The organism is Prolixibacter bellariivorans ATCC BAA-1284 (genome assembly GCF_000621705.1).
Taxonomy (GTDB): domain Bacteria; phylum Bacteroidota; class Bacteroidia; order Bacteroidales; family Prolixibacteraceae; genus Prolixibacter; species Prolixibacter bellariivorans.
This window is the reverse complement of record NZ_JHXO01000008.1, coordinates 288358-346028: the sequence shown is the minus strand read 5'-3', so window position 1 is coordinate 346028 and position 57671 is coordinate 288358. Positions and strand designations below refer to the sequence as shown.

General features: G+C 44.2%; 56 protein-coding genes (1 of these 56 running past the window's edge). 18 read left to right on the top strand and 38 right to left on the bottom strand.

Annotation, left to right across the window (positions count from 1 at the left end):
- From T426_RS0111490 to T426_RS23500, 8 genes are all read right to left on the bottom strand, one after another.
- Positions 1-378 carry the 5' portion of a tellurite resistance TerB family protein gene (locus tag T426_RS0111490; protein ID WP_025865328.1) on the bottom strand. The gene continues 369 nt to the left of window position 1, outside the view, so 378 of the gene's 747 nt are visible here — the first part of the coding sequence; it begins with the start codon at positions 376-378; its stop codon lies off the left edge, out of view.
- Positions 362-961, bottom strand: coding sequence for a dephospho-CoA kinase (gene coaE, locus T426_RS0111485; RefSeq protein ID WP_025865329.1), 600 nt, complete (start codon positions 959-961; stop codon positions 362-364). The genes T426_RS0111490 and coaE overlap by 17 nt, the downstream gene beginning before the upstream one ends.
- On the bottom strand, positions 958-1983 hold the full coding sequence (locus T426_RS0111480; protein WP_153637601.1) for a CdaR family protein: 1026 nt from the start codon (positions 1981-1983) through the stop codon (positions 958-960). Before T426_RS0111480 ends, coaE begins: the two co-directional genes overlap by 4 nt.
- A gap of 43 nt (positions 1984-2026) precedes the next feature.
- A complete protein-coding gene (gene yajC, locus T426_RS0111475; RefSeq protein ID WP_081782497.1) occupies positions 2027-2338 on the bottom strand; it encodes a preprotein translocase subunit YajC in 312 nt (103 codons plus the stop codon).
- Positions 2338-2796 (bottom strand): DUF1573 domain-containing protein, encoded by a 459-nt coding sequence (locus tag T426_RS25135; protein ID WP_051539106.1) that lies wholly within the window; start codon positions 2794-2796, stop codon positions 2338-2340. The genes yajC and T426_RS25135 overlap by 1 nt, the downstream gene beginning before the upstream one ends.
- A gap of 5 nt (positions 2797-2801) precedes the next feature.
- On the bottom strand, positions 2802-3752 hold the full coding sequence (nusB, locus tag T426_RS0111465) for a transcription antitermination factor NusB (protein ID WP_027585723.1): 951 nt from the start codon (positions 3750-3752) through the stop codon (positions 2802-2804).
- Positions 3753-3904: 152 nt separating this feature from the next.
- Positions 3905-4666 (bottom strand): rhomboid family intramembrane serine protease, encoded by a 762-nt coding sequence (locus T426_RS23505; protein WP_051568980.1) that lies wholly within the window; start codon positions 4664-4666, stop codon positions 3905-3907.
- Positions 4663-5697, bottom strand: a complete 1035-nt coding sequence (locus tag T426_RS23500) for a threonine aldolase family protein (protein WP_025865333.1) — start codon at positions 5695-5697, stop codon at positions 4663-4665. The genes T426_RS23505 and T426_RS23500 overlap by 4 nt, the downstream gene beginning before the upstream one ends.
- A gap of 228 nt (positions 5698-5925) precedes the next feature.
- On the opposite strand from T426_RS23500, the gene T426_RS0111450 reads away from it, so the two are divergent.
- Positions 5926-7248 (top strand): cryptochrome/photolyase family protein, encoded by a 1323-nt coding sequence (locus T426_RS0111450; protein ID WP_036985423.1) that lies wholly within the window; start codon positions 5926-5928, stop codon positions 7246-7248.
- Here the strand turns inward: T426_RS0111450 and T426_RS0111445 are convergent.
- A complete protein-coding gene (locus T426_RS0111445) occupies positions 7245-7790 on the bottom strand; it encodes a glutathione peroxidase (RefSeq protein WP_025865334.1) in 546 nt (181 codons plus the stop codon). The genes T426_RS0111450 and T426_RS0111445 overlap by 4 nt on opposite strands.
- A 189-nt stretch (positions 7791-7979) precedes the next feature.
- Here T426_RS0111445 and T426_RS25560 point away from each other — a divergent pair, with 189 nt between their 5' ends.
- From T426_RS25560 to T426_RS0111415, 7 genes are all read left to right on the top strand, one after another.
- Positions 7980-9104, top strand: a complete 1125-nt coding sequence (locus T426_RS25560; RefSeq protein ID WP_081782498.1) for a DNA polymerase III subunit gamma/tau — start codon at positions 7980-7982, stop codon at positions 9102-9104.
- Between the two features lie 170 nt (positions 9105-9274).
- Positions 9275-9766: a hypothetical protein gene (locus T426_RS25555; protein ID WP_036984782.1), complete on the top strand. Its 492-nt coding sequence runs from the start codon at positions 9275-9277 to the stop codon at positions 9764-9766.
- Between the two features lie 113 nt (positions 9767-9879).
- A complete protein-coding gene (locus tag T426_RS0111435) occupies positions 9880-11106 on the top strand; it encodes an NADP-dependent isocitrate dehydrogenase (RefSeq protein WP_025865335.1) in 1227 nt (408 codons plus the stop codon).
- An 82-nt stretch (positions 11107-11188) separates the two neighbouring features.
- Positions 11189-11701, top strand: a complete 513-nt coding sequence (locus tag T426_RS0111430) for a ferritin (RefSeq protein WP_025865336.1) — start codon at positions 11189-11191, stop codon at positions 11699-11701.
- A gap of 265 nt (positions 11702-11966) precedes the next feature.
- Entirely contained in the window at positions 11967-15296 is a 3330-nt protein-coding gene (gene secA, locus T426_RS0111425; RefSeq protein ID WP_027585721.1) for a preprotein translocase subunit SecA, read from the top strand.
- 71 nt (positions 15297-15367) lie between these two features.
- Positions 15368-16180, top strand: a complete 813-nt coding sequence (gene lgt / locus T426_RS0111420; RefSeq protein WP_025865337.1) for a prolipoprotein diacylglyceryl transferase — start codon at positions 15368-15370, stop codon at positions 16178-16180.
- 245 nt (positions 16181-16425) lie between these two features.
- Positions 16426-17955 (top strand): SulP family inorganic anion transporter, encoded by a 1530-nt coding sequence (locus tag T426_RS0111415; RefSeq protein ID WP_025865338.1) that lies wholly within the window; start codon positions 16426-16428, stop codon positions 17953-17955.
- A 292-nt stretch (positions 17956-18247) separates the two neighbouring features.
- Here T426_RS0111415 and T426_RS0111405 read toward each other — a convergent pair whose 3' ends face one another.
- The 6 genes from T426_RS0111405 to T426_RS0111380 form a co-directional block, all read right to left on the bottom strand.
- Entirely contained in the window at positions 18248-19465 is a 1218-nt protein-coding gene (locus T426_RS0111405) for an MFS transporter (protein WP_169737684.1), read from the bottom strand.
- A 511-nt stretch (positions 19466-19976) separates the two neighbouring features.
- Entirely contained in the window at positions 19977-20459 is a 483-nt protein-coding gene (locus tag T426_RS0111400) for a hypothetical protein (protein ID WP_025865340.1), read from the bottom strand.
- 130 nt (positions 20460-20589) lie between these two features.
- Positions 20590-21861: an erythromycin esterase family protein gene (locus tag T426_RS0111395; RefSeq protein WP_025865341.1), complete on the bottom strand. Its 1272-nt coding sequence runs from the start codon at positions 21859-21861 to the stop codon at positions 20590-20592.
- A gap of 11 nt (positions 21862-21872) precedes the next feature.
- Complete coding sequence (locus T426_RS0111390; protein ID WP_025865342.1) at positions 21873-22073, bottom strand: hypothetical protein; 201 nt, start codon at positions 22071-22073, stop codon at positions 21873-21875.
- Between the two features lie 106 nt (positions 22074-22179).
- Positions 22180-22902, bottom strand: a complete 723-nt coding sequence (locus T426_RS0111385; protein WP_027585719.1) for a hypothetical protein — start codon at positions 22900-22902, stop codon at positions 22180-22182.
- Positions 22903-23063: 161 nt separating this feature from the next.
- The gene (locus tag T426_RS0111380) at positions 23064-23483 is read right to left on the bottom strand and encodes a hypothetical protein (protein ID WP_025865344.1); all 420 of its coding nucleotides are present in this window, start codon (positions 23481-23483) and stop codon (positions 23064-23066) included.
- Between the two features lie 884 nt (positions 23484-24367).
- Between T426_RS0111380 and T426_RS0111370 the strand changes: the two genes are divergently transcribed.
- On the top strand, positions 24368-25114 hold the full coding sequence (locus tag T426_RS0111370) for a DUF6261 family protein (RefSeq protein WP_025865345.1): 747 nt from the start codon (positions 24368-24370) through the stop codon (positions 25112-25114).
- Positions 25115-25433: 319 nt separating this feature from the next.
- On the opposite strand, the gene T426_RS26195 is transcribed toward T426_RS0111370, so the two are convergent.
- From T426_RS26195 to T426_RS0111355, 4 genes are all read right to left on the bottom strand, one after another.
- Positions 25434-25559, bottom strand: a complete 126-nt coding sequence (locus T426_RS26195; RefSeq protein ID WP_262502893.1) for a hypothetical protein — start codon at positions 25557-25559, stop codon at positions 25434-25436.
- Between the two features lies 1 nt (position 25560).
- Entirely contained in the window at positions 25561-26154 is a 594-nt protein-coding gene (locus T426_RS0111365; protein WP_027585718.1) for a hypothetical protein, read from the bottom strand.
- A 192-nt stretch (positions 26155-26346) separates the two neighbouring features.
- Positions 26347-27069: a CPBP family intramembrane glutamic endopeptidase gene (locus tag T426_RS0111360; RefSeq protein ID WP_025864627.1), complete on the bottom strand. Its 723-nt coding sequence runs from the start codon at positions 27067-27069 to the stop codon at positions 26347-26349.
- A 56-nt stretch (positions 27070-27125) separates the two neighbouring features.
- A complete protein-coding gene (locus T426_RS0111355) occupies positions 27126-27599 on the bottom strand; it encodes a nuclear transport factor 2 family protein (protein ID WP_025864628.1) in 474 nt (157 codons plus the stop codon).
- A 212-nt stretch (positions 27600-27811) separates the two neighbouring features.
- Between T426_RS0111355 and T426_RS0111350 the strand changes: the two genes are divergently transcribed.
- Positions 27812-28357 carry a hypothetical protein gene (locus T426_RS0111350; protein WP_025864629.1) on the top strand — a complete coding sequence of 182 codons (546 nt, stop codon included), beginning with the start codon at positions 27812-27814 and terminating at the stop codon, positions 28355-28357.
- A 157-nt stretch (positions 28358-28514) separates the two neighbouring features.
- Here T426_RS0111350 and T426_RS0111345 read toward each other — a convergent pair whose 3' ends face one another.
- The 7 genes from T426_RS0111345 to T426_RS0111315 all read right to left on the bottom strand — a co-directional run bounded on the left by T426_RS0111345 (position 28515) and on the right by T426_RS0111315 (position 33644).
- Positions 28515-29816, bottom strand: coding sequence for a pyridoxal phosphate-dependent aminotransferase (locus T426_RS0111345; RefSeq protein ID WP_027585716.1), 1302 nt, complete (start codon positions 29814-29816; stop codon positions 28515-28517).
- 125 nt (positions 29817-29941) lie between these two features.
- Positions 29942-30895 (bottom strand): alpha/beta hydrolase, encoded by a 954-nt coding sequence (locus T426_RS0111340; RefSeq protein WP_027585715.1) that lies wholly within the window; start codon positions 30893-30895, stop codon positions 29942-29944.
- Between the two features lie 9 nt (positions 30896-30904).
- Positions 30905-31123, bottom strand: a complete 219-nt coding sequence (locus T426_RS0111335) for a hypothetical protein (protein ID WP_036984535.1) — start codon at positions 31121-31123, stop codon at positions 30905-30907.
- A 40-nt stretch (positions 31124-31163) separates the two neighbouring features.
- The gene (locus T426_RS0111330) at positions 31164-31766 is read right to left on the bottom strand and encodes a YIP1 family protein (protein WP_025864631.1); all 603 of its coding nucleotides are present in this window, start codon (positions 31764-31766) and stop codon (positions 31164-31166) included.
- Positions 31763-32044, bottom strand: a complete 282-nt coding sequence (locus T426_RS0111325; RefSeq protein WP_025864632.1) for a DUF2089 family protein — start codon at positions 32042-32044, stop codon at positions 31763-31765. Before T426_RS0111325 ends, T426_RS0111330 begins: the two co-directional genes overlap by 4 nt.
- A gap of 328 nt (positions 32045-32372) precedes the next feature.
- Positions 32373-33068 carry a type 1 glutamine amidotransferase gene (locus T426_RS0111320; protein ID WP_036984536.1) on the bottom strand — a complete coding sequence of 232 codons (696 nt, stop codon included), beginning with the start codon at positions 33066-33068 and terminating at the stop codon, positions 32373-32375.
- A 156-nt stretch (positions 33069-33224) separates the two neighbouring features.
- A complete protein-coding gene (locus T426_RS0111315) occupies positions 33225-33644 on the bottom strand; it encodes a DsrE family protein (protein ID WP_159103327.1) in 420 nt (139 codons plus the stop codon).
- 37 nt (positions 33645-33681) lie between these two features.
- On the opposite strand from T426_RS0111315, the gene T426_RS0111310 reads away from it, so the two are divergent.
- The 3 genes from T426_RS0111310 to T426_RS0111300 all read left to right on the top strand — a co-directional run bounded on the left by T426_RS0111310 (position 33682) and on the right by T426_RS0111300 (position 34718).
- Complete coding sequence (locus tag T426_RS0111310) at positions 33682-33924, top strand: hypothetical protein (protein WP_025864635.1); 243 nt, start codon at positions 33682-33684, stop codon at positions 33922-33924.
- Between the two features lie 264 nt (positions 33925-34188).
- Positions 34189-34374, top strand: coding sequence for a hypothetical protein (locus T426_RS0111305; protein WP_025864636.1), 186 nt, complete (start codon positions 34189-34191; stop codon positions 34372-34374).
- A 152-nt stretch (positions 34375-34526) separates the two neighbouring features.
- Entirely contained in the window at positions 34527-34718 is a 192-nt protein-coding gene (locus tag T426_RS0111300) for a cold-shock protein (RefSeq protein WP_025864637.1), read from the top strand.
- Between the two features lie 82 nt (positions 34719-34800).
- Here T426_RS0111300 and T426_RS0111295 read toward each other — a convergent pair whose 3' ends face one another.
- From T426_RS0111295 to T426_RS0111275, 4 genes are all read right to left on the bottom strand, one after another.
- Positions 34801-37065 carry a GH92 family glycosyl hydrolase gene (locus tag T426_RS0111295; protein ID WP_025864638.1) on the bottom strand — a complete coding sequence of 755 codons (2265 nt, stop codon included), beginning with the start codon at positions 37063-37065 and terminating at the stop codon, positions 34801-34803.
- 148 nt (positions 37066-37213) lie between these two features.
- Entirely contained in the window at positions 37214-37567 is a 354-nt protein-coding gene (locus T426_RS23485; RefSeq protein WP_025864639.1) for a DUF6713 family protein, read from the bottom strand.
- Positions 37568-37780: 213 nt separating this feature from the next.
- Positions 37781-40150: a TonB-dependent receptor gene (locus T426_RS0111285; protein WP_159103328.1), complete on the bottom strand. Its 2370-nt coding sequence runs from the start codon at positions 40148-40150 to the stop codon at positions 37781-37783.
- A gap of 181 nt (positions 40151-40331) precedes the next feature.
- Positions 40332-41207 carry a LytR/AlgR family response regulator transcription factor gene (locus T426_RS0111275; protein WP_025864641.1) on the bottom strand — a complete coding sequence of 292 codons (876 nt, stop codon included), beginning with the start codon at positions 41205-41207 and terminating at the stop codon, positions 40332-40334.
- Between the two features lie 264 nt (positions 41208-41471).
- On the opposite strand from T426_RS0111275, the gene T426_RS0111270 reads away from it, so the two are divergent.
- Entirely contained in the window at positions 41472-44243 is a 2772-nt protein-coding gene (locus T426_RS0111270; RefSeq protein WP_025864642.1) for a phosphoenolpyruvate carboxylase, read from the top strand.
- 88 nt (positions 44244-44331) lie between these two features.
- On the opposite strand, the gene T426_RS23480 is transcribed toward T426_RS0111270, so the two are convergent.
- The 4 genes from T426_RS23480 to T426_RS0111250 all read right to left on the bottom strand — a co-directional run bounded on the left by T426_RS23480 (position 44332) and on the right by T426_RS0111250 (position 47827).
- Entirely contained in the window at positions 44332-45174 is an 843-nt protein-coding gene (locus T426_RS23480) for a class I SAM-dependent methyltransferase (RefSeq protein ID WP_051538877.1), read from the bottom strand.
- A 282-nt stretch (positions 45175-45456) separates the two neighbouring features.
- Positions 45457-46302 carry an alpha/beta hydrolase gene (locus T426_RS0111260; RefSeq protein ID WP_025864644.1) on the bottom strand — a complete coding sequence of 282 codons (846 nt, stop codon included), beginning with the start codon at positions 46300-46302 and terminating at the stop codon, positions 45457-45459.
- A gap of 252 nt (positions 46303-46554) precedes the next feature.
- Entirely contained in the window at positions 46555-46989 is a 435-nt protein-coding gene (locus T426_RS0111255) for a hypothetical protein (protein WP_025864645.1), read from the bottom strand.
- A gap of 205 nt (positions 46990-47194) precedes the next feature.
- Positions 47195-47827, bottom strand: a complete 633-nt coding sequence (locus T426_RS0111250) for an NAD(P)H-dependent oxidoreductase (RefSeq protein WP_025864646.1) — start codon at positions 47825-47827, stop codon at positions 47195-47197.
- 123 nt (positions 47828-47950) lie between these two features.
- Here T426_RS0111250 and T426_RS0111245 point away from each other — a divergent pair, with 123 nt between their 5' ends.
- The gene (locus T426_RS0111245) at positions 47951-48331 is read left to right on the top strand and encodes a winged helix-turn-helix transcriptional regulator (RefSeq protein ID WP_199898591.1); all 381 of its coding nucleotides are present in this window, start codon (positions 47951-47953) and stop codon (positions 48329-48331) included.
- 33 nt (positions 48332-48364) lie between these two features.
- Here the strand turns inward: T426_RS0111245 and T426_RS0111240 are convergent, their stop codons facing one another.
- A complete protein-coding gene (locus T426_RS0111240; RefSeq protein ID WP_025864648.1) occupies positions 48365-50311 on the bottom strand; it encodes a 4Fe-4S binding protein in 1947 nt (648 codons plus the stop codon).
- Positions 50312-50491: 180 nt separating this feature from the next.
- On the opposite strand from T426_RS0111240, the gene T426_RS23475 reads away from it, so the two are divergent.
- The gene (locus T426_RS23475) at positions 50492-51889 is read left to right on the top strand and encodes an FG-GAP repeat domain-containing protein (protein WP_025864649.1); all 1398 of its coding nucleotides are present in this window, start codon (positions 50492-50494) and stop codon (positions 51887-51889) included.
- A gap of 2 nt (positions 51890-51891) precedes the next feature.
- On the opposite strand, the gene T426_RS0111230 is transcribed toward T426_RS23475, so the two are convergent.
- Both T426_RS0111230 and T426_RS23470 read right to left on the bottom strand, forming a co-directional pair.
- Positions 51892-53694 carry a tetratricopeptide repeat protein gene (locus T426_RS0111230; protein ID WP_169737683.1) on the bottom strand — a complete coding sequence of 601 codons (1803 nt, stop codon included), beginning with the start codon at positions 53692-53694 and terminating at the stop codon, positions 51892-51894.
- Positions 53695-53826: 132 nt separating this feature from the next.
- Entirely contained in the window at positions 53827-54333 is a 507-nt protein-coding gene (locus T426_RS23470) for a GNAT family N-acetyltransferase (RefSeq protein WP_025864652.1), read from the bottom strand.
- A gap of 223 nt (positions 54334-54556) precedes the next feature.
- Between T426_RS23470 and T426_RS0111220 the strand changes: the two genes are divergently transcribed.
- A complete protein-coding gene (locus T426_RS0111220; RefSeq protein ID WP_025864653.1) occupies positions 54557-55474 on the top strand; it encodes a C1 family peptidase in 918 nt (305 codons plus the stop codon).
- 43 nt (positions 55475-55517) lie between these two features.
- Here the strand turns inward: T426_RS0111220 and T426_RS0111215 are convergent, their stop codons facing one another.
- The gene (locus T426_RS0111215; RefSeq protein ID WP_027585710.1) at positions 55518-57023 is read right to left on the bottom strand and encodes a nitrilase-related carbon-nitrogen hydrolase; all 1506 of its coding nucleotides are present in this window, start codon (positions 57021-57023) and stop codon (positions 55518-55520) included.
- 284 nt (positions 57024-57307) lie between these two features.
- Here T426_RS0111215 and T426_RS0111210 point away from each other — a divergent pair, with 284 nt between their 5' ends.
- Positions 57308-57640 carry a hypothetical protein gene (locus tag T426_RS0111210; RefSeq protein WP_025864655.1) on the top strand — a complete coding sequence of 111 codons (333 nt, stop codon included), beginning with the start codon at positions 57308-57310 and terminating at the stop codon, positions 57638-57640.
- Positions 57641-57671 lie beyond the last annotated feature (31 nt).

Sequence of the window (57671 nt, the reverse complement as noted above, 5' to 3'; positions counted from 1 at the left end):
GTAGCGTTTGATTTGGTGACAAACTTCGGCTACAGGTATATCTTGTTCAAGTAAGCCTTTCAGCGATTTTACTGCTTCGGCGGCTGTGTCAACGCCAAAGTTTTGCTTAAAAAAGCTTTTCACGTAATCCAGTTCTGAGCGAAGCACTTTCCCGTCGGCTTTCAAAACAGCGGCCACCAAAACGAGCAGGCTAACCATGTAATCGCCCTGAGTCGTTGGTCTTTGTCTTTGTGTCCGGTCGTACGGATGCTGGTATTGATTAACATTCACCTCGGCACTGTCGATTACCGAACCAATAATAAAACCGATTAATCCACCGATAGGGCCGAGAACACTCCATCCCAGGCCACCGCCAATCCATTTAGCGAACTTTCCCATTGTTTCTAAAATTTTTATCTAATTCAACAACCTGAGGTATTATCAGGTTGGAGTTATCATTTTCAATAATATGATTGGCCAGCTTTCTCTTTTCACTTTCCGGCCACTGATTGCGCACTCTGCTTTTTACTTCCCCGGGCGTTAGTTTATCGCGGTTAACTACCCGCGCAACGCGCGTTTCCTCGGGAGCAGTTACCAGGATAACCTCATCCATGTCTTTATAAAAGCCACTTTCAAACAAAATTGCAGCTTCGTAAATAATGTACGGAGCGTGACTGTTGAAGGTGAGCCAATGCTCGTAATGAGCATGAACCACGGGATGAACCAATTGGTTCACTTTATTAAGCAGTGTTTTTTCAGAAAAGATAAGGCCGGCTAGCTTTTTGCGGTCAAGCTTTCCGTTTTCGAAATAGATAGACGGACCGAACAGATCGATTAGTCCTCTTTTGATTTCCTGGTTTTCGTCTTGTAGTCTTTTGGCTTCTGCATCAGCTTCATAAACAGGCACGCCTAACAAACGGAAGGTTTTGCAAATAGTGGTTTTTCCGCTGCCAATACCGCCGGTTATTCCGATTTGCTTCATTGATTACTGTTTTTCTTTTCCAGAATAAATTCAACTTCCTTTGGATAGTAATCGTACGAGATAACGTTTTGCGGATATTTTTCCATCGTCACCGGAAGTTTTTGGCGCGAAGTACTGATGCTGTCATAATCGATGGAAGGATGAAAACTTGCTGCGTTGACTTGATCGTATTGACTTAGGCCAACTTTATACGACACTTTGATTGACGACGGGAAAGCCTTTAATTCAATGCTGTCGGGAACATCCTTAATAACAAGCGGAATTTCACGAGTCCCTTCCGTTATTTGCTCAACCGGTATATTTAAAACTACGCGCCGGGGAGTGAATTGCAGCTCATCATCTCCGGTTAGCGAAACATTGCGTTGTACGCTATGCGACAGGTCTTTATATTCCTGTTCTCTTGTGGAGATGAACTTCAGCGTATCCAAAACATCCTCCGGACCTTTTACCATGACTGAATCCGGTGTGGTATAGGGAGATTGTTTCAGCATGTATTGATTGAGCAGGGTGACATTCACTTTCGGCTTGACCGGAAATTTCCGTTGAACAATTGGGTCGAAATTAAAGTAAAGACTGTCCGGATAAATGTTCAACACCTGTATTTCGTTGCTGATCTGATTCACTATCATGTTACGGTTTGCCTCGGTTGAGGCTGAAAAACCGTAGTGGTTGTTTTTCGAAACTTTATGCCTGGTTTTCAGTTCGCTCACATTAATTAAAATGGGAGAGAATGATAATTTGAGTTTGTGACGCAAGAGTGTGAAACCATAGGCACTTACCATGCATTCGAGTTTCGGAGGCAGTGGTTGCGATAATTTCTGATCGGTAGGAAGATCGATATACTTAACCGGAAAGGAAATTCGGGCTGTATAATTTTTACTAAGGTTGTTTAATGTCCAGAAGAATGAAGAAATTATAAAACAGATGAGAAATACAAACAATTTACCGTCGCGGCGAAGCGGGTGTTCGTCGCGGAAGAATCTTCTGATTTTATATATTCTTGTTCGTATTTCCCTAATCACGGCCAACTAAAATTTAAAAAAGGCTGGAAGAACCAGCCTTTCATCACTTTTGCTGCGGTGCGTCGCTGATGTCTTTCAGTACAACACTTTTGTCTACTTTTACCTTCACGTTGGGGGCAATTTCGAGAAAAATGATGCTGTCTTTTATTTCAACAATCCGACCATATAATCCGCCGGTAGTTACTACTTTATCGCCTTTTTGCAACGCTGAGCGAAATTTCTGCAGTTCTTTCTGACGTTTCATCTGAGGTCTGATCATGAAAAAATAGAATACGACCATAATCAGTACCAGGGGAAGAAAGGTCATTAATGGGTTGGTTTGCGTTTGTGCAATAACAAAGAGTAAGTTGTTCATCATTTCTTATTTATCAGTTTTTCAAATTGTGCATTCTGTATGTGTGCCGTAACGGCAATATTCTTTTTTAAACCCTTGCGGGTATTAATTTCAATGGTTTTGAATTCGTTTCCCCATTCTCCATCGGTGTTAAAGATAACTTCAATTGTGGATTTTTCTCCCGGTTGAACCGGTTTTTTCGGATATAAAATTTCCAAACATCCACACTCGTTTTCTATATGCGAGATGGTAAGCGGCTCACCACCTGTATTTTCAAAACGAAAGGAGTAGGAGACGACTTCTCCTGCCTTCAGGGTACCAAAATTATGGATTTCGTCGTGAAACTCAAATTTGGCAGGTCCCTTTTGTTTTATCGCTGCTGTGTGAACTGGATGTTTCTTCTTCTGGCTGGTTTGATTGTGACATCCCGCCAAAAGTAATACGATAGCTAAAATTGCGAAGGCAGTAAACCGACTCATCTTACTTATTTTCCATCCAGCAGTCCACGGCCGGCTTTTACAATGCGGCCATCTTCCTGAAAATCCTTGCTTATCCGATCGAGTACTCCATTAATAAAGGTGGAGCTGCGCTTCGTACTGTAATATTTCGAAAGCTCGATGTATTCGTTCAGTGTCACTTTAATCGGGATCGACGGGAAATCGGTTAATTCGGTAATGGCCAGCTCCAATATCAGTACGTCCATCAGCGCAACACGTTCCACATCCCAGTTTTTGGTGTACGATTCGATGATTTTGTGATTTTCCTCGTGTTTCAGAATCGTTTTCCTGAACAATTTAATGGTGTAGTCGCGATCTTCATCATCCTTGTAAAGTGATAGCAAGTGAAGGTTTGGAGACGGATCTTGTTTTACTTTTTTGATGGTTTTTATGACCATGCTGACAACAAAATCCAAGTCGTCGTTCCAGTAAATGCTTTGTTCTTCCAGTTCGCTTTCGAAAAGATCGTTGTTCAGTACCATTTCAACGAAGAAACGTTCGCAAAGCTTCTGATCGGATTGAATGCTATTTGTTTCAGCCAAAAGGTATTGCTGGTAAGATTTCGATTCAACCAATTCGCGGTAAAGCTTCCGGATGAGTTCCGGATTTTCCTTCCAGCTGATCTTATTTTGCTCAATGTAGCTGTTCAGGGCTTCATTTTCTTTCAGCCGCTTAATAATGTGGTTATCGACAAAACGTGTGTTAGGATTAAGATCATCCCACGATGGAATATTTTTATGTTTTCCGGCTGTCTGTCGTTCTTCGGCGAAATCTCGAACTTCGATAAGCAAAGCGAACAATAAGTGATAGAGGTCGTATGTCTTACGGATACTGAAGTTTAGTTCTGATTCTGACTGGTTGATGGTTTTCCCTGTTGTGGTAAAGTGGGCATACAGAATCTGCAATACTTTGGTGCGGATGATCCTACGGCTAATCATAATCGGGTAAGAACTTTCTTTTTATTAATTTATTCCTGTTACAATACGTTATGACGGCAAAAATACAACATTTATTGGATGTACAGACCAATTCGGTGTACGTTCCTGTCTTTATTTACTATTTATTGATATTGGGCTGTAAATCTGATGGTTCATGATGGCTTTTCATCATCGGGAAAGCTTTGCGATGAATCGGATAGTTTTGTTTTCCCGGAGTCGGATACCGGGAAGGTTTCAATGGCTTTTTCTTCGGTAGAAGACACTTCATCCTCCTCATCTTCCTCATCCCAGGGATGTTGTTCCGCGGGAGGTCCTTTTTTCCTGTAAACAACAGCCAGCACGATACCTGAAACACCTCCCCAAAGATGCCCTTCCCATGAAATTTCGGGTTTCATGGGAAAGATTCCCCAAAACAGACCTCCATATAGGAAAACGACAATGATTGATATGGTGAGCAAACGAACATTGTTGCGAACGATACCACTCATAAAAAGGAAGGCGGCCAAACCGTAAATTACCCCGCTGGCCCCAATATGCCAGGCTTCCCTTGCTCCCAGCCAAACGAATATTCCCGATATGATCCAGATGAGGAAAAAGATGCGGTAGGCCAAATCCCGGTAGAAGAATAGCAGGGCCAGGGTTAATAAGAAAAGTGGAACGGTATTGGCCATCAGATGGCTGAAGCTACCGTGAACCAACGGCGCGGTAAGTATTCCAAGCAATCCTTTCACATGTAAGGGGTAGATCCCTCCTTGTACCAGGTTGAGATGAAACTCTGTTTCAAACAACCTGATTAGCCAAAGCAGGACGATCAGAAAAGTTGGAAAGAACAGGCTATGCCTGAAAATCCGTTTATCCAGTTGCTTTTGCTCCTCGGTGTAGTGATTGCCCGGAATATACCGGAATACGCTCATTTTTTCATTTTTTGCCGAAGCAGGTTTCCGAACGTGTGAATGTCGTTTTCCGTCGTATCGAACGAGGTCATCCAGCGCACTTCATTGCGTTGCTCATCCCAGGTATAGAAGAAAAATTCTTTCTGTAATTCAGGGATTAATTCCCCTGGAATGATGGCAAAAACGCCGTTGGCATCTACCGGTTGAGTAATTTCAACTCCTTCGATGGATTTAATTTCTTCTTCCAGTAACCTGGCCATACGATTGGCATGTGTTGCATTTTTTTTCCACAATCCGTTGCCCAGATAAGGGATAAATTGTGCACTGATGAAGCGCATTTTTGAGCTTAATTGTGCGGCCTGTTTGCGGAAATATTTCGTGAAAGTAGCCAGTTCCGGTTTGAAGAAAACAACGGCTTCTCCCATCATCATACCATTTTTGGTACCTCCAAAGGAAAGAATATCGACTCCTGCATCGCGGGTGAATTCGCGAAAGTTCATATCGAGCGCTACAGCTGCATTGGCCAAACGGGCACCATCCATATGGAGGTACATACCATGCTCATGCGCTAAATCAGCCAAAGCCTGAATTTCTTCTTTCCGGTAAACGGTTCCCAATTCAGTGGCCTGCGTAATACTGATGACTCCGGGTTGGGCATGGTGCTCGAAGCCGAAACCATGCAGATGTGGTTTGATATCTTCGGGGCGAAGCTTTCCATCAGAAGTACTGACCGGGAGAAGTTTGCTACCAGTAAATTTTTCCGGGGCACCGCATTCGTCCACCTGGATGTGTGCCGTTTCGGCGCAAATGATGGAATTGAATGAACGGGAGGCTGATTTTAAACTGAGAATATTGGCTCCGGTGCCGTTGAATACGAAAAATACTTCGGTATCGTCACCAAACTCCTTTTTAAAAAGTTGTATGGCTTGTTCGGTCCATTTATCTCCGCCGTAACCAACGGCATGGCCCTGATTGGCTTCAACCATTGCGTTCAGAATATCGGGGTGAATACCCGAATTATTGTCGCTGGCAAAGCCTCTTTCATGTGTCATGTATAAATCTGCTTTGTGATTAAACTTTCAGCTGTTTTTACTATGATCGGCGGTATTTTGTGCCGATTTGAAGTTACGATATTAACTATTCTGCACAAAAATAAGTTTCTTTTTCGATTAAATTATTGTATTTTCAATTGCACGGAAGCATTGATTTTAATGGTTATCCAAACCGGATGACCATTTTTTCACTGATAGTGGTGATGATAAATTGGTAATGGTCTTGAGATGAGAAAAAAAGAGAAATCTGTGGTTAGTATTTTCTGGTTTCGTCGCGATCTGCGACTGGAAGACAACATTGGTCTCATGCATGCCCTGAGAACCAGAGAAAATGTGTTGCCTCTGTTTATATTTGACCCGGAAGTCTTTCAACGGGACGAGAATAATGGTAATGTTCAGGTGGGCTTTGTGTATGATACCATACTGGGAATAAAAGAAAAACTTGAAACTATTGGTTCCGGGTTGCATGTGGCCGTCGGTAAACCGCTCGATGTCTTTAAGTCGCTGATGGACAGTTATCATATTTTCAGTGTGTATGCCAACCGGGAGTATGAACCTTATACGCTTCAGCGAGATGACGAAGTTGATGCTTTTCTTGCCAATCAAGGGGTAGAGTTTCATACCTATAAGGATCAAGTTTTGTTTGAACAAAACGAAATTGTAAAAGACAACGGTGAACCGTATACGGTTTTTACGGCCTACAAACAACGGTTTTTGCGAAAGCTGAACCAGTCGATGGTTGTGCCGGCACCGATTTCTAAGTACGCACACAACTTTTTCAGAACGACACCGCTTCCTGTGCCTTCGCTGGAAATTATGGGATATTCCAGGGTAGAAGTGCCTGTTCCTCCCCGGAAGTTACCTGCCGAGTTACTGAAGAGTTATGAAGCGGACCGGGATTTTCCTGCCAGGAATGGAACGTCACATCTTGGTGTGCACCTGCGATTTGGTACCGTAAGTATCCGGAAAGTAACAGCCCTGGCGATGCAGCATTCTGAAACGTTTTTGAATGAATTGATTTGGCGGAACTTTTATAGTGTTATCCTGTGGTTTTTCCCTCAGGTTGTGCATACATCCTTTAAGCCGGCTTTCGATGAAATTGTCTGGGAGAATAGTAAAGAGGATTTCAAAGCCTGGTGCGAAGGACGAACCGGTTACCCGTTGGTTGATGCCGGGATGCGCGAACTGAATGCCACCGGTTATATGCACAATCGTGTGCGGATGGTAACCGCCAGTTTTCTGTGCAAACATTTGCTAATTGACTGGCGCTGGGGAGAAGCATATTTTGCCCGAAAACTGTTGGATTACGATTTGGCATCGAATAATGGTGGCTGGCAATGGGCTGCTGGTTCAGGAAATGATGCCGCGCCGTATTTTCGGGTATTTAACCCAGAGTTGCAGGCAAAGAAGTTCGACCCGAACGGGGAATATATTGCAAAATGGGTTCCGGAATATGGAACGATCTCCTATCCGAAACCCATTATTGTCCATGCGGAAGCCCGCAAAAGGGCTTTGGCACGTTATGCTGAAGCGGTGAAAGCTAAAGCTTAGTTTTTGCTTTCAATCCAGCTAATAATCTTTTTTGAATCAGGCTTGTCCTGCGGCCAGGCAACACCAACCAGGTGACCTGTTTTATCAATCATGAATTTCTGGAAGTTCCATTTGATTGGGGCGTCCATTACACCATTCTGCGATTTCTCTGTTAGCCACTGGTAGAGAGGGGCAATGTCATCACCTTTCACCGAAATTTTTGACATCATCGGAAAGGTAACATCGTAATTTTCGGTACAGAAAGTTTTAATCTGGCTGTTTGTACCTGGTTCCTGATGCATGAAGTTATTCGCCGGAAAGCCGACAATAACAAATTTATCGGGCCCGTACTTTTTGTAAATCGCCTCGAGTTGCTTGTATTGCGGTGTGAATCCACATTTGGATGCAGTATTCACAATCAGCACCTTTTTCCCTTTCAGCGATGCCATATCAAATGGTTTGCCATCAATATCAGTTACCTTGAAATCATAGATGGTTTTTTCCTGCGCAAATGTGGTGAGCGTCATCGCCAGTATGGAAACCAGCAAAAAGAATTTTTTCATAATCTGTCAGTTTTTATTTCTGATATAACAAACAACAAAGTCAAGCAAAAAGTTGCTCCGCATAAATTTCATCTGGCAGTAAACCAGAAGCTTGTTTTAGGCGTTGATAACTTATGCGAAAACGGGACACAAATGGTTTCCCATTTTATACTATATTTGGATTTCAAATCTGGCACCCGAGGAATTTTTATGGAGAATTATATTGTTTCAGCAAGAAAATACAGACCTTTTACGTTTAGCTCAGTCGTTGGTCAACCATCGATTACTGCCACACTTAAGAATGCCATCCGTAATAATCATCTCGCGCATGCGTACTTGTTTTGCGGGCCACGTGGCGTAGGGAAAACTACATCGGCCCGTATTTTTGCCAAAACCATCAATTGCCAGAATATTACTACTGAAACAGAGCCTTGTAATACCTGTGAATCGTGTAAGGCTTTCAACGAAAACAGGTCCTACAATATTCACGAACTGGATGCCGCTTCCAATAACTCGGTGGACGATATTCGCAGCCTGGTCGACCAGGTTCGGATTCCTCCGCAGATTGGAAAATACAGCGTGTACATCATCGATGAGGTTCACATGCTGTCGCAGTCTGCATTCAATGCTTTCCTGAAAACACTGGAAGAACCGCCGGCACACGCCATTTTTGTGTTGGCTACTACCGAAAAACATAAAATTCTGCCAACCATTCTTTCACGTTGTCAAATCTTCGACTTCAACCGGATTGGCATTACCGATATTGAAAAACATTTGGCTTCGGTAGCCGAAAAGGAGCAAATCACCTTTGAGCCGGAAGCGCTGAATATTATTGCTCAGAAGGCTGATGGTGCTATGCGTGATGCACTTTCCATTTTCGATCAGGTGGTGAGCTTTTCAGGTAGTAACATTACTTACCAGGATACCATCTCGAACCTGAATGTGTTGGATTACGACTACTATTTTCGATTGGTCGACGGGTTTCAAAAAGGTGATGTGTCAGGTGTGCTGATGATTTTCAACGAGATTCTGGACAAGGGATTTAACGGACATCACTTTGTATCCGGTTTGTGCCAGCACTTCCGTGATTTGCTGGTATGTAAAGATCAGGTGACGGTGGAGTTGTTGGAAGTAGGTGGAGACATCAAGGAAAAATACAGTCAACAGGCGAAAGCATGTGATTTGCCGTTTCTGGTGGAAGGATTGAACTTGGCCAGCGAGTGTGATATGCAATACAAAGCTTCTTCCAATAAACGATTCCTGGTAGAGCTGGCACTCATTCGTATTGCACAGTTGGAAGAGATATTAAAAAAAAAAGCGCTGACGAACGCGTAGCTTCAGCCATACTTTTACCCATTTTTTCGGCACCGGCAGCCCCAAAAGTTGCCAGGCCGCAACAAGGTGCCGCAACACAGAGCGGTGCTGATGGGAATAAGCCAGCTGAAGCAAACAGGCAGACGAATACGCCTGTTGTTACATCGCCCGGAAAGGTAAAGAGCCGTAGGGTGACCCGAAGGGACAGTATTAGTACGCCCTCGATTGCCAATGCACTGAGGGGAAACAAACCTGCTTCAGAATATAAGAAGGAAACGACGCAGCAGGCAAAGCAGGTGGCTGAACCGGAAGTGCATCCGTTTACCGGAGAAAAACTGGCCGAGGCATGGACGGAGTTTGTTGTGCGGGTAGAGGCACCGCAGTTGAAAGCCGCCTTATCGACACGCGAACCGTCGTTGGTAGACGAATGGAACGTGAACTACTTGCTCGACAACGAGACACAGCGCGAACGGTTGGTGCTGGAAGTAAAGCTGAAGTTGCTGGGCTTTTTGAGAAGAACACTGCGGAACGAACGGATTGAAGTGGAGTTTCAGATTGCGGAGGGGGATGATGCGTTACCGCGTAGACCTTATTCCGACTCGGAAAAATGGCAGGCCATGGTGGAGGTAAATCCATCGTTGGCTCAGTTTAAGAAGATGTTCGGACTCGATTTTGATAGTTAAGAGAATCTTGAAACGATATGTACCGTAACCTGACATCAAGGTGAATTCAAACTAAACCAGTCCAATCTTGTTTAGTAAACATCATTTATTCTATTAAAAAAATTTATTCAGGCATGGACAAAATTAATGTTTCCAATCCCGTTGTAGAGCTTGACGGCGATGAAATGACCAGGATTATCTGGCAGATGATTAAAGATCAACTCATCCTGCCGTACCTGAACCTCGACATTAAGTATTTTGACTTGGGCATTGAGCATCGCGACGCGACTGACGATCAGGTGACGGTTGACGCTGCCAACGCCATCAAGAAGTACAAAGTAGGGATTAAATGTGCAACCATTACCCCGGACGAGAAGCGGGTGGAAGAGTTTGGCCTCAAACGGATGTACAAATCACCGAACGGTACCATTCGTAACATCATTGGTGGAACCATTTTCCGCGAGCCTATTTTCGTGAAAAATGTACCGCGTTTGGTTCCGCAATGGACCGGCCCTATCGTTATCGGACGTCATGCATTTGGTGACCAGTACCGTGCCACCGATATGGTCGTCGACCGTCCCGGTAAACTGACGATGACTTTCACTCCGGAAGATGGTTCAGAACCTATTACTCATGAGGTTTATGACTTCGAAGGAGCGGGTGTGGCCATGTCGATGTACAACACCGAAGAGTCTATCCGTGGTTTTGCACACAGCTGTTTTAAAATGGCGCTGCAGAAAAAATGGCCGCTTTACCTGTCGACAAAAAATACCATTCTCAAGAAATACGATGGTTTCTTTAAAGATATCTTCCAGGAAATCTTTGAAGCAGATTATCAGAAACAGTTCGACGAAGCCGGTATTACATATGAGCACCGTCTGATTGATGACATGGTGGCATCGGCATTGAAGTGGAACGGTAACTTCATCTGGGCTTGTAAAAACTACGACGGCGACGTACAGTCTGATACCGTAGCTCAGGGATTCGGTTCGCTGGGATTAATGACTTCGGTCCTGATGACACCGGATGGCGATATCCTGGAAGCAGAAGCTGCCCATGGTACAGTGACACGTCACTACCGTGAACACCAGAAAGGTAATGCAACTTCAACCAACCCGATTGCTTCTATTTATGCCTGGACGCGTGGTCTGGCATTCCGCGGACGTCTGGATAACAACGAAGAGTTGATCAAATTCAGCCATACGCTGGAAGAAGTCTGTGTTGATACGGTTGAATCAGGTAAGATGACAAAAGACCTGGCTCTGGCTATCCACGGAAAAGATTTGAAGCCGGAACATTACCTCACAACCGAGCAGTTCCTGAATGCGCTGGCTGACGGTCTGAAGGCACGGTTGAGTTAATAAATGTGTTCCGAACGTGGCTGGGCGCCCGTCTGATTATTTGTATATTTGGGTTCGGATATAAACCTTAAATCAATTAATCATGTTGAAAGAAGCAGTTAATAAAGCAATAAATGAGCAAATTAACGCTGAATTTCATTCGGCTTACCTCTATTTGTCCATGTCGGCTTATTTCGAAGCTGCCGGTTTGTCAGGTTTTGCCAATTGGATGAAGGTTCAATACAAGGAGGAGTTGGCACATGCACAGAAATTTTTCGATTATGTAAACGACCGCGGAGCCAGGGTTATTTTGTCGCCCATTGCTGAGGTTCCGGCTGAGTTCAAAAATGTAGTCGATGTTTTTGAAAAAACACTGGCACACGAACAGGATATTACGGAACGCATTAATAATCTGATGGATATTTCTATTGCAGAATCAGATCATGCTACCAAGAGCTTCCTTCAGTGGTTCCTCGATGAACAGGTTGAAGAGGAGAATACCGTCGATCAGATTTTGAATAATTTGAAACTGATCAATGGCGATGGACAAGGATTACTGATGATGGATCGGGAAATGATGAACCGGACATTTTCAGATCCGACTGCCGGGGCATAGTTCTTGATAAACATTTCCCGCCGTGACAAATCGACCGTCCATTGGGAAATTAATCTGATCGCGATTTTAAATCCGAAAATATTGATTTCATATAAGAGGAGAGTGCCCATGGCGGTATTCTCCTTTTTTGTTTTGTTACGGCAAAAGTTGGGCGATTCAACCCACTGAAAAAAGCAGTGATTGTTTTCAATACTTGCAACTTTTAGTTTAATTTGTGAGAGATTCGCGATTTAAGTAAACATAAAAAACAACAGAACAATATATAATGGCATTTGTAACAAAATTTCTAACACAAGTCTTTGGTAATAAGTCCGAAAGGGACATCAAAGGGGTGATGCCGATAGTGGAGCGTGTGAAGAGTGAATTCGATCGTATTACCGGCTTTACTAACGACGAACTTAGAGCTGAAACTGAAAAGCTTAAGGCCCGGATAAAAGAGTATATCCGGCCCGAAGAAGACGAAATAGCTTCATTGAAGGAACAAGCTGAAAGCGGTGCGGTGCCTTTGGAAGAGAGCGAAAAACTCTACGATCGTGTTGATAAACTGGAAGAGGTTATTGATACCAAGATTGAAGAGGTATTGAATGAAGTACTGCCTACTGCTTTTGCCATCGTTAAAGATACGGCCCGGCGTTTTAGTCAGAATGAATTTCTGGAGGTTGAGGCCAACGATTTTGACCGCGACCTGGCTGCCGGCAAAGATTATGTCGAAATAAAGGGCGATAAAGCGGTATATGCTAATCACTGGGAAGCCGGTGGTTCGGATCAGGTCTGGAACATGGTTCACTACGATGTTCAGTTGATTGGTGGTATTGTTCTTCACGAAGGAAAAATTGCTGAAATGGCAACCGGTGAAGGTAAAACGCTGGTGGCAACTTTGCCGGTATTCCTGAATGCCTTGGCCGAAAGAGGAGTTCACCTGGTAACAGTGAACGACTATCTGGCCCGTCGTGACTCGGAGTGGATGGGACCGATTTTCGAATTCCACGGCTTGTCCGTCGATTGTATCGATAAGCACCAGCCAAACTCAGCCGAACGTCGTAAAGCCTATAACGCACATATCACCTATGGAACCAACAACGAGTTCGGTTTCGATTACCTGCGCGACAATATGGCGATCAACCCTTCGGATTTGGTGCAGCGGAAACACCACTACGCCATCGTCGATGAGGTTGACTCGGTATTGATTGATGATGCCCGTACGCCGTTGATTATTTCAGGGCCGATTCCGAAAGGCGACGATCAGCTGTTCGAAGAGTTGATGGCGCCGATAGAACGCCTGGTGAAAATGCAGCGTGACCTCGTGGCACAAATTCTGGCGGAAGCCAAGAAAAAGATAAAGTCGGAAGATTCCAAGGAGCGTGATGAAGGATCATTATTGTTGCTTCGTGCATTTAAAGGTCTTCCCAAGAATAAAGCGATTATCCGTTATCTGAGCGAAGAGGGCATCAAAGCCAAGATGCAGAAAACGGAGAACTACTACATGCAGGACAATAGCAAAAACATGCATATTGTTACTGACCCGCTTTACTTCATCATCGACGAAAAGTTAAACTCCATTGAGTTAACCGATGAGGGTATCGATGTTCTGTCGAAGGACAACGATGACGCCAGTCTCTTTATTCTTCCTGATATTGGTTCGGAGATTGCGGAGATTGAAAACGATGAATCGATTGATGCGCAGGAAAAACTGGCGCGGAAAGATGAGTTGATTCAAAGTTATGCGGTGAAGTCGGAACGTGCACACACCGTTAACCAGCTGTTGCGTGCTTACACCATGTTCGAGAAAGACGTCGAATATGTGGTGATGGACAACAAGGTGAAGATTGTGGATGAGCAAACCGGTCGTATCATGGAGGGCCGGCGCTATTCCGATGGATTGCACCAGGCTATTGAGGCGAAGGAGCGTGTGAAAGTGGAGGCTGCCACACAGACGTTTGCAACCATTACACTTCAGAACTACTTCCGGATGTACCATAAATTGGCCGGTATGACAGGTACGGCTGAAACGGAAGCAGGAGAATTGTGGGACATATACAAACTGGAGGTGGTTGTTATCCCGACCAATAAACCCATTGTAAGGAAGGACCAGGAAGATTTGGTTTACAAAACCAAAAAGGAGAAATATAACGCCATTATCGAGGAGATTATCAAGCTGCATAAACAGGGACGGCCAATCCTGGTAGGTACCACTTCTGTGGAAATATCGGAATTGTTGAGCCGTATGCTGAAAATGCGGGGGATTGATCACCAGGTATTGAACGCCAAGTTGCACCAGCGCGAGGCTGACATTGTGGCGGAAGCCGGTAAGCCCGGAACTGTGACTATTGCGACGAACATGGCCGGTCGTGGTACCGACATCAAGTTGACGAAGGAAACCAAAGATGCGGGCGGTTTGGCCATCATTGGTACCGAGCGTCACGAATCACGTCGTGTCGACCGCCAGTTGCGCGGACGTTCCGGTCGTCAGGGTGACCCTGGTTCATCACAGTTCTTTGTGTCGTTGGAAGACGACCTGATGCGTCTCTTCTCTTCCGACCGGATTGCCGGTATCATGGACCGTCTGGGACTGGAAGAGGGCGAAGTGATTCAGCACTCCATGATTTCCAAGTCCATCGAACGGGCACAGAAAAAAGTGGAAGAGAACAACTTCGGTATTCGTAAGCGATTGCTGGAATACGATGATGTGATGAACTCGCAGCGTGAGGTGATTTATAAGAAACGGAAACACGCACTCTTCGGCGAACGCCTGGAAGTAGACGTACTGAATATGATGTACGATTCGGTGGAAGCGTTGGTGAACGAATTCCATCCGATGGGGCAGGACGCATACGAGGAATTCCGCCTGGAAGCGCTGCGTTTGCTTTCGATCGATACTTCTGTAACGCAGGAAGAATTCATTAGTCAGAATCCGGAGGAAATTACCGATCGGATTTATAAGACAATGATTGAAAATTATACCCGTAAGGTACAAATCATTTCAAAACAGGCCTGGCCGGTAATTAAAGATGTGTACGAACATAAATCACACATCTACAATAATATTGTTGTCCCCATCAGCGACGGACAGAAGGTTTACCAGATTGTTACCAACCTCGAAAAATCCTACAACACCGAGGCGCAGGATTTGGTGAAATCGTACATGAAACAGGTGAACCTGGCTTCGATTGACGATTCGTGGAAAGAGCACCTACGCGAACTGGATGACTTGCGTACATCAGTGCAGAATGCCAGTTACGAGCAGAAAGATCCGTTGTTGATTTACAAGCTCGAATCGTTTAACCTGTTTAAGTCGATGATGGATAAGCTGAACCTGGAGGTGGTTTCCACCCTGATGAAGGGGCATATTCCCATCAGCGATCCAAACCAGGTACAGGAAGCGCGGGCTGTTCAACACACCGATCGCTCACAGTACCAGGAGCAGAAAAGTGAAGCCGGTAGCTTGAGTTCCGGTGGAGGCGAACAAGGTGGAGAGCAACAACCACAGAAGAAAATGGAACCGATTCGCCACGGACCGAAAGTTGGACGAAATGATCCATGTCCGTGCGGAAGTGGAAAGAAATATAAACAATGTCACGGTCGTGGTGTTGTGTAAACGAAATTAATTTAATTCTTCATATGGCAGCAGGGGCAACCTGCTGCTTTTACTTTTAATGTACACATGCTATGAATGAGTTCCTGTTCATCCATTGGAATGTAAACCCGGAGATTTTTCATCTCGGCCCGTTGTCAGTTCGTTGGTACGGACTTTTGTTTGCTACCGGGTTTCTGTTGGGTTATTACATCATGGAGAAGATGTTCAAGTTTGAAAATGCTAACGAAAAGTGGCTCGACAGCCTCTTTATGTACGTGATTATTGCTACGGTGGTTGGCGCACGTTTGGGACACGTTTTCTTTTATGGATGGGATTATTATTCGCAGCACCCCAGCGAGATTCTGAAGGTGTGGCACGGCGGACTGGCCAGTCATGGTGGCGCTATCGGTATCCTGATTGCGATCTGGATGTACTCCCGGTTTGTTACCAAACGCTCAATGCTTTGGACGTTGGATCGTCTGGTGGTTCCGGTGGCTTTGGTGGCCGTACTTATTCGTACCGGTAACCTGATGAATTCAGAAATCTACGGTGTCCAAACATCGCTTCCCTGGGGATTTATTTTTGAGCGAAACGGCGAAACAGTTGCCAAGCATCCCACACAGATTTACGAGGCGCTTTGTTACCTGGCCACCTTTGTTCTGCTTTGGCGGATGTACTTTCACACGGTCGACAAGAAGGACCGTCCGGGTTTCCTGTTGGGGGTATTTTTTATCTGCATTTTTACCGCCCGTTTCTTTATCGAATTCATCAAAGAAAACCAGGAGCCGTTCGAAGCACACATGCTGTTGAATATGGGGCAGTTGCTCAGTATTCCGTTTGTGTTAGCCGGAATTATACTGGTGGTTCGCGCATTGAAGCGACCACCGAAGATATACAAGAATTAAAATATAGAGCCGGTAACTCGTTGAGTGCCGGCTTTTTTGTTTTCGGTAACAAAGAACAACACAAACCTTTACCGTTACATAATATCCCGCTTGTTGCGAATAAGCGGGATATTCTTATTTTTGCGCGTTCTAAATAAGAATGAACCGACCTAATCGCCAGCTAACAAATTAAATTCACGCACTTACGTAGAAATCAGTCCCGGGCTGAATGGTTCCGGTGAGGAATGTATGATTAAAAATTAAGTATGGAGAAGTATCTTAATCTGTTTGGATTAACGAAAAAAGTAAATTATAAGAACGAAATCTTATCCGGATTGACCGTTGCATTGGCCCTGGTGCCCGAAGCTTTGGCGTTTGCCATTATTGCAGGTTTGTCGCCGCTTACCGGACTCTATTCGGCATTTATTATGGGCATCGTTACGTCGGTATTGGGCGGACGTCCCGGCATGATTTCCGGTGCGACCGGAGCCGTGGCCGTAGTGATTGTGGCTTTGGCAAAAACATATGGTCCCGAATATGTACTGGCAACGGTAATTTTGGCCGGAATTATTCAGATACTGGCTGGTGTTCTCAAGCTGGGAAAATTAATGCGCCTGGTTCCGCATCCCGTAATTTTCGGTTTTGTAAACGGATTGGCGATCATCATCTTCATGTCGCAATTGCACCAGTTTAAAGACAGTGCCGGACATTGGCTGACCGGAACACCGCTTTATACCTTGCTCGGATTGGTTTTGGTTACTATGCTCATCATTTGGGGCTTGCCCAAACTAACGAAAGCCATTCCTGCTCCGCTGACGGCAATCCTGGTGGTCTTCGGAATTGTAGCGGCATTTGGCATCGATACCCGGACGGTTGGCGATATTGCTTCCATAAAGGGTGGTTTTCCGCCGTTTCACCTGCCCAAGGTACCATTCACCCTCGAAACGTTATCCATTATTTTTCCTTACGCGGCGATTGTGGCCGGTGTGGGACTGATTGAGAGTTTGCTGACGCTGAATATTATCGATGAGATTACTGAAACCCGTGGACGGGGAAATAAAGAGGCAATTGCGCAGGGAACAGCTAATTTTCTGACCGGCCTTTTTTCCGGAATGGGCGGATGTGCTATGATTGGCCAGAGTTTGATTAATATTTCGTCCGGTGCAAGAGCCCGCTTGTCAGGAATCGTAGCGGCGGTGATGCTCCTTGTGTTTATCATGTTTGGTGCCGGTTTGATTGAAAAATTGCCCATGGCGGCGCTCACCGGATTGATGATCATGGTAGCTATCGGTACGTTTGAGTGGGCCAGTTTGAAGACCTTCAACAAAATGCCGAAGTCGGATATTCTTGTCATGGTAATGGTAACCCTGGTGACGGTTATTTTCCATAACCTGGCGGTAGCGGTTCTGATTGGTGTCATCATCGCGGCACTGGTGTTTGCCTGGGACAATGCCAAGCGCATCCGGGCACGAAAATATGTCGATGACAACGGAGTAAAGCATTACGAGATTTATGGCCCGCTGTTCTTTGGTTCTGTTACGGCCTTCAACGAAAAGTTTGATGTACTGAATGACCCCGACGAAGTGATTATTGACTTCGCCGAAAGCCGTGTGGTCGACATGTCAGCTATTGAAGCGCTAAATAAAATGACGGAACGGTACCTGAAAGTCGGGAAGAAGATCCACCTGAAACACCTGAGCCCCGATTGCAAAATCCTGCTGAAAAACGCCGAGCAAATCATCGACGTCAACGTGCTGGAAGATCCGCATTACAAAGTGGCGGTGAATAAACTATAGTAATTATTAATGGCCGGACTCCGGAGGAGTCACATATTGTTAGAACGAGACGCCGGGGAATCCATTCGACCCCGGCCGGGGGCGTACGTTCGATTCAGAATTCCTTTTCTAACAACATATCATCCTTCCCGGATATTCGTCGTTCATTCGTAGCGTCTTTAGCCCTTCTCTATGTTAGAGAAGGGTTGGGATGAGTAGATAAGCCGGCCAGCATTCTTTTTACCTGCCAGCGAATTTTCGGAATCCATATTCCTTCCGGCAACGCCCAAGCGGGTTGAATAGCTCGTCTTCATCAATCTTTTCTGACGGTTTCCGGCTTCATTCGGCTAAAAAACAACACGGATATAAACAGGATGGCTCCCAGAACGGGCATCACGGTTTCCGCTGTCAAAATACCGGTAGAGCTCCATTTGTTATGTGCCCATTCATCCACAAATATCATGGAGTAGATGGGGATATTCGAAAGGGCGGCAAAGAAGTTGTACTTGGTGGCTGCCCCCACTTTACCGATAGCTTCCAGTACAAAGGCACTGAATCCGGCAAAGGCCAAACCTACCGTGATGGCGTAAATGGTGGTCCATATCATAAACATCAGTTGTGTGCGGGGACTTAGCGCCATCAGGAGTGCAGCGCCTCCTTCCAGCAAGCCAAATAAAATATAGGCTTTCTTTCGATCCATTTTATCGGCGATCCAACCGCCTAATAAACTACCGATGGCGGAAGCAACACCGCCTACAATTCCTACGGCAAGAGCTACCGCATCCGGCGAGGCATGCCAGTCGCCGGAAATGGACGACCATAAATTGGACGCAGCACCGGAACCAACGGGAAGGAAACAAAGAGTCAGCGCTAAGAATCCGCCCCTCGACTTCACCAACACCCAAATCTCTTTGCCAAGCGTCCCAATTGTTTTCAGGTACGTTTCTTCCCGTTTAAACGGCGCCGGGTCTTTCAGAAACAGTAAACCCAGCCCGCATAGCAGGCTGACGAGCGCAATAACGGCTCCCGAAATCCAGTGAGCCGGCATTCTTTCCGTTAGCCAGATTCCGGCACCGCCTCCGATACCGAAGCCACCGAGGTTTCCGGCTTGCAACCAACCTCCGGCACGTCCTTTATGCTCGTCGGGTACCTCCTGCGCAATTAAACTCTCGGTCGTCATGGCAATGTTGGTATTGGCTACAGCGGTTAAAAAGACGACGACCATCAACAATGGCAGAAAGTGCGAATTATGAGGGATGACGCTCGTTGCCAAAATACCGATTACCGTACCCACATTGGCGATACGGTACCAGGTTTTCACCGTAAGGGTGGTATCGACCAGCGGAGCCCACAGAAATTTGAGAATGTTGGGCAAATAAGGGAGGGAAACAATCGAAGCAACGCCGGCCAACGAAACGCCAGCCTTGGTCAGCAAGAATCCCATGGTCACGCTGATGAAACCATTGAAAATCCCAAATGGCATGTACAGGAACATAAAAGTGATGGGGTGGACCGGTTGAGTTTTGTCCACTCTGAAGGTTTTTAACAGGCTCATATGCTATTCTTGTATTGAATTATTCACAATTTGTAAAGCACCACGCTAACGTTAAATGTAAAAACAGACTGACCATGAGCCTGATGATTTGATTACGATAAAAGTTGATAAACGGTTTCTTAGGGTAGTAAGAGTGGAAGTTTTGTATGCAAACAAATGACCGGGGTGTTTGTTTGCCGGGGGTAACCTGAAATTGGGAGCTTTCGACACAATCCTCCTCCGGCCTTTCGGCCACCTCCTCCAGAGGAGGATAGCTCGCGAATGGTCGTACCATATTATTATTTAGAAATGTGAAATTCGATCGGAAGTTGGCGGATTGTCCCCCTTTGGCGGCGGAATTAAAGGGGGAGGACTTTAGCTCCCGGTTCTTATTGCAACTCTGAGCCTCGATAAATTGCGGCGTCGTTTAGCCCTTCTCTATGTTAGAGAAGGGTTGGGATGAGTAGACAAACCAATTTAAATAGATCGACCCCGGCGGGGGCGTACATCAATTCTCAATCTCCATTAATTTATTGTCTTTCTTCAATTGCCCGGTTAGCCTCGAATCGTTCCGTAAATCGTCCCCGGTAAAAAGCCCGGGAGAGGAGGGATATCCCAGTCTGAGATAAATCAAATCCGGCGCCACCAACTGAAAGGTGACAACGTCGTATTGGCTCGATGAATAATACCCGGGAACGTATTTCGCGGTGTAAATGAGTTGTTGGTCGACAGCAACACCAAACGCGAAATGCGGGTCGGGATAGCTGGGAGAGATTTCCTTGTTCAACCGGTTAAAGGCCGATGGCGTTACCTGGAAAATGTATCGCGTCGAATCATAGCCCACAATTTCATCGTAGCTTACGAGGACATCCGAAATCTTTTCATTCTTTGTAAAGTGTATGCCAGCATTGGCAGCTGATTTGTCGTCTTTTTGGCAACTCATCATGCCAACGAGCAATACGGTCAGAAGGAAGAATGCTTGTGTTTTCATGGCTGGTTAGTTTAGTCATACGTTAGATGTGTTTGAGAAAGGGTTGGTTGCTTTCCAACCCTTTCAAGCACGTGAGCGTTTTTTATTTTTAAAACCGGCAACCAATGTCAACAAGACGGATGTATTGGTGTCAATTAAAGGTGCTCGGTTTCATTTTCCGGATAAACAGAATGCCATCGAAAATATGGTACCATTTGCCCCTATGTGGTTTATAGCCCAGTACGGTACTTTCAAACTCTTTATCGCCATATTCTGATTTCCGTATCTGCGAGAAATCGACAAATGCATAGTCATCTTTCGTATCATGGGCGAATTGATAGTCCCAGCTGGTTCGGGGAATTGAAATCTTTTCAACTCCCTTGCCACCGTTGGTGGAACCTTCCGACGATGTACAAGCAATGCTGTAAACCTTGTCTTCTCCGTATTTATCCGCAAGAAGCTGACCGAGGGGAATGAGTTGTTGATACAGGTCGTCTCCCTTTTTATAGATGGCCTCGTTCAGATGTTTGGCAGCATGAACGTTGGCCGTCCAGACAATGACTTTCTCATTGGGATAATAGTTATCAATCATCCAGGAAAGATTCTCAGCCATTCTCTTGTCTCTGTAAGGAACACTTGCCTTTAATCCCATTCTGATTTCTCCGACATAAGCATTCAGGTTATCCAGTTCGAGGCTGAGATAATCCTTGGTCTTTGGCGTACTTATATCACTTTTATTAACGATCTCTTTTAGTACCCCGATGTCATGAATAAACGAATCAAAGTTAAAAGACGAATTATTGGTTAAATGAAAATTCTCCGTAATAATCAGGTTGTACTGGTTTAAAAAGTTTTGGTAATCTATTTCGGGATGATCCCGGCTGATATGACAGCTCCAATCCAGGAATCGGGGAAAGAAATGGGCATAGTTGGTTACGGCGAAATTATCGTCAATTCCTTCTATCGAAAGTGAGTCGATGTTTTGCCCAATGTAGGCGCCCATGGCCTGAAATTCCCTGCTGATTGACCAGGCCATGTAAAGTGCTTTGGCAAGTTGAAGTTGTGCCGCTCTGGATGTTTTGCCTTTTTCTATTACCACACTGGCATATAGCAGGTCAAATGGGGTGGCCCCTTCGAAAGCCAGCACGTTGTAGTGAAGGTTTTCGTGCAAATACTTAATCAGCCTTGTTTTGGCTTCGAACGCAGCACCATCTCCATGACCGGCTTCGCCCAACAGAACGATTTTCTTGTCTTTCAGAATGTTCTTCAGGAAGCTGAGGTCGGCGTAGTTTTCATCCGAAGGCGAAATGCTGTCGACAGCATACGTGTTCTTGCGGATAACGCTGTTTTCATTCGCGCAACTTTGCAGTGCGACGATACCTGTTACCAGGAATAAGTAAATGAGGATTTGTTTCGATTTCATGATATGTTGGTTTATTCTTCTATCTCTTTCGTTCTTCTTTTTGCCCTGCTGCTATCAATAATTTGTGTTATGGTCCCGAGCACGAATCCGATGAGCGATATCAACATTCCATGCGGATAATGTTGAATCCGAAGAATGGCTCCCCCGATAATGATGATTGATGCTGCAACATAAAGTATTTTAATGGTTGTGCTTATTTGCTGGTTGGTCATTGTTAATTCATTTTTTTTCTGATTATTTATTCAACGGTTTGGCTATGTGGAGTGCGGGATTTCGAAGCACTTCTTTATCAAACCGCTACAATGTTTATAAAATGCTTTAAGGTTCAAATTTAGCACATCGCCCCGCATTACGTATATTTATTGTTGTGGCTAGTTGTTTATATAATTTAAAAAAGTATTCCAGTCTCAATAATCCACCTTTCAAATTTGTCAACTTATAAATTTCTATTTTGTTCGTTTTTTTGAGTTGATATTCAATCCAAAAGTCTGGATATTTTCCGCCAGAAGTTTTCGGTTCGATATATTGAAAATCAGTCCAATTTATTACTCCTTTCCCGTTTAGAAGAACACCTTCAATTGATAATTCTAATATTGGTAAAGTATTAAAAAGTCTTGATAGTTTTTTATAAAACAAAACAGTCTTGAATTGATATTTTTCCCGAAGAATTTCAAGTCTATTACTGTTTTCCCCTTTTAATATTAGTTCTTTTAGTAAGTCTTTGTCTTTTTTTAATGCGATTGCATATTTTGAATAAAAATGTTCCTGTGGATAAATCAATGCCCTTTTTTGTGCCAATTCAATAAATGTTTCAAAGTCATAGATTTTGTTTAAACTCCATATTTGCCATTTTACTAAAATAAAACTCCAAAACGGTGCATAAAAAATCAACGACAAAATTAAAAGTAGAATCATAAATGAGGGATGGAGATTTAGTTTTACAAGTCCATATATTCCAAAACTAATCCCAGCCGACATAAAAATAAGCGCTGAAGATATTATCAATATTAATCCTATTCTGACTGCTTTAAAGGCTTCCATTTTCTTTTTTTGCTCAATTATGCACAACGGTCACTTGTATGTGGTCGGGCGGGATTTCGAAGAGAAATCCTGTAAGACCCGCAGGAAAGTGGGCACGAGGTCTGACTTGTCAGACCGCTAAAACCCCCGCCTGCCATATACAATTTGTTGTAATGCGTATTTTATTCTCTTATTACTTTCAGCCATCTGCTTTTCCAAATGGTCAATGTTCCAATTAGACCTAATAAAAGCAAAATCAGAATTCCAATACCAATATTTTTAAACAGCTCACTATTCCCGCTAAAAATTACAATTCCAGTTAAAGGGAATAATCCACCAGCAAAAGGCATTTGTCTATTCAGAAATTTATTGCCGGTTACTTTTATAACTTCAATATTATTCGATTCAGAGATTAATAGTTTTTCACTTCCGCACCATTGAATCTTTGCTCTCAAATTTAATTTTCCAAGTTCATTAGATATTCCAATGACTTTTTCTTCTCCATTTTTCAAGTCAGTCATTTTCTTTCCATTGACTAAAATTTCATAAGAACAATTTTTATTGAAATTCTCAATTGGTCTATATAATTTAATTTTTTTCATAATTCCAATCTAATTAAACGTTCTTTCAAGTTTGGTTTTATAAATCGTTGCACAACAAGTTTCAAGACTACTTTTCGTTTCAATATGCATTACAACTAGTTTATATGTCTACTAAAACTACCATATATTTCCCATACGGGAGTGTTATGTGCACCTTTGGTATCTGATGTTTAAAATTAACCAAGAGAAAGCCTGTTTTCATTTATCGGTCTGTTTAGTTTCTCCAATGTAAAAAATTTCTCCCGAAATCTCATTTTCAGGTGTTCCAAAACAGCTGGTTTTGAGCTTCTCAAATTTCCGTTCGCATACCAGATCAGTACGTTCACGGAACAGATCCGTACGTTCATCAAAAAAATTAGCACATTCGTCAAAAAAATTGGGATAGGTAAATTTTCTATTTTATATTCAGTACACGGTTTTTTAGCAGACAGATAAAATCAGCAGGAATTTAGTGGAGAATGAATCGCGGGATGGATAAGCCGTTACAGCGTTCATTGACCGGCCAGCCCCGGAACGGATAAGCTGCATGCTGGCACTTTGCCCGGCTACACTGTGGTTTCACGGCGACCGGATGAAATCAAATATCCGCTTCCGCATCGATAAAAGGAGCTGTTGAAAATTTCAACGACAGGAAATGGCGCCAAATGGAACCGTTGAAAATTTCAGCGAGGTGAAATGGTCACAAAAGAGCGAATTGAAAATTTCAACGGCGTGAAATCGTCAGAAATTACCCAATTGAAAATTTCAGCGACATGAATCGGATAGAAATGAGCCAATTGAAAATTTCAACAGCATGAAATGGCGACCTGCGAACCTCCTGAAAATTTCAACAGCAAAAAATAAACACTAAACAAACTATATCACTTTTCTAAAACGCTAAAATTATGGATGAAAAACAGTTTTCGACATTGTATGTTGCCCGTTTGAAGATTAACGACCTGTATTCGCTCAACAACTCGACCATTGAGTACGCGAAGCCCGTAGTAGCGGGTTTTGGTGTAGTGGCAGCGGCTGCTTTAACCAACCTCGAAACCGATAACGCGGCAATGGGCACACAGATGAATAAATCGGGCCAGGGTACGATTAATAAACAACTGGCTAACCTGGATGCCGACCGCGACGACCGGTTTGCCGAAATTAAACGCAACATCAACACCGACCTGAAAGGCCGTGATGAGGCGAAGAAAACGGCGGCTCAGAACCTGAAGAACTTTTTTAAGCCTTACTGGAATGTCGATACAAAGCCGATGAACACCGAAACGGGTGTATTCAAGGAGATGCTACAGAAATACAACGCCAACGAGGCCCTCAAAGCCGATGCGGCTACCATCGGGATAGCCGATATGATCACCGGCCTGGAAACAGCCAATGACGAGTTCGATACGCTATACAAGGAACGCGACAGTGAGGATGCCCAGGACGGGCCGTCGGCTACCAGCCTGAAAGCTCCTGCCGTTAAGAGCTACGAGCAGTTTTGTACGGCCATTGAGCAGGCGGTGAACTTCGCCCCCTCGGACGTATTGACCACCCTGTTTGGACAAATGGACGAGCTCCGGAAAACCTATGCCGCGCTGAACGGCCGGAAAAGCGACGATGGAGATACCCCCGACGAAACAACCGAAACGGAATAAACGAATAGGGCAATCCGGATGGTAATCCGGGAATATTGGGAGTATAAACCTGTCGGGTGAATGTGCCTGGCAGGTTTTTTTATGACCCTGTCGGTGATTGGAAACCCCGACAGTGGTATTCGACTTCAGCGATTCCAGAGCCTGGGGCAACGTCTACGAATGTTCGAAACAACGTTTTCTACTCATCCCAACCCTTCTCTAAGCATAGAGAAGGGCTCACGGCACTGCAAAATCGCAACGACTCATTTCCTGAATCAACAAATCCTATCGGGAAAAATGGAAATACAAACGTCGATATAACACCGGCCCCCGCCCATCTTTATTCGTAGAGAGGGGCAATCCGGCCACAGGTCGGATGGGGTGAGTAGATAAAAAACAGGCCATTGAGTGCCGTCGGCAGACCTGTCAGCGTACTGAGGGTGATTTTTAGAATGGCCGTTTTCATGCTATTGGATTTCAAAATCAATTTTAAAAGTCAAATAGTTAATTTGTTTTGTTTCACCCCTTTTTATGTATTGAAGGTTCAGGTTAAGCTTTGTGAAATATTCGCCTTTGGGGAGCGGATCTTTACTTTTAGTGATACAAAGCGGGTAATCTGGCTTTTCAAAATAGGTTAAAAACCAAGGGCAGTCTAATTGTTTGGTTTTCGCCGGTGGTAATGTTATTATATGTGGCGCAAAACTTTTTTCACACCAAATTCCTGTCCAGGGTTTTCCCATGTCTGTATTATCTTGTTTTTGATAGACCCTGTAGAATTCTGAGTTTATAAATTCGGTAGGTATGGTTATGGTATCGCCTGAATTATTACTAATGGAGAGGCTGAATGTAAGATTTGTCCCCTCCTTAAAAACAGTAGCCGCATCTTCCCATTGGTTCAGAAGACAGAATTTGAAGCTGAGGTCCCCCGTGTCAGCATCAAACATAACAATTGGCTTTTCCGGAGTAATTACCCATGAATTGTTGGTGTCTTTTTTGCATCCACTGGCAATTAAACTTAGGATGCAAAGCATCAGGGCGATTTTTACAAACGTTGTTTTCATAGTTTTTTGGTCAGGTTATGTATTGTTGGATACTAAAGATAATTAATTGGTTGCAGAAATATTTGTGTTTTGGGGCATAGTTTGGTCTGGACGATGGTGATGCCGGAATGAGACTCGACAATTAGCGGGAGAGAAAAAGGTAGCCATGCCTGATACCGCATGAAGTGTGCTGTGTTTTTCTCTCATTCATTATCAAATCAGTCCAAAGCAGATAGCTATAAAACTTGGTCCATTTAATCCTCCGTGCATTATCACTCCAATCCATGAATTCTTTCTCCTTTGAACAATGTATGATTGAATGAAAATCAAAGGAATCAATGTAATTAATAACTGCCAGCCAAAAGCGATATGAAACAAACTCCAGCCAAATCCATGAACTAGCCATGTATATTTTCCAAACGCGATTTCTTGTCTTGGTAGCATTACGCCTCGCCACAAAAACTCTTCGCCCAGTATATTTAAAATCCAATAGGGGAGCCAAACGATAAGGAACCAGTATCGTCCTTTGGTCAAGGGCTCAAACGACATAAATGCCGGTGAGTGGTCAAATTTACCGCTCAATAATTCCAGCCCTTTCATTATTAATCCGCTGAGTAATCCAACTACAATTAAACCAGCAAGGGTCCATACTATATCTCTCTTTGTAATTTTTCGGAATCTTAGACGTTCAATCCATGTTTTTCTTGATATTGTATATCCTTCTGATTTTAGAATCAATAATCCTGTTATTATCAATGGTAAGAAAATGCCCAATCCAGCAACAATAAACCAGAATAATATGGTTTCTTGTCCGGTTACATTACTCAGGTAGGGAATTAAATACTTTGTCAAACAATACATTAATATGGCGGCGGGAATATAAATTACAAAAGAACCTGTTAATCCAAGCCTTGTGATATCTTTATTGGTTTCCATTATTTTCTTTCATATGAGAACTATCCTATAGAAGAATGCGGCTAATATTACTTTCTTTACCGTCCGCGTGACTGATGCGACTGAATGACTTTCCACTCACCATTTATTTTTTCATACACAAACGACCAGTAGAAGTCTCCCGTGAATTCGCGGCCATCGTAGAGGTTAACCTGTGAGGTTCCGGAGGCGGTCAACAGCGCCACTTGCTCGTTAAGCACGGTTATCTTCTTATCCTTCAGCACCAGTTTTTGTTTGCTGACACCCTGTGCGCTCAGCTTTACCGCTGAAATCAAGGTAGCATAATCGGCATAGTAATTTCCGTTTACCAGGAAGCCTGCTTTGTGGTAATCATCCACTCCCTGGTTCAAGGCATTGTAGTCGAGCTTTTCTGCCAAAGCAACCATTTTCTGAAAAGTGGCATCAATCTCATATTCGATGGAAGTAATTAAATCGGGCGATAAGGGCTGGCTGTGGGCTTGAAAGTTAAAACCCAGGATGGCCAGAATGAAAATGACCACTGTTTTTTTCATGGTAATTGAGTTTGGTTAGGTTAAAGGTAATAAAAACCAATGGTCAAATGCATGTTGCCGGACGGCCGGTCGCCAATCGCTGCTATGCAGACTTTCGTTGGATAATGATATTTTTTATCTGAAAATGATTAAGTTTATACGTCTCGAATATAGACTGACTGCTTGACAAACACTATCGTCGACGAATTAGACACATTAAACATACAAATGCTATGAAGAAAATACTATTGATTTTGACCGTGGCGATGATGGTCGGGTGTACTTCTAATCGTTACTTACTCTCCGACAGCAACGCAAACAGTAAATACCTGGTAAATCGTATCAGCGAGTTGAAAAAAGAAGGGAAGATTACGGGCAAGCCACTGCTGATGGTAGATGATTCGGTGATAAGCCCGGAAAGCTTAAAGACCAATCGACTTCCGTTCAGTAGTACCGACATTGCGCAAATTGATTTTCTGCCAAAGAATAGTGAAAAGGCTATGAATATCTACGGAGAAAGAGGAAAAAATGGTGTTGTTACCATATTGACGAAAAAATACCAGGCATATCTTCAGACAAAAGCGATTCAGCCACAACCTGAAGGCAAGATTTTGTACCTGGTCGACGGTCTGAAAATGACACTGGACAATGTGAAGAAGATTGATAAAAACAGCATCGAATCCATTAATGTGCTAAACGATAAAAATAGCATCAAGAAATATGTGTCCGGTGATTACAGTCAGGCGGTATTGATTAAGCTTAAAAAAGGCATAAACTAATAAAAATATTGATTCCAAATCATTGGAATGAAGCCCTTCCGCATTTCCGGAAGGGCTTCTTATTTGTTGGCGCTCTCCGGGATAAAGACCTGTGCGACATCAACAATAGCAACCGCTTCCCAACCTGAAACCTGAAATCATATAACCTGAAATGACTTTATAGTTGGTCCAGCCACTCTTCCAACAGGTCAACCGCTTTCATCATTTTGCTGCAATATAAGCGGAGGAAAGCTTCATCCAGTTTCTTGTCGCGGTATTCAATCATCGCTTTATTGAGCACCAGCTCACCGTCAAAATCAACGTACGCCATCCGGCAGGTAAGCTCTTCGGTTTGCCGCCCAAAATCGATTCCCGGCAGGATAGCGATTCCCGTTTCCTGCAGCAGGGCTTCGCATAGCTCAAAAGAGGTGAGAATTCCCTTTGCTGCCAGTTTTTCACGGTAGTAATTGAAATTGGGAAACAGGTAAAAAGCCCCTTTTGGCGATGGCATGGTAATGTGTTTGACTTTTAGCCGGTCGGCCATGTAATTACCCAGGGTCTTCAGAATCCTTCGTGAGTGATGGAGGTATTCATCAATTTCCGGATGGTCCTGAAAAGCGGTAATCGCTGCGTATTGTATCGGTGCGCTTGTGGAGGTGAATGTTTCGCTGGCGACAATGGCCATGGCGTCCTGCAACCAACGCAGATTCTCGGGAAAGGTAAAGGTTCCCAGGCGCCATCCACCGGCACCGGCCCATTTGCTCAGTCCGCTGCTGAGAATGGTGCCTTCGGGATAGAATTGCGCAATGGAAACATGGTTGCCGGAATGGTCGAGCAAACCGTAGATTTCGTCCGATACCAGGATGATGTTGTATTTGCGGGCTACTTCTGCCAGTTTTTTCAATCGCGGCACCGGATACGTCGATCCGGTGGGATTGGAGGGGTAATTCAGAATAACGACCCTCGGACGGTCCGGATCGTTGCGGCAAATCAGGTCGAGCTTTTCGGGGCTTAACCGCCAGTCATTTTCTTCATCAGTCGGAACCCAGGTTACATGACGGCCTACAATCCGTGCCTGCGGTGAATAGGAGACCCAGCTGGGAGTTGGGATAATTAGTTCGCCGTAGTAAACTAATTGCAGGATGAAAATCAATTCTTTTGAACCTGGTCCAACAATGATATCCTCGGGTGAGCATTCAATTCCCTGATGACGGAAATTGAATGCTGCCACCGCTTCCCGTAAAGGCATTAATCCCCTAACGGGAAGGTAATCCTTTTGGTGTGCATTCCGCCGCAAGGCTTCCTGAACTCTTTCGGGAACCGGGAAAGGCGATTGCCCTAATCCCAGCTTATAAACGGTGGAGCCCTGTTTGATGAGTTCGTTACTGCGCTCGTTGATGAGCAGGGTGGCGGATTGATTTAGTCCCCGGACATTAAGGTTCAGGTTGACGAAATGATTGCTTTTGCGGACACCGGACATAACTGTTGGTTTTTTAATTCTTTTTGGCAATGAAACCAAACAGTTAAGTTACAATGCTTCGGGCAAAATTGCACACGAAGAAGCAATGAATTCGGAAAGCCGGAAAAACGAATGGGCAATACTCGTCAGTGCTTGATGAATTGCACAAGGTTGTTCATCAAACCTGCTTTCAACGGGAAATCCGGATTCCCATAGGTAGCCAGATTATGTTGCTGGTTGTTGTCCGATGCTTTCATGACGTGGTTCATGTTGTCAATGACTACTAATTTGGCATCGGGTTTGGCGGCTTTTAATATCCGGGCATCGCTCACCGGAACTTGCAGGTCGGTGGTTCCCTGAAGAATCAGCACAGGAATTTTCAATTTAGCAATCTCTTTGGCCGGATTGTATTTCATGTGGGAAATCATGTATGGCTGAACTGAGGGCCGGAAAAGGGCATACAGGGTATGCGGAACATTGTCAACAGTTTTGCCCGCTTTTAAGCTATCGAGAATATTATCTGATTCGCTGAGCAGCTGTGGCGGCAATTTGTTGGACAGTTGTTCGCGCAGAATTTCGTCCATTGGGCGGCCAGCTCCCGAAACAGAGATGTAACCGGCTACTTTGTCTTTTTCTGCGGCCAGCATGCCAATCAACGAACCTTCGCTATGTCCGAGTAAATAAATCTTCGAGAAACGCTTGTCCGCTTTCAGTTTTGTTATCCAATCAACCACATCCTGCACATAGGTGTCGAAACGGATAGCACTTTCGTCCCTCATGGCGGCTTTACTTTCGCTGATTCCCCGTTTGTCGTAACGTAACGAGGCGATATCATTTTGCGCCAATCCTTCGGCCAGCATTTTGTATGCATCGGTATGAAGGCCTATTGTTGAGTTGCCATTCCGATCGGTAGGGCCGGAGCCCGCAATGATGATAACGACCGGCATGGGGTTTTCCTGTTGGGGGACGGTCACGGTTCCGACAATATTCCCGGTGGATGTTTTTAGTATCATATCCGATTCGGAATTGTTCGTGTTGCCTTGCGCAGAAGAAACCGCATAAGCAAAGATTAGAATAGTCAGCAATAGTAATGTTTTCATAGCGTTTGATTATTTCAGATAGCTTGCGGCTACCATGATGAGGACGATGGCGACAATGATGACATATGCGTACGGACTGGCAAAGTTAAAAGTGTATCCTCTTGCGGGATTGTACTTGGGAACAATTAACCTCGGGTCTTTGTGATTCACATAAAAGGGACCGTGCCAGTTGGTCGGGTCCTTGCTCATGGTGTTGAGGTATTCATCTTCTCGTTTTTTCTTTTTCATGATAATATATGTTTTAGAGGCTAATGGTTTGCATCTTGTGTTATCCGGTGATTAGGCTGAGATAATATCTCGAAAGAAATAAGGTTGCTACTATCGAAATAATGAAAGCAGTAATAAAAAGCGCGACGGCTTTTCCTCCTTTCACATTCGCGGAAATCCGGAATGCATTGTACATGAGGATAATTGTCCAAATGGAAAGCAGCAGGGATACGATCATTAGTGATACAGCCAAAACGACATCGGTGGAAGTCAAATTTACGGGCTCTCCCTGGTGGAACCGGGTGTACAAGATGTACTGGCCAAACTTGTGCATGGCACCAAAAAATCCGGTGAAGGCAGCCAGAAAGTATGGAACGCGCGCTAATGCCTGGGTTCCGAAGATATCGATTATCCGCACTGAGCTTGACGAGAAAATAAGCGCCAGCATATACAACACAATCGAAATGACCAGCCAGTTGGTGAAAACCTGCGCAACGAAATACCATAGCGGAAATGCAGGGGAGAGTTTAATGGAAATAAGGTCCGGAAAATGAGTATGACTGAAATATCCTGTGATGGCCGTGAGTAACAGCACCAGAATTCCGGCTACCAGCGATTTAACTCCGGCAATGTATCGAAACGGATTGAACAGGTAGGTTATCATTGTGGTGTGTGTTGAAGTTTTTCAATCTTGCCAATCAGGTCATCCAGCATATTGCGTACCGTCGGGTAACTCAGCTTCAGTTTTTCGGCCATAATCTTCAGGCTCCCACTGGCTTTCACAAAGTTCAGAATAAAGTCCTGTTCTTTGCGGCTTAGTTTCAATAACAACGGCAGTTCAAACAAACCACTGATGGTCGTAGAACAGGATTCGCAGTGTAAACTGTTTACTTTCAATTCCGAATCACAACTCGGACAAACGATAGGCAACTTCCTTTCCATTTATTGAACTATTTTCAATAAATGTAGTAATAAAATAAATAAAATTAAATATTGGATTAATTATATTTATTGATGACTTAATGATATTGATTGAAATGAAAAAACCTGACTGAGAATTTCAGTCAGGTTTGGAAAGTTGAAACTGATTCTTATTTTTCTTACTTCCTTTTACTTTCCATATGAGAAACAGCAATTTGGATAGCAGTTCTTTCTTATAAATTATTTATGTAAGCACTCAATTTTTGTAGATAATTACACTGAAGGTGATTTTCATATATTATAAGACTTGTTTAGTTAGTATATCATTTATTCAAAGAAAGTAGCTCAACTAGTTGAGCAGCCTATCAAGTATTCTGAACATCATTTCGTTGTTTTGAGGGATGAGGTGTTGGTGAGTTATAATTTCTTCTTCGCTTTGGATATATTTCCCGTTTGTCAATTCATCTTGGCCGTGTTTCAACATCTCTTTCAGACTTTCCGGTGTAACTTCAAAATGAAATTGTAATCCCAGAACGTTATCACGGATGAATCCCTGGTTTTTACATCCTTCCGATTGAAAAAGGTGATGGGCACCGGCAGGCAGTTCGAAAGTATCGCCATGCCAGTGAAAAACGGGAAAAGTTGCATCGAAACCATCCAATAATTTGCATTGACGACCTTCTTCGGTTAATGAAATGTCGAACCAGCCAATTTCCTTTTCCTGGTTAGGATGAACTTTGGTGCCCATGGCATTTGCTATCAGCTGAGAGCCCAGGCAAATGCCTAAAACTGTTTTATTCGCTTCGATAGCCTGCCGGATGAATTGTCTCTCTTCGGTTAACCACGGATATTTCTCGTCATCATAAATGCCCATTGGGCCTCCCATGATGATGAGCATATCGAAATCAGAAACAGGAGGAAGTTCGTCGTTCGCGAAAAAACGAGTGACGGTTAGCGTATGTTGGTTTTGGGTTACCCATTGTCCGATGCATCCCAGTCCTTCGAACGGTACGTGCTGTAAGTAGTGAATGCGAATTGGTTTCATATTATATTGAGCTTTAATCGCATAATTGGTATAAACAGAATTTAAAGATAACAGAAATCGACAGACACGTTTATCTGTTGTCTGTAAACTTCTGCTAAAAGAAGACCCGAGACGTTGCTCCCGGGTTCTGGTGGTTGTTATTTAATTTTAGGGTATTTATAACTCGATGGTGTGATAACCTTCTTTCTGCAGTTCGAACATGCGCACCAGCCCATTGGGAACGACCACAACACCTTTGATTAGTTTGGCAGGTGTAATTTGGGCTTTCTTTAGCGAGATGTTACAGGCTTTGAATGATATGCCAAGTCTCAACCCTTTTTCGATTTCCGGTTGTTGCTCGTTGTTCTTCAGTAATGCCTGAACAGCTTTACCGCAAACTACCACTTCGAAATGTTGCGCACTGAATTTGGGATTGTTAAACAACTCTTTTGCGGTCATCACAGCCACTTTTATGTGCTTGGGATTGCTGACCAGCAGGGCATAGTTATCTGAATTTGCATTGTTAATGGTTCCGGATGCAAAGGTTGCATTGGTCATCAATAGTAGCACGGCAACCAATGCGGATACGAACTTCATCTGTTTCATTTTGTTTTTGTTATCGTTGAAAGTATGTGTGATTTACAAAGAACGCTTGCGTAGGCAACGATTTATCTGCCGGAACGACTGGCAGAACAAGCATTTTCTTTCGGAAGCAATTGGTAAGTCAGTGAAGAAAGGAAAGCACAGTCATAACAAAGGCTCAGAAATATTGTTTGCTGGTCGATTATTTCATCATGGCTGGTTAATCAACTTTGTGAGTTGGAGCTTTATGCTGAAGAACGAAGGTCTGGCGAAAATAAACAATGCACTGGAATAAGTAGGTTGGCATAAAAGATTCTCTATTTATGAGAATTTTTTAGCTGATATTCACTGGCAAGTTGAGATGAATCAATGAATAACGTGACCCGGATGTCGTATTTCTCGGCTGATTTCTGTATATTTGCAGACTAAATCAACTGATGCGAAAAGCTTCCCATAACGGAACCTGCCTTCCGAAAGATCAGAATTCTATTACATCCCATCGGAAAGACCTTCATGATTTATCTCTTCAGGAATCTATTTATTTAAAAAAACAACAATAATGAGTACAGATTTTGACATCAACAAGTGGAACAGCATTCAAATGGATCTGAAAAGGAAATACCCTCAATTGACGAATGCCGATTTAATGTGGAGGCATGAGACAAAAGAGGACTTTTTCAAAATTCTGGCCGTGAAATTAAAACTCTCTCGCAGGGAGTTGGAGAAAATGATTGCTTCGCTTTGATGTGTCTTTCGGTTAAGGATTAACGGCCAGAGATTTATTGATAAGAACAGGTATTTGAACAATAACTGGAAAAATAAGTCCGCAGATTAATTTCAAAACAGGATTAGATTTCAATTATTAGCCGTAACTTAGACCGAATTAATTCAATTATCATGAACAAAGGAACAGTAAAATTTTTTAATGAATCAAAAGGTTTTGGCTTCATTAAAGACGAAAATTCATCAAAAGAATATTTCGTACATTCATCCGGATTAATCGACCAGATTCGTGAGGATGATGAAGTAACGTTTGAATTGCAGGAGGGCAAAAAAGGTTTAAATGCAGTCAATGTGAAACTAGCATAGTCTGGAAATAACAGACATTGAAAATTTTAAAGTCCCGCTTTTGGCGGGACTTTTTTTATGCTTTGTTGTCAGAATTTTCTGTCTATTCCGGATCGGAAAGGGACGGAGGTAAATGCTCTTTTCCAAAATCCGAAGGTTTCGGTCCCATCACGAACCGGAGTTTTCCGCCGTTCGCAATTTCGCTGTGGCGGAACCAGGCCCTGTTCAGTGGTTGGCCGTTCAATGTGGCCGACTGAATGTACCGGTTTGTCTCCGAAAGATTCGATGCAATTACTTCCAGCTGCTTTCCGCCTCCCAAATCGAGTACGGCCCGATGGAAATGTGGAGCAGTGATGAGATAGACATCCTGTCCGGCGTTGGGATAGAATCCTACAGTGTTGAATACCAGCCATGCTGACATCGATCCCGAATCGTCGTTACCCGGAATACCATCTTTTGCGGAGGTGTAGTGCTTTTGAATGATATCGCGAACGCGGTCGCTGCTTTTATACTGGTAACCGGCGTAAGTGTATAAGCACGGCGTAAAGAAGCTCGGCTCATTGTCTACCCGGTAGTTGGGGCCCGTAAAGAAGGTATCCAGCCTTTTCACGAACGTTTCCGGTCCGCCACAACTGTCAATCAATGCTCGTGCGTCTTGCGGCACATAGAAGGAATACTCCCATGAATCGGCCTCGTAAAAGAAGTTTCCCCAGCTGCCGGCTTTTGTTGTTGAGAAATCTTCGACCCACGAACCGTCCCGTCGCTTGGGCCAGATGAATCCGTTTACACCGCTATCAGTTACCTGGCTTCGCCACAGGTTGGCCCAGTTGGATGCCCGTTTCCGGTATTTTTCATAGTCTGCTTCTTTACCCATGCCTTTCGCTACCTGTGCGATGGCCCAATCGTTCGCTGAATATTCCACGGTGCGTGTTCCGGCCCGGTCGTACAACTTGGGTGTATGCAGTGTTGGCGATTTCTCTTTAGGTTCGTATTCCGCAGGTACGTAGTTCAGCTTGATGTATTCGTTAATGCCGCCTCGTCCGTCAGTTTGCTGGTTGCCTCCCGGCGGAATTTCTGCATCTTTTACCATCGCTTCGTATCCTGTTTGGTAGTCGATGCCTTTCAAGCCTTTCAGGAAAGCGTCGGCTACCACCATATCACAGTTGCTGCCGCCCTGGGTACGCCCGGTCTGGTTGCCGCTGCGCGAATCGGGCATGTAGCCTTCGTAACGGTATATGTCAATTAGTGAACGGACTATATCTCTTTCCCGGTCGGGTTGAATGAGCGTTAGCAGGGGATTCGTTGCCCGGAAGGTGTCCCAGATGGCGTAAAAATCGTCGTAATACGGTTCATCAGAGTGCCATTTCGGATTTTCCCCGGTCCGGTCGACCGGCATTAGCATGGCATGATACATGGCGGTATAGAACACTTTTTTCATATCATCCGAAGCGCCTTCAACATGAATTGTATTCAGTACTTTGTTCCATGTTTGAACAGCGTCCTGATGCACTTTATCAAAATCCCATCCCGGAACTTCGTGCTGCAGATTGGCCAATGCTTTTCCGCTGCTGATGAACGAAATGCCCACTTTTGCCTGGATGGCTTTTTTACTTCCATTGCCGAAGAAGAACCAGGCACCGGTTTTTTCGCCGCTATCGTATTCCGACGCTTTTTCGGGTGAGGCTACGTTTCCTTTCCATGTCCCGTATGATTTGGCTGGCGTATCGAAAACGGCGGAAAAGAATACGGTGTATTCGCCTCCTTTGTTCCAGCCACCTCTCACGCGCGTGTAACCTTGAATCAGTGTGTCGGAAACAATATTGATTTCCGAGCCAATCAGTTGTTGTGCTTCGCCACAACAGTGATGCTCACCCAGCATGCTCCCGGCATCGATTAGAATGCCCCGCTCTTTGTTGTCACCGAACGTGTACCGGTGGAAACCAACCCGACGGCTGACGGTCATTTCGGCCTTGATGTGGTAATCGGTCAGGTCGACGGCAAAGTAGCCCGGACTGGCCTGCTCATTGGCTGGTTGTGATTGAATTTCTTCTGGTTGAAACGGCCCGGTGAAAGGCATTACCAGCACATTTCCGTATTTAGGGCCTCCGCCGGTTCCGCTGACGTGAACATGGCTGAAACCATGAATCACCGCTCCGGGCACATAGCCGGAGTTGGAACTTTTGTCTGCGCAATCGGGGCCCAGTTTCACCATCCCGAAAGGAAGTGAAGCGCCTGGAAAAACATTACCGGCACCTTCAGTTCCGATGAATGGAACGACAAATGAAGTAAGTTGTTCTGTTGGTGGTTGTCCTTTTAAGGTCAGCACGATGCCGGCAAGAAGCATCGGGAGAAGCAAGATTTTTTTCATTACCTGTGGCTTTCTTGTTTATGATGTATTTTTGTCAATTGAAATAGTCAAAATGATGATTGGCCAAATAAATGAACGAGGGACTTGAAGCTTGGCAGGTTTTGATTTGAATTGGCCGTAAAGGTAACGAATGGAATGAAAATATTGTTTAGAAAAACAGGTACAGAAGACCGAAGACAGATGCTCCGGTGATCAATGACCATGTAAACCAATTTTTGAATTTGTTTTTATGGTTCTTCAAAAAGAGAATGTGGATGAGAAGGTGAGCGATGAAGAAAATGTCCAGTCCAATGATCAAGCCTTCCTTAGGTCGATTGCCCACGAGACTCAGGAATAGTAAGAAATACAACGGAATATGAGCCAACATGTATAGGAGGTAAGCTGTTTCATCTTTTAGAAGGGATAAGCCCGGAAGAATACTCCATTCCCGGCAACGGATGGCATCCATTTCGTGAACTAAAGTGAGAGAAAGAGCTGCATAAAAAAACAGATGATTTGCCATGTTGGTTAGTTATTTCTATTTAGCGGAAAATTACAACTTTATTCGTTCGAAATGAATTCATATTCATGCCAAGTTGTTGATGCGTTGGCTGTTCTGCTGTATTGTTTTCCAACTAAAGCACACAAAGTTGAATCAATAAATAAAGATGATTCCTTTGTGTGCGTAGCTATCACATGTCCAAATGTGAGCTTTTGTTTCAATTTTCCATTTTAATTAGAATCCTTTCTTCGGAATCCGGTCAAGTTTTTCTGTTTCCCGTTGAATGGTGTGTACTTTTTTGCCGGAACTAAACTGGTAGCGGATGGAAAACCAGATGGGAACCGAGGGAAGGATAACACTTCCTACAGAACGTTGATAGAAATTTGGTCCCTGGGTTTTCTCTCCGTGATAGGCGAACGAGCGTTTGAAGGGCAAACCGCTAACGATACCTAACTTAATCTTCTTTTTGATGGTTTTCTCAACCGAAACAAAGTAGAGAGCATCGGACATGTTACGAATTGTCTGGATATCGGTGGTGGGATGGTAATACTGCATCCGGAAAGCTGCAGTCCAGTCGTGTTTGAAGGATGCGATGGCTGACAACCCCATCTCATAGCTAAGTTCCTGTTTTGCTACGGTTTGATATTGCGTGGCAATAGCATTGGGGTGCGTCCAATTACTGAATACCTTCAGGTAGGGGTTGAATGCGAAGGTCTTGCCCAGCTTTAGTGCGCCGCTGATTTGTAGCCCGAGTTGTTCGATTTCTCCCGCGTTGTGAATGTTTGTTTCAAACAGATTCGAATCATTCACGAAAGTCAGTGAATTGATGACATGATTTGATTGGTTGTAAAACAGGCGGGTCGAAAGGAAATTATTCCCCAACCTCATCGAATAATCAAGGAAGAGGTCCTGGCTGAATTGCGGTTTCAACCAAGGGTTTCCACTCTGTAAACTATACGGATCGTTTTGTGACAGATATGGATTCAGCTGATAGATATTGGGGCGAAAAATGGAGCGCCGGTAAGAGATTTTGAGACTCTTTGTTTTTGAGAGTTGATAGTTCAATGAAGCTGAAGGCAACCACGCCCAGGAGTGACGCGTGAAGTGGTCGATGAAATCATTGGTCGAGTGTTCGGCACGCAAACCGGCGTTGAGTTGAACCTTATCTTTCGCGAAAGAAAACGAGCCGTATCCTGCCATAATGTTTTCGCGGTAGCGGAAGGAGTCAGATTGCCGGTCGGTCATCGATTTTAATAAACCTTTCATTCCGGTTTCCAGCTTAAAATATTCAGTAAGCGGAGTGGTGAAATCTGCTTTTATGCTGGCGTTCTGCTGCCGGGGCCTGACGATATTGGTTTGCTCTGAGGCACCACCTTCGGAAGATGAATCATAAGCGTAGGTTGTGGCGTTATGTGCTGTAAGGTAGTAATAGCTGGCATCAACAGTCAATTCCTGGTTGGGCTGATGGAACAAGTGTTTGTAAAAGAGTGAACCGAATAGCTTATGATTCCGGTCGTTGTCAGTTTTCTTTGCTTGCCAGTAACGGTCCTGTGTTTGGTTTATCTGCGACTGTAAGGTCATTGTGCCGTTGTGCTCACTGGAATAGGGGTTGTAAAAGGTGTAGAGGTTGATCTGGTTTTGTTTGTTCATGAAATAGTCGATGCCGAAATTAAACCGGTGCGACCAGTTGTTTTGCATTACGTCCTGCTGCGAGGTAATGGTAGTAGTTTGCTGAGGCTTACTAATTTCACGGTAATTGTTCTCAATAATTGGGAAATCACTGATTTGTCCACTATATGAAGTCTGAAAACTGAATTTCTTTCCTCCATAATTCAATCCATATCCCGGGAAGATATAGACGGCATTTTGGGACGTCGGTATTTCGCCGTGCACGTAACCATTAACACCGGTTTCCCTGTGCTTCAAAATGATGTTGATGACGCCGGAGAGGCTGGCATCATACTTCGAGCCGGGCATGGTGGTTACTTCTACTTTATCAATCTGGCTGGCATCGAGCTGCCGGATGAATCCGGTATCGCGCTCTTTGCCGTCGACAAGCAACAGAATGTTCTGGTTTCCTTCAAGCGAAAGATTTTGACTAAAATCGAGTTGTACGCCCGGAATATATTTCAGCACATCAAGGCCGGTGTTCGATGCATCTTCCAACTTCTTGTTGATGAAATACGTTGTTTTATCCGGTTCTGCTTTGGCCCTGATGCGTTCGCCGGTTACTACCGCTTCTCCTAATTTGACAGACGTTGCCTGTAATAAAATGGTACCCGCGTGATAATTTTCCTGGTTGGTTAGATCAATCTTACGGCTTACGGTTTGATACCCCATAAAGCTAACGTGAAGGTTGTATTTGCCCGACGCTACTTTCGCGATCGCAAAATGCCCATCGGTTCCGCTGACTGTTCCGGTTATTAATGAAGAATCGTTCGCGTTATAAAGCGAAATGGTGGCATATGGAATGGACTGGTCACTTTTACCATCCTTAATCTGACCGGTGATGGAATGCGCCCAAAGGCTTTGGAAGGTCATTAACCCGATAAGCGTCGTGAAAAGAATCTTTGAGGTGTTTGCTAAGATGAAAAATCGTTTCATTGTTTCCTGAAAGTTTAAAATTTGCGTGATGTCTTTCATGCAAATTGAGGAAACTCCTTTTCACCTTCCAAAGAGTTGGGGTACACGGCAAGAATTTGTGACAAGTGGTTGGAAAGGCCTGTTAAATCAGCTGGAATGTGTGATGAGTGACAAAATTTTGTGACCAGTGGAAACGTTCGATTTAGTCTTTGAGCGGAAAAATCTCATCGAATTTGGCCACATTTTGACGCGAAACCGGTATTTCGGTAGAAAGACCTTTCAAGCTTAAACGATAGCCCGAGGTATTTCCCTCTTTTCTGGATATCTTTTTCAGATTAACAATGAATGAGCGGTGGGTGCGGAAAAAATGATCTTGGCCGAAAAGCTGGTTTTCTACCTGGCTAATGGAGTTGCGAATAATCTTCTTCCGTACTTCGTTTTCTTCTTTCAGATAAAATACCACATAGTTGCCGTCCGATTCGGCATACAGGAACTGGCTGGGATAAAATTTCAGGGTTTCCTTTTTCAACTTCGATTCGATTTGAATCATCTCTTCCGCAACGTCAATTGGGATGTCATCTGTTAGCGAAGCGGAAACACTTCGATTGCTGCCGAGATGAGCTTTGTGCGAAACGTTGATAACTAAAGAGAACAGAAAAGGAAGGCTCCCGATTAAATAAGCATTCGTCTCGGAGCCGATGAGATTGTGAAATGTCCACTGGGGATTTTGAGGATCGATGAAAAAGGCACTGAAGTAGAGTCCTAAACCGATTCCAAAAAGAATGATGAAAATGGCCAGAATTTCTTTTATAAGTGTCCACTCTTCCTCTGAATGAAAATAGGGAATTATTTTCAGTAAGTGAGTAGACAAGTAAACTGTAAAACCTCCAACAAAACAATATAATCCCATCAGTTGAGGGTAGGTGTAAATCTGGTTACCATGGAAATTAAGCGGATCGTACAGCATGGTAAACAGGAATGAAAAGAATGTAAGGATGATGGCCCCTCTGAAAGGATATTTAATGAGGTAGTTCTGCGGAAATCTTCCGGTAATCCAATGGTAAAATCGACTTTTCATTCAAAATTAATTGCTCGTCATTAATGATGGCAAATAGCACGGTTCTGATGGTCAAATGTACCCATTTATATGTTTTGTTGAAAATGGCACTTTCGTTTATACAGGTGAATACGAATCTTCTGATATCGCTGGTTAGATGATAGAACGTAACGGATTACTGCGATTTGCCAACATTATTCCACCGTTATTCATTTTCCAATTTCAAATCATTTTGAACTGTTCATAATTTCGGATGTTTAGTTCCTTAGATAAATTGCGATGACTATGAAAACTGTATTCACCGAAGTAAGGAACGCGCTGGGAAGGCCGTATGACGATTTGGATTTTTTGTTGACTTGCTTTCGCGAAGTGCTAGAAGAGAGCGGTAAGCAGGCTATTGTTCCTTACATTCCCTGGATTAGTTCCGATGAACAACCTCCCGAAGAAGTACTACTGAGTAATGACTACATTCACATGCTTTCGATGAGTTTCCAGCTGGTGAACCTGGTGGAAGTGAATGGTGCCGTGCAAAGCCGGCGTGCGAAGGAGGACGGGGACATGAGTTCTGTAAACGGACTTTGGTCGGCGAACTTCAAATTGCTTAAAGAAAAAGGTATCACGGAAGATCAAATTTTGGAAGTTTTGCCAGATGTGTTGGTCGAGCCCGTTCTGACGGCGCATCCTACAGAGGCCAAACGAACGGTGGTGCTGCAGGAATACCGAAGACTTTACCTGTTACTGGTTCGCCGCGAGAACAAGATGTATACCCACATCGAGCGGGAAGACATTCGCGATGAGATCAAACAAATCCTGCACCGGCTTTGGAACATTGACGAGATATACATCGAAAAGCCCCGGCTGGAGTCGGAGCTCGACAATATTCTGCACTACCTCACCAACGTTTTTCCCGACGTGGTGGTTTTCCTCGATAAACGGTTACGACAGGCCTGGCGAGAATCGGGGTTTGATGTTGCCAAATTGAATAACACAGATTTATTCCCGGGATTGTCGTTCGGAAACTGGGTTGGGGGCGATCGTGATGGTCATCCATTGGTAACGCCCGACATTACCCGTATGACACTTAACAAACTTCGCATTCATGCTTTTGTGATTGTGAAGAAGGAGCTATTAGCACTGGCGCAAAAGCTGAGTATTTATATCAGCTTGCACGGAGCAGGAGAGGAGTTTGCTACCCGGTTGGGACAACTGGTATCTGAGTTGGGTACTTCGGGTGAAAAGGTATTGAAAGAGAACCAGAACGAGATTTTCAAGGCGTATGTGATGCTGTTGCTTCACAAGTTGCCCATTGATGTGACGCAGGAGCACAACTTATCGCTGGAGGACGCGGAAAACCGTTATCGTCATTCTGAACAGTTAGTAGCCGATTTGAATATACTGTCGCAAGAGTTGGAAAATTATGGGATTCCGGAAGTGGCTCACGTCGATGTTGGCCGTTGCAAACGACTGCTGACGATTTTTGGTTTTCACCTGGCACAGCTCGATATTCGGCAGAACAGCCAGTTTCACGAGAAAGCGCTGGAACAGTTGGTTGCTGCATCGTTGGGAGCGAATACAGAGAGCCTGGCTCTTTCATCGCAGACGGAGAAACGTAAATTTCTGGATGCGGAGCTGAAGATGAACCGTCCGTTTCTGCTGGAGCATGCCGGAACCGGCAGCGAAGCCCGCAATGTCATCGAGACGCTTCAGGTGGTGCAGAATCACATCAGCCGGTACAGCCGACGTTCCATCGGGAAGCTCATCATTAGTATGACACGCAATGCCGAGGACCTGTTGACCGTATATCTGTTTATGCGGGAAGCAGGCCTCACGATACAATACAACAATGCCCTGGCGGCCAAGCTGCCCGTGGTACCGCTCTTTGAAACTATTGAAGATTTAAAAGACAGCCCACAAATTCTGGATGATTACCTAAGTCATCCAGTAGTGAAGAATAGTCTGGAGTTGCAGCGGGAAAGGACCAAAGCTAAAGTCCTTTATCAGGATGTGATGGTCGGGTACAGCGACAGCAACAAGGACGGCGGTATTCTGGCCAGTTCATGGTTTCTGAACGAAGCACAGCGCGACCTCACGGAAGTAGGGAAGAAGCACGGTGTCATTGTCCGGTTCTTCCACGGAAAGGGAGGAAGTATCAGCCGTGGTTCAGGGCCGTTACACTGGTTCATTAAAACACTTCCGCATGGTTCGGTGAACGGGCAATTCCGGGTAACAGAACAGGGCGAAACCATCGAGCGGAAATATGCCAACCTGGTGAACGCGGCTTATAACCTCGAGTTGATGCTGGCCAGCGTCACCGCGCAAACAGCATTGCATAAGTTTCTGCCTTCCGGGAATGGCGATGTAGCCGGGTTGTTTGGCAAGCTGGGAGAGCGGGGAAAGTACTACTACCATGAATTGATTTCGGACCCAGATTTCATTCAATTCTTTTCACAGGCTACGCCCATTGACGTGATCGAGTCGAGTAAAATTGGCTCGCGCCCGGCCCGCCGCACGGGTAAACGTTCCATCGAAGATTTGCGGGCCATCCCTTGGGTATTTAGCTGGGCGCAGTCGCGGTTCAATATAACCAGCTGGTATGGCGTGGGCTCTACCTTGAAGGAAATGCAGACCGGCGATACGCAGGAGTACGCAAAGCTTCGCGAGCTGGTGAAATACGACCCGTTTGTACGCTATGTGATCACCAACCTCGATTCGAGTCTGGCCGCTACCGACGAGCACATCATGGCGAAGTATGCCTCGTTAGTGGAAGATGCCAATGTTCGGGAACGGATGATGGCCAAAATGGTGACCGAGCTGGAACTAACCCGAAATATGTTGGCCGATTTGTTGAAAATACCCATTCACGAACGTCGAAAGAACCACTATTATTCTACCATGCTGCGGGCCGAAGCATTAGCTCATTTGCACGAAGCGCAGATTGAACTGCTCAGCAAATGGAGGGCTGCCAAAAAGGACAATCTTCCGGATGAAGACCAGTACCTGTTTGCGCTCCTGCAATGTGTGAACGCCATTGCCAATGCGCTGGGAACTACAGGATAATGAATTTGAGATCGTAAAGTTTTTAAGAAAATAAAAAGGCAGCCTAATCAGGCTGCCTTTATTGTTACGATAAAATGTATTCAATTGCTTAAGCCTTCATTGCCTGACAAAAGGCAACATTCTGTCCGCTCCAGGGATCATCGCCGGGCAGCACATCTTCGTGAAAGCTGATGGATTGAAAGTCATGCTTGCTCAGCATTCCGGTCAGATCTTCGTGGGAGAACAGGTGTGTCCAGAAACGGTAAACAACGCTTTTATCCTGCTCGTCGACAATAGTATGCTGATAGAGAATCACCTTTTCTTCCGGATAGAGAAATGATTCAGAAAGAGCAAGGTAGGGATCCGGTTGCCAGAATCCTCCGGCAGATGCTTCCCACGTTTTAGGCGTGGTTTTCTTTTCCGGTTCGTTGTCGTTCAGTGCATCGAAGATAAACTTAGCTCCGGGCTTCAACACTGTATAAACCAGGTTGAGGAGTTTTTCCCGTTTTTCCGGAAGTAGTACACCAAAGTCGGTGTAAATCAGGATAACCAAATCAAATTGGTTGGCCTCCAGTTTCAGCGATGTATAATCAGCCTGCAGGTAGGTAATGTCGAGGTGTTTGCGTTGCGCTTCTTCGCGGGCATACGCTATGGAATTTTCCGAAAAGTCGACTCCGGTCACCTTGTGGCCTTTGTGGGCCAATTCTTCGGCGTACAATCCCGGACCGCATCCCAAATCCAGGATGTTCAGCGACTGTTTATCTGTTTGCTGCAGCATCCAGTCAACGGTTTGCTGAATCGTGGACTTTTTTCGGCTTCCCAGGTCGATTTCCTCGTTGAGGTGAATTTCTAATAATTGCTTTGAAATGTACGGGTCGGTCCACATCACGGCGGAACCTTTCTCATATAAAGCTGGCTTTTGAACTTTTGCCAGTATGTCTATGATTTTCATAGCTTTAAATTTAATGTGTGATGGTATATGCGCGAATATTCACACATGGCCTGAATAAATGATGAATAACGGAATTCGAAGGGCACGTGAAGTAAAGATAACATTCAAAAGGCTATTATCCGGCTCTTCTGTCTTCTCCCGGAAGGGAGTTGGGTGATATGATTATTTTGTTTTCAAAGCAATACGAAGGTAGGGAATATTGTTTGTTTTCACCAAAATGGAAATGACCTGTTCATTTTCAAGTTCCGGATATATTCGATGATATTCCTGAGACAGCCTTTTTTATTTCATCATTCGGAAGTATAGGATTAATCCATCCGTAAAGGTTTCTACGGCATTCGTAAAATGATCGTCATTCTCGTTTAACTGGTATTTCCAGATTAAATTGTCAGGCGCTTCTTTTTCCAGTTTTTCCTTGAATTGTTTTACCTCGGTGTACATGCCGCTCATGTAATCCTCACCTTCATTGCTCCCGAAAGTCAAATAGTAAAATACGTTTCCTTTTTTGGCTAAATCGGCGAAAGCATTTTCTTTTTCGATGTAATCTCGCATAAATTTGAGATTGGGACTGGAGGAGATGATACCATTGAATTGATTGTCGGAGCCCAGCAATAGATAGGTGCAGAAGATGCCGCCAAGTCCCGAGTGTGTCCATATGATTTTATCCTTTCCGCAATGATAGAGCGAATCGAGTAGCGGAAACAATTCCTTCCGGTAGAAATTGAGCACGTTGTCGGCATTGCCGCTTTCAGGATGAGAGCTTATCTTGGGAGCGTACTCCAAATGTTTGTTGTAGAAAGGAATTCCGACAATCACGCACTCAGGAATTTCACCTACGTCGGCCATCAATCGCATCAGCGGGGCAAAAGTGTCGAAAACAACTTCGCCTTCCAGTACGAGCACCAACGGGTAATCGGTTGCGTCGTTGAAGTTTTTCGGTAACCCGACGAAAATTTCCTTATCCTGGTTCAGCACATTTGAATGGACAACAAATTTCTCCCCGTTAACGGTGGTGTATTTTTCCATGTGTAGCGGCTCTGGTGATTGCGCATGCAGGCTGAGGCAGGAAATCAAAACAATGATAGATAACAGGACTTTTTGTTTCAGGGCCGGAAGTCTGGTTTTCATTTTTCGGCGAGATTAGTGTTTCTCTAATTTAATAAATTTATGCCGTTTATTGTGGTTAACTTTTTTTGATTTTTAGTGTTCCGGTTTGTGTGAGAGGCCTTGTTAGTATTGGAGAGAATGATCGAGGTGGAGGGAGAGATTTAGATAAAATAAAACCACAGATAACATGCACAATCAGAGAGTCTGTCCTCTCTATACAGCAGCGTTATCTGTGGTCAGTAGGAAAATCTTCAGCTGCGCTTGCCGAAGATTTTATTCCTCGTACATCTCCGGTGTAATGTCAATCCGGGTAATGAATACGCCGTACTTGTCCTTGTAGGTGTATGTCATGGTTATCTTGTTATCGCGAAAGCTCTTCATGTCCGGGTTGGTTTTCACGTTGTTCAGAATCATTGGTTTGATATAACTTTCCAGTCCGGATATGTTAATGGAGTCCTTCGCTAAATTTACCAACGTATAGTTGTATTGAAATATCTTCCCGGGCATCGCCACGGCATTATCGAGACGCGTTTCCTGGTCGACCATGATCGGGCACGACTGGTTGATTTGGCTGGCAGCCTGCATCATGGTCTTATCAAAAGTTGGCGCTTTGAAAAAGTATTGCTGAACCAATGCTGCAACCAGTACTGCAACTACAGCTCCTACTACGCTTGATATAATGCGTTTTCGATTGTTTGTATTTTCCATGATAATGAAAGTTTGGGTTAAAGGTTAATGTTCTTGAATAAACACTCGGCGATGAAAATACAAATTTTATGTTTTATTCACTGACTCACCTATTTTAATCTTTCATACAAAAAAACGGATGAAAAGCCGAAGCCTTCCATCCGTAGCATGAATAATTATCAAGTATTAACTTGTATAGTTGAAGTTATGTTGCGAGATAAACTGTTTAGTTCAACTCAATGAAAAAGTCCTCTTTCGGAGTGCGAACCTTTTTCATGTTCACCAGCCAGTCGTTCGTTTCATCGCGGTAGCCCAACGGCAGTACCAGCACACTGCGGAGACCTTTTTCTTTCAGATTCAATAATTCATCCATAGCTGCTGCGTCAAAACCTTCCATCGGAGTAGCATCTACTTTTTGCTCAGCAGCGGCAGCAATGGCCAGACCAAAGGCAATGTATGCCTGTTTAGCAGCGTGATGGAAGTGCCACTCTTCCGGCATTTGAGAGTACATGCCCCATAACCTCGCCCGGTAATCGTCCATGGCCGTTTCGGGTAAACCGCGCTCATCGGTGGTGCGTTTGAATACCTCTTTGATTTTCTCTTCGGTATAATTCTCCCAGGCGGCAAAAACCAATACATGAGAAGCATCGGTCAACTGACTTTGGTCCCAGGCAATGGGCCTCATCTTTTCTTTTAACTCTTTATTCGTGACGACAAGGACGGAGTAGGGTTGCAATCCGGAGGAAGACGGCGCCAGTTGAGCGGCTTCCAGTATATATTGCAGTTTCTCTTCGGGAACGGCTTTACCATTCATCTTCTTGGTGGCATAACGCCACTTCAAATTATCGATTAAGTTCATTGTGCTTTTTTTTAGACCAATTAAAAATAATGGCAAAAATACACTATGTTTGCTATCGAAAAGTAACTACTATACTAAAGTATACCGGTATACTTTAGTATAGTGTTAGTAAAATCAAAGGTTATGGCATGTGATGCATCTGTTTTGGCCGAAGTAAAAATGTGTTCGGGCAATTATGTAATGGCTGTGAACGATACGATGAATGTGATTAGTGGTAAGTGGAAATTACCGATTATTGGCTCCTTACTCTATGGTAAAAAGCGTTTTAAGGAACTGGAGCGGGATATTGAGAAAATTACGCCCCGTATGCTTTCGAAGGAATTAAAAGACCTGGAGATGAACAGCATTGTGTCGCGTACGGTACATAATACCATCCCGGTAACCGTGGAATATGAGTTGACCGAGTCGGGCCAGCGCTTCAAAGCTGTGCTGGACGTGATGGTGGAGTGGGGAATTGAACACCGTAGGAATGTGAAGAGTGAGATAATGGGCGTTAAATTGTGAATTGTGCTTTATTCCATCCGCTGTGACGGTCTTCTAATTTGTAAAGAAGAGCAACATTCCGACTGCCGTGACAATGACAAGCAGGCTGATGGGCAGAAGCAGGCGGAATAGCTGTTTGGTTGTGATGTCAGAATGGTTCCATGAGCGCCTGTAATTTCGTAAGCTCAGCCAGGCTCCGGACAGAATGAGTGCTGCCTGAATCCATGGAATAAATCGTGGAATGAATTGATGCCACGGTATATTGGCCGTTCCAAAGAAATCCCATCCCCAACCGAACGGGTCGGAAAATGACTGTTCGATGAACGTCACATTCACGAATAACATCGGCACCACAAAGGCAATCCAAATCATCAGGCCGAGCGGTAATAAGGCTCCGCTGGAAGCCATGAATATTTCCTTAACAGATAAGGAGCTACGGGATAGTTTCTTCGCGCCAAGCGAAAGAAGGTAAACCAACGCAGGTGTAACAACCAATGCCAGCATCCAGAGGATTATTGCATACAGTCCGAACAAATCCCAGTTTTGCTTATCGAGAATGTTAATGTAATCGCGGACGATGGGCCAGTGACCCAGATACAGGATGCTGTAAACAATTGAAATGGTATAGATGGCCAACGTCATCCAGGCTTCGCTCAGGTTGCGTGTTCCTAATTCCGACGCCAGGGGCCGTTTATAAATGGTGACATTATCATACAGGCAACTGCGGGTACATTCCATGCACAAACCACAATCCGGATTTTCGTCTATCTTTCCCACATTGATTCCATACGGACATGCCCAGCCTTTCGGACTTCCTTTCTCGCAGTAATGCGGTTTACAGGTATCACATCGTTCCTGCGATTTACTGCCCAGTACTACCGTACTCATCCGGGAAAACGGCCCGATGAAAACACTCACCGGACAGACATACCGACAGAATGCCCGAAGCTCCCATACAATTGACATTGCGGTAGGCACAAGCAATAGTCCAAGCAGTACGAGTCCGGAAACACGTGGTTTAGCTACCAGCGTAGTAGAAAAGGTGGCGAGGGCCAGAAAAACAAACAATTTTAGCCAGTTATTGTCAAGTTTCTTCGGCCATTTCAGGAAGAATCCGGAGAACTTATTATTGTAGCTTTTGGTACGTCCTTTCAACGGAGTGAAAAGTGTTTGTCGCTGAATGAGGTCACCGAAAAATGGCAACGGACATATGGTGCACCAGATTCGTCCCATGAAGGGCGTAAGAATGGCCACCAAAAGAAAAAGCCAAACGGCCCACATTAGCAGAACCCCCAGGTTCCGTCCTGACATTTGCGTCCCGAAAACAGAGGTGAGGATGACCACATAAATCATTATCATGGACAACAAAATGAGAGTGGCCTGTAACCATCGTGAGCGTGCCATCTTTTTCAGGAATGGAAAACGAAGGAACAGGTCATCTTTGGAGGTCGGTTTTGGTACTGACTCTTCAGTAGATTTCTTTCTTCCGAAAATGCCAAACAACCATAGCAGGATTATGCCGGCAAGACAACCGAGACTGAAAGCCAGTAGTGTATTTGGAAGGATGATGATCTTCCCTTGCTCGAATGCATGCATCGGTCCGCACCAGACGTGGCAGCGGTAGTTGCTTCGGGATACAATGTAATTATAGATGCCCGGATGTTTGGCTGTGAGAATGTATTCTTTCGTGACTAACTGTTTGTCGGTTGGATTGCTGGTTTTAAATACTTCTACTTCCTCGCGGGAGGGGCTCACTTTTATATCGATATCAAATTCCTCGAGAAAGAAGGAGTGAGCTGTATCGTCGGTAGAGAAGGTAAGGTGTAGCCGGTCTCCCCGGTTACAGCGAATAACGGACGGTTCTTTTCCGTAACGGAAACTGGTAATGTGGATGTATCGATCGACGGGAGCATGAGTGAAAAACTGGACAAGAATAGCTAGCATCAGGCCCGGCATCACAACGATCAGGAAATTTTCAAAAGTACGTTTAAGTTTATGCATTGGTTAGGTTCAGCTTGCGGACTAAATTAGAAAAATTAGAGTAGACTGCTAAAGCTCCGACTTGTCATTTACTGCGTAGAGCCTTATATGTAAAGAGTCTACATATCATATATATTTGCTTCTCCGTTCGAACGATATTTGTTTTTTCTTTAGTTTTAGCCTACCAAACTTAACCGTCATATGAAAAAAAATACCAACGGGACTAAGAAGTCCGGACGTGGAATAAAAACGCTAATTCCCGTCGTCATTATTCTTTTTGTGTTTATTGGAATTCCGTTGTTGCTGATTCAATATCAGGCTAGTCGTACCGGGATGACCTGGGGACAAGTTGTCGAGCGGGTAATGAATCGTTCCGGTTCGGGAGAGAACATCGCCGAGGTAATGCCGGATAGCAAAAAAGGAGAACAAATTGATTTTCTGAATCCGGTGTTAATCGGGCAGTCATTTGAAGAGCCACCTTTGATTTCTCATGTTCAGGCGGTTGATTTGGACAAAGACGGATTGCTGGATGTGATTGTTTGCGACAGCAAAGGAAACTTCATTTCGTGGATACGACAGGATTCTTTAGGTGTTTTCACCGAAAAGATACTGGCTGACGAATTGATTGCTCCAGCTCATGTGCAGGCGTACGATTTTGATAATGACGGAGATTTGGATTTATTGGTGGCCGTCATGGGCATGCTATTCCCAAACAACGATAAAATTGGTTCGGTAGTTGTGCTCGAGAATGATGGAAATTTCAACTTTACCAAGCATGTAATTGTCGATAAAATTGCCCGGGTAACGGATGTGCGTGGCGGCGATTTGGATGGTGACGGAGATAACGATTTGGCGGTTGCGCAATTTGGGTACGACGATGGCGAAACCCGTTGGATTGAGAACCTCGGCAACTGGAAATTCAAGAGTCATATTTTGCAGAACCTTTCGGGTCCCATCAATGTGGAAGTGGTGGACATTGATAAGGATGGCGACAATGATTTGATTTCGCTGGTAAGCCAGGAGTGGGAGGAGATTTACTGCTTTGTGAATGACGGAAAAGGAAACTTCCAGCCAAAACTATTGTATGGTTCCAGTAACCAGGATTTTGGTTCCAGCGGTATCTATATGGCTGATGTTGATCAGGACGGTGATGACGATATTTTGTACACCAATGGTGATGCGTTTGACTATATTCCGCCGCAAGGCAGACCATGGCACGGAGTACAATGGTTGGAGAATAAAGGTGACCTGAAATTCCAGTTTCACCGCATCTGTAACTTTACAGGAGCTTACAACGCCCGCCCAACCGATATTGATGGCGATGGTGACCTCGATTTATTTGTAGTGAGTGCGTTCAATCTTTGGGAACGTCCCGATGCATTAAGTTTTATCTGGCTCGAGAATACCGGGAATATGCAGTTTGTAAAACACAGCATTGCCAAAATACCGACGCATTTGCTTTCACTCGAACTGGGTGATTTCAATAACGATGGTTTGATGGACATGGTGACCGGAGCCATGCACGCTTATCCGCCTTACACACATATGTCGCGTGTTGCGCTTTGGATGAATAACGGCAAAATGATGAAAAAGAACTAATGCTACATATGAGCCTGCAGGGAACTATTGATTTTCAGCAGGTCGTTCATGTATTCTTCCGGAAGGTTTTGGTTATTCGCCAAATTCAACACAACCACCATATATTTTTTTGCGGTGGTGTAGTCTTGCTGCATGGCACAGGCGAGTACCAGGCTTCTTCCGGCAGAAAGCATCGTTCCCGGTAATGCAGTAGAGTGAAAGAAAGCCCTTTCGGACAATTCTCTGCCCAGATTCACATTTCGCAGGCTTTGATTTTCACAGGTCACTAGCAATGTTCCGGTGCGCTCCAAAACATAAGGGGCGTTTGGATGGATTTTCATAGCTTCGCCTAGCCGGCTTAGCGCTTGTTTCCACATTTTCTGACCGAACAGCATTTCAATCAGGTTCTTTACATTGGTCATATCTTCCGGCTCTTTTTGAAAGGCTGCCTCATAATGCTTGATTGCTTGCGCCGGGCGGTCCAAATATTCTGACATTAGGCCCTCCATCCGCTGCGTTTGTGCCGACAATGGAGCTATCATCTTCAGTGTGTTTAAATACCTCTGAGCCTGCTGTATTTCACCAAACATGAGTAACAGGTTGATACCGCTGGCCAGTTGGTCCGGTTGTCCGTTTTTCAATAGTTGCTGAGTCAAATCACGTGCTTCTTCTTTTTGTCCCGATTGCCATTGGCTAATGGCTAACCGCGATTGCAATTTCACATCATTGGGCTTTAATTTCACTGCTTGCGCATAATAACGGGCGGCAGGAGCATACAAGCGTTTATCGAAAAAGAGGTTGGCTACTTCCTGAATTTCGGTGAACTGGTTCTGGTAAGCGACCAAATGTTTATCGACCAATTCAATAGCCTTTTGTCCTTGATCCATTTTTAGATGGATCTTTAGCGCCTTGGAAATCAGGTATTGATTCTCGGGCAGGTAGGTCATCGCGTGCTTGACCAGATTATTAGTCCATTCAATGTTTGCTGACTTTTCCGCCTCATCAATCTGTTTTAGCAGGTACATTTCCGACCGGGAAAGCATAGCCAGTTTGTCGGCAATGGTGTCCACCGGAGCGGCGTAGGGAACCAAATCGTTTGCCCGGATAATGTAATATTTGCTCCATGCCGAATCACCTTTGGCATTATACAGGTTGCCAATCAACCGGTAAGCCGGTCCAAAAGAACGTTGGTCGCTGATGATTTCATTCAGAATAGCTTCCGCTTTATCGAGCTGTTTCGTGCTCAGGTAAATCCGGGCCAGTTGGTACCGTGCGTAAGTATTTAATGGAAAGAAATCCATTCTGTTCGATATTTCGGACTCTGCAGAAGATGTGAAGTTTGTGTAAACAAGTTTCTTGTATGAAACTTCGGCCTGCTCGTTATAGTTCAGGTTTTGAAATGCTTCGCCTGCATAATACCATGCGTAGTAAATGTTTGGGTTAATGGCGATTACTTTCCGGAAGTTATCGATGGCGGATTTGGAATCTCCCATTTCTTTGTCCAGGTAACCGAGATAATAGGGCCATCGCCAGTTTTTTGGGTCTCTTTTCATTGCCAGCCGATAGCATTGCGCTGCTCTTTCGTAAAAAGCGCTGGAGTGGTACACCATTCCCAGTTTGCCGATATTTTCGGCAGTCGGTTTTCGTGAAGCTGTTTCAGCAGCTGTAGTAATCTGCTCTTTTAATGCTTCATTTGATGATGTTATCCTGGGAATTTCCGGTAGTTGCGTGGCATAACCGGAATTGGAGATCGTGCGGATAACAAAGAAAACAATGGCAATGAGTGTTATCCCGCCAAGGGAATAGAATATAAGGCTACGTTTCATTTTCATAAGTTCGGTTACTGCCTTAAAATTATCAAAATTCGCGCTTGAGCCCCCTTGAATGATTTTAAATTGATGAATTCCTGATGGATAGGAAATATGTGGGAATCAATTAGGGATTAGCGATTTTTGCCGCTACCGCGAAATCGCGTATTCGAGGAATTCCCGGCCATTCGGGGTAAATCCATTTTTGACTTTTTTCATGCCACACTTTTCTGAAACTCTTATTGAAGATAGATTCGCTGCATACATTCGGGCAATCAGCCGTTTCGTTTTCAGGTTACCAAATGCATAATCGATTAGTCCCTGGCAGATTTCCGTTCCAAAGCCTTGTTGCCAGAATACTGAATCGATAATATACCCCAGCTCTAGTACAGATAAATTATCGAAAGAATTAAATAAGCCGGCTTCACCGATAAATTGGTTGGTCGCTTTCAATTCCACGGAGAATATGCCGTAGCCATCCTTTACGGTTTGGTTGAATTTCCGGTATTTCGCAATAAGCTGTTCTTTCGACCAGTGATAGTTACCATCAGAAACATACAGCATGTTTTCCTTCCGGTTATAGATGCGAAGAAGCTTGTCGAAGTCACTTTCTTCTACATCCCGGATGTTCAATCGGGCAGTCTTTAGTCGCAACATTGGTTAACTTTTGTAGGCAATAAAAGTATAAAGTAAATGATAATAAGCGTAGTTTATTTTGTATCGCATTGATATCATGTGGCATAAGTTGTACATTTACTATTTATCCCACCGTTATTTCTATTCTCTCAACCTGCCATTGGTTTGCTGACTCGTAACAGTTTGTCAGAAGCAGAATTAATCCACCATTATTTTATTAACCAGAATAGAGGAGGAACGAAAAATGTATGCAACGTACAAACAAGTGAAATTAGCTGAAAACAACCAGTTAGTTGGAACCGGGTGGTTGCCGCCGCTGCCCGACCTGCGTGATTATACCGAGAAGAAGCCGGAAATTGCTGATATGGCAAAAAAACTAAAATTGCCCAAAGGGAAAGAGTTGAAAGCGCTTCCCGAAAAAATAGATTTACGGGAATGGTGTTCGCCGGTCGAGAATCAGAAAAATCTCGGAGCCTGTACAGCCCATGCGGCAGCCGGTGTAATTGAATATTTTGAAAAGAAGGCAAGCAACAAATATATAGATGCATCGAGGCTGTTTATCTACAAAACCACGCGGAACCTGATGCAGGTGACCGGTGATACCGGTGCCTGGTTGCGAAATACGATGGGAGCGTTGGTGCTTTGCGGTGTCCCGGATGAGAAGTTTTGGCCTTATACCGATTCCAATCCTGATTTTGACAACGAACCGGGCAGTTTTATTTACGCCATTGCCGATAATTACGAGGCCTTGAAATACTTCTGCCACGATCCGCAGGGAGCGAATGTGGCAGGCGGTGATGTGCTACTCAGCGTGAAGAAATACCTGGCAGTCGGCATTCCGTCGATGTTTGGTTTCTGGGGATTTCCCTCGTTTGACTCGTGTGACGTAGTTGGCGGAATTCCCTTTCCGTGTCCGGGAGAACAGGCACAATGGGGACATGCCATCGTGGCTATTGGTTGCGACGACAGCAAGAAACTGAAAAACACCAGGTGCAATAAAACGACAACAGGTGCTTTCCTTATCAGGAATTCATGGGGAACAACCTGGGGCGAACAAGGCTATGGCTGGATGCCCTATGAATATGTGAACAACAAATTGGCGACCGATTTTTGGTCGTTGTTGAGTATGGCATGGATAGACACTGGTCAATTCGGTATTTAATTCATTAGCAAATCAGAAAAAATGGTCAAGGTGCATTTAATGATTATATCTTGGTTTTCTTTCTTCTTTTACTCACGGTAGTGCCCAGTATAAAAAACAAATAGAGGACTGATAGAAAAACCAGTAAGTCACCCACGACAGGGGAGATGGTCGTAGCTGATTTTATGGGTAAGTCAGCATACATAATTTTCGAATCGGTTGTCAGTGTGTTCATCTGTGCCAACACTCTTCCCTGGTAATCGAATGCAGCAGAGAGTCCTTGCCCGTTTGGGCGTAACAAAGAAAAACCGTTTTGAATGGCTTCAAAGCTGGCCATTTCAGCGTGTAACGGAGTTATACCCGGCCAATCGAAGGATGGAACCAGCATAATATCGACATTTTGCTTTCCAGCCTGGCGAATGAAACGGGGAAATTCCATGTCGTAACAAATCACGTTGCCTAACCGGCCGTATTGGGTAATAACCGTAGGTATCCGAAAATTACCTGGATTAATGATCGGAGCTTCGGCTGTTGGATGTAATGCCGATTTCAGGTATTCCCAACCAACCTGTCCATCCGGTTGAATGAGCACACTTTTGTTATTGAATGGTTTCGCCGATGACGGGGAGCTTTGTTCCAGAAAGGCAGTTAAAATATAAACTTTCCTGGCAAGTGCTATGGATTTTACCTGGCTCAGGAGACTTTCTACCTGATGTCTGTTGAGTATCAGTGAAATTTCATTCCATGCTATAATTTTTGCTCCGGCATTAGTTGCCTGTCGTGTCCGGTCCAACATGTTTTCTATATGTTGGTTATTGGAAAAAATCCGGTCAGGAATATCGAAATTTCCTTGTTTTTTATACTGCTGAAATGTTTCGGATTCATCCTTCATCACTTTTTGTATATCAGTATCACCTGTGATGGCAGCGACCTTTACCGTTTCAGCCTGTGGTGAAAAGAAGGAAAGTCTGATGTCACCAAACAAAAAGACGAGTAGAAATACGATAGCATAAATCCACATGCCTCTTCGAATGACCACTTGATGCTCGCGGTTCTCGAACACCCAATTGATAACAGCACCAAACCATGAAACCAAGAAAGTTAGGCCGAAGAGTCCGGTGACTGATATGATTTGCATGAAAGGCAGAAGATTATATTGCGTATGTGCAACGGAACCCCAGGTTCCTAAAATCAATGCTACCAGGTATTCGATAGCGACAAATGCTGCCGGGAAGATAAGCGTGGTATAAAAACCTCTTTGTTTTCGGTACAGTAGTCGGTCAATCAGGTAGGGAACCGTATAGCCGACTCCAAAAAACAGGCCGTTGGCAATGTGTTCCGACAGCATTCCATTCATGACAAAACAGGTGCGCGAAATACTTCCGGCTACGACGGATGACAAAAAGAAGAGAAGAAAGCCCCAGACTTTCGTACTTCTGATAAAGGCAAGTAGAAACAGTGGTGTAAGCCAGGCTGCAATGGCCATATGCCAGTTCAGGCCAAAACCAATCATCCCGGTAAATCCTGCCAACAAAAGCAGAAAATCTTTTGTTAATGAATTTGATTTCATTCAGGCTGTTAATGATTTGGAATGTAAGTTAATGATTTTGTCTCTGACATGAAATATTTGAAAGTGTTGAGTAAACGGTACAGACATTTCAGCGAGCAATAACGTTTTGTCTAAAGCAGAGCTTTTTTATGTATTCAGATTTCGGTGGAATTTCCAGAAGTATTTTGATGAACGAGAATCTTAAATCAATGTTTAGTTAATCTTATCTTACCGGTCTCTGATTTAGATTCAGTTGTTGTGTGGCTTTGAATAGGAAGGAAATATTCTATTTTTGCGCCGTTAAAATGAAAAGAAAGGTCATTCGACATAGTATTGTTCTGGTCGTGTTTGCCTGTATGATACAGGTGATGGGAAAAATATATGTTGGGTTTTCGAATCAATATCCCGGGAAAAGTGAACCAGCAAAATCAACGATGGTTTGGGCTTTGTTTTCTGATGCAACGAGCAGTCCGGCCGAAAGTACTCCGGATACCGAAAGCGGACTGTCAGCTTTGCTTCTGTTGGAAAATGAATATTTGTTGGTAGCTGACTATCATATTTTCTTCTCCTCTTTTTCTGGTCTTGTTCGGGGACATATACCTTTGGACGTAACCGATTCATCGCCTCCTACGTGTTGAAAAGAGGATAGTAAGCTTTTTCATTTCAATT

What these genes read in the sequence shown, in the direction of transcription:
- coaE (WP_025865329.1), bottom strand. Translation starts at nt 961, where the DNA reads ATGAAGCAAATCGGAATAACCGGCGGTATTGGCAGCGGAAAAACCACT.
- yajC (WP_081782497.1), bottom strand. Translation starts at nt 2,338, where the DNA reads ATGAACAACTTACTCTTTGTTATTGCACAAACGCAAACCAACCCATTA.
- T426_RS25135 (WP_051539106.1), bottom strand. Translation starts at nt 2,796, where the DNA reads ATGAGTCGGTTTACTGCCTTCGCAATTTTAGCTATCGTATTACTTTTG.
- nusB (WP_027585723.1), bottom strand. Translation starts at nt 3,752, where the DNA reads ATGATTAGCCGTAGGATCATCCGCACCAAAGTATTGCAGATTCTGTAT.
- T426_RS23505 (WP_051568980.1), bottom strand. Translation starts at nt 4,666, where the DNA reads ATGAGCGTATTCCGGTATATTCCGGGCAATCACTACACCGAGGAGCAA.
- T426_RS23500 (WP_025865333.1), bottom strand. Translation starts at nt 5,697, where the DNA reads ATGACACATGAAAGAGGCTTTGCCAGCGACAATAATTCGGGTATTCAC.
- T426_RS0111450 (WP_036985423.1), top strand. Translation starts at nt 5,926, where the DNA reads ATGAGAAAAAAAGAGAAATCTGTGGTTAGTATTTTCTGGTTTCGTCGC.
- T426_RS0111445 (WP_025865334.1), bottom strand. Translation starts at nt 7,790, where the DNA reads ATGAAAAAATTCTTTTTGCTGGTTTCCATACTGGCGATGACGCTCACC.
- T426_RS25560 (WP_081782498.1), top strand. Translation starts at nt 7,980, where the DNA reads ATGGAGAATTATATTGTTTCAGCAAGAAAATACAGACCTTTTACGTTT.
- T426_RS0111435 (WP_025865335.1), top strand. Translation starts at nt 9,880, where the DNA reads ATGGACAAAATTAATGTTTCCAATCCCGTTGTAGAGCTTGACGGCGAT.
- T426_RS0111430 (WP_025865336.1), top strand. Translation starts at nt 11,189, where the DNA reads ATGTTGAAAGAAGCAGTTAATAAAGCAATAAATGAGCAAATTAACGCT.
- secA (WP_027585721.1), top strand. Translation starts at nt 11,967, where the DNA reads ATGGCATTTGTAACAAAATTTCTAACACAAGTCTTTGGTAATAAGTCC.
- lgt (WP_025865337.1), top strand. Translation starts at nt 15,368, where the DNA reads ATGAATGAGTTCCTGTTCATCCATTGGAATGTAAACCCGGAGATTTTT.
- T426_RS0111415 (WP_025865338.1), top strand. Translation starts at nt 16,426, where the DNA reads ATGGAGAAGTATCTTAATCTGTTTGGATTAACGAAAAAAGTAAATTAT.
- T426_RS0111400 (WP_025865340.1), bottom strand. Translation starts at nt 20,459, where the DNA reads ATGAAAACACAAGCATTCTTCCTTCTGACCGTATTGCTCGTTGGCATG.
- T426_RS0111395 (WP_025865341.1), bottom strand. Translation starts at nt 21,861, where the DNA reads ATGAAATCGAAACAAATCCTCATTTACTTATTCCTGGTAACAGGTATC.
- T426_RS0111390 (WP_025865342.1), bottom strand. Translation starts at nt 22,073, where the DNA reads ATGACCAACCAGCAAATAAGCACAACCATTAAAATACTTTATGTTGCA.
- T426_RS0111385 (WP_027585719.1), bottom strand. Translation starts at nt 22,902, where the DNA reads ATGGAAGCCTTTAAAGCAGTCAGAATAGGATTAATATTGATAATATCT.
- T426_RS0111380 (WP_025865344.1), bottom strand. Translation starts at nt 23,483, where the DNA reads ATGAAAAAAATTAAATTATATAGACCAATTGAGAATTTCAATAAAAAT.
- T426_RS0111370 (WP_025865345.1), top strand. Translation starts at nt 24,368, where the DNA reads ATGGATGAAAAACAGTTTTCGACATTGTATGTTGCCCGTTTGAAGATT.
- T426_RS26195 (WP_262502893.1), bottom strand. Translation starts at nt 25,559, where the DNA reads ATGAAAACGGCCATTCTAAAAATCACCCTCAGTACGCTGACAGGTCTG.
- T426_RS0111365 (WP_027585718.1), bottom strand. Translation starts at nt 26,154, where the DNA reads ATGAAAACAACGTTTGTAAAAATCGCCCTGATGCTTTGCATCCTAAGT.
- T426_RS0111360 (WP_025864627.1), bottom strand. Translation starts at nt 27,069, where the DNA reads ATGGAAACCAATAAAGATATCACAAGGCTTGGATTAACAGGTTCTTTT.
- T426_RS0111355 (WP_025864628.1), bottom strand. Translation starts at nt 27,599, where the DNA reads ATGAAAAAAACAGTGGTCATTTTCATTCTGGCCATCCTGGGTTTTAAC.
- T426_RS0111350 (WP_025864629.1), top strand. Translation starts at nt 27,812, where the DNA reads ATGAAGAAAATACTATTGATTTTGACCGTGGCGATGATGGTCGGGTGT.
- T426_RS0111345 (WP_027585716.1), bottom strand. Translation starts at nt 29,816, where the DNA reads ATGTCCGGTGTCCGCAAAAGCAATCATTTCGTCAACCTGAACCTTAAT.
- T426_RS0111340 (WP_027585715.1), bottom strand. Translation starts at nt 30,895, where the DNA reads ATGAAAACATTACTATTGCTGACTATTCTAATCTTTGCTTATGCGGTT.
- T426_RS0111335 (WP_036984535.1), bottom strand. Translation starts at nt 31,123, where the DNA reads ATGAAAAAGAAAAAACGAGAAGATGAATACCTCAACACCATGAGCAAG.
- T426_RS0111330 (WP_025864631.1), bottom strand. Translation starts at nt 31,766, where the DNA reads ATGATAACCTACCTGTTCAATCCGTTTCGATACATTGCCGGAGTTAAA.
- T426_RS0111325 (WP_025864632.1), bottom strand. Translation starts at nt 32,044, where the DNA reads ATGGAAAGGAAGTTGCCTATCGTTTGTCCGAGTTGTGATTCGGAATTG.
- T426_RS0111320 (WP_036984536.1), bottom strand. Translation starts at nt 33,068, where the DNA reads ATGAAACCAATTCGCATTCACTACTTACAGCACGTACCGTTCGAAGGA.
- T426_RS0111315 (WP_159103327.1), bottom strand. Translation starts at nt 33,644, where the DNA reads ATGAAGTTCGTATCCGCATTGGTTGCCGTGCTACTATTGATGACCAAT.
- T426_RS0111305 (WP_025864636.1), top strand. Translation starts at nt 34,189, where the DNA reads ATGAGTACAGATTTTGACATCAACAAGTGGAACAGCATTCAAATGGAT.
- T426_RS0111300 (WP_025864637.1), top strand. Translation starts at nt 34,527, where the DNA reads ATGAACAAAGGAACAGTAAAATTTTTTAATGAATCAAAAGGTTTTGGC.
- T426_RS0111295 (WP_025864638.1), bottom strand. Translation starts at nt 37,065, where the DNA reads ATGAAAAAAATCTTGCTTCTCCCGATGCTTCTTGCCGGCATCGTGCTG.
- T426_RS23485 (WP_025864639.1), bottom strand. Translation starts at nt 37,567, where the DNA reads ATGGCAAATCATCTGTTTTTTTATGCAGCTCTTTCTCTCACTTTAGTT.
- T426_RS0111285 (WP_159103328.1), bottom strand. Translation starts at nt 40,150, where the DNA reads ATGAAACGATTTTTCATCTTAGCAAACACCTCAAAGATTCTTTTCACG.
- T426_RS0111275 (WP_025864641.1), bottom strand. Translation starts at nt 41,207, where the DNA reads ATGAAAAGTCGATTTTACCATTGGATTACCGGAAGATTTCCGCAGAAC.
- T426_RS0111270 (WP_025864642.1), top strand. Translation starts at nt 41,472, where the DNA reads ATGAAAACTGTATTCACCGAAGTAAGGAACGCGCTGGGAAGGCCGTAT.
- T426_RS23480 (WP_051538877.1), bottom strand. Translation starts at nt 45,174, where the DNA reads ATGAAAATCATAGACATACTGGCAAAAGTTCAAAAGCCAGCTTTATAT.
- T426_RS0111260 (WP_025864644.1), bottom strand. Translation starts at nt 46,302, where the DNA reads ATGAAAACCAGACTTCCGGCCCTGAAACAAAAAGTCCTGTTATCTATC.
- T426_RS0111255 (WP_025864645.1), bottom strand. Translation starts at nt 46,989, where the DNA reads ATGGAAAATACAAACAATCGAAAACGCATTATATCAAGCGTAGTAGGA.
- T426_RS0111250 (WP_025864646.1), bottom strand. Translation starts at nt 47,827, where the DNA reads ATGAACTTAATCGATAATTTGAAGTGGCGTTATGCCACCAAGAAGATG.
- T426_RS0111245 (WP_199898591.1), top strand. Translation starts at nt 47,951, where the DNA reads ATGGCATGTGATGCATCTGTTTTGGCCGAAGTAAAAATGTGTTCGGGC.
- T426_RS0111240 (WP_025864648.1), bottom strand. Translation starts at nt 50,311, where the DNA reads ATGCATAAACTTAAACGTACTTTTGAAAATTTCCTGATCGTTGTGATG.
- T426_RS23475 (WP_025864649.1), top strand. Translation starts at nt 50,492, where the DNA reads ATGAAAAAAAATACCAACGGGACTAAGAAGTCCGGACGTGGAATAAAA.
- T426_RS0111230 (WP_169737683.1), bottom strand. Translation starts at nt 53,694, where the DNA reads ATGAAACGTAGCCTTATATTCTATTCCCTTGGCGGGATAACACTCATT.
- T426_RS23470 (WP_025864652.1), bottom strand. Translation starts at nt 54,333, where the DNA reads ATGTTGCGACTAAAGACTGCCCGATTGAACATCCGGGATGTAGAAGAA.
- T426_RS0111220 (WP_025864653.1), top strand. Translation starts at nt 54,557, where the DNA reads ATGTATGCAACGTACAAACAAGTGAAATTAGCTGAAAACAACCAGTTA.
- T426_RS0111215 (WP_027585710.1), bottom strand. Translation starts at nt 57,023, where the DNA reads ATGAAATCAAATTCATTAACAAAAGATTTTCTGCTTTTGTTGGCAGGA.
- T426_RS0111210 (WP_025864655.1), top strand. Translation starts at nt 57,308, where the DNA reads ATGAAAAGAAAGGTCATTCGACATAGTATTGTTCTGGTCGTGTTTGCC.